General features: G+C 47.2%; 49 protein-coding genes (1 of these 49 cut by a window edge). 17 read left to right on the top strand and 32 right to left on the bottom strand.

Going from position 1 to position 57,671, the window contains the following annotated elements:
- Positions 1-885, bottom strand: partial view of a beta strand repeat-containing protein gene (locus MHI52_RS06180; protein WP_405158682.1) — the start only. Its footprint begins 1,272 nt before the window's first position; only the first 885 of its 2,157 coding nucleotides appear in the window; it begins with the start codon at positions 883-885; the stop codon falls past the left edge of the window.
- A 450-nt stretch (positions 886-1,335) separates the two neighbouring features.
- Between MHI52_RS06180 and MHI52_RS06175 the strand changes: the two genes are divergently transcribed.
- Entirely contained in the window at positions 1,336-3,051 is a 1,716-nt protein-coding gene (locus MHI52_RS06175) for a sigma-54 interaction domain-containing protein (protein WP_405158681.1), read from the top strand.
- Positions 3,052-3,089: 38 nt separating this feature from the next.
- Here the strand turns inward: MHI52_RS06175 and MHI52_RS06170 are convergent, their stop codons facing one another.
- Positions 3,090-5,159, bottom strand: a complete 2,070-nt coding sequence (locus MHI52_RS06170; RefSeq protein ID WP_405158680.1) for a hypothetical protein — start codon at positions 5,157-5,159, stop codon at positions 3,090-3,092.
- Between the two features lie 318 nt (positions 5,160-5,477).
- On the opposite strand from MHI52_RS06170, the gene MHI52_RS06165 reads away from it, so the two are divergent.
- Positions 5,478-5,768, top strand: coding sequence for a hypothetical protein (locus MHI52_RS06165; RefSeq protein ID WP_405158679.1), 291 nt, complete (start codon positions 5,478-5,480; stop codon positions 5,766-5,768).
- Positions 5,769-5,827: 59 nt separating this feature from the next.
- Here the strand turns inward: MHI52_RS06165 and MHI52_RS06160 are convergent, their stop codons facing one another.
- Positions 5,828-7,498 (bottom strand): PucR family transcriptional regulator, encoded by a 1,671-nt coding sequence (locus tag MHI52_RS06160; protein ID WP_405158678.1) that lies wholly within the window; start codon positions 7,496-7,498, stop codon positions 5,828-5,830.
- A 189-nt stretch (positions 7,499-7,687) separates the two neighbouring features.
- On the opposite strand from MHI52_RS06160, the gene ald reads away from it, so the two are divergent.
- Positions 7,688-8,821: an alanine dehydrogenase gene (gene ald, locus MHI52_RS06155; RefSeq protein WP_405158677.1), complete on the top strand. Its 1,134-nt coding sequence runs from the start codon at positions 7,688-7,690 to the stop codon at positions 8,819-8,821.
- Between the two features lie 167 nt (positions 8,822-8,988).
- Here the strand turns inward: ald and MHI52_RS06150 are convergent, their stop codons facing one another.
- Positions 8,989-9,906 carry a PD-(D/E)XK nuclease family protein gene (locus tag MHI52_RS06150; RefSeq protein ID WP_076329468.1) on the bottom strand — a complete coding sequence of 306 codons (918 nt, stop codon included), beginning with the start codon at positions 9,904-9,906 and terminating at the stop codon, positions 8,989-8,991.
- A 513-nt stretch (positions 9,907-10,419) separates the two neighbouring features.
- On the opposite strand from MHI52_RS06150, the gene MHI52_RS06145 reads away from it, so the two are divergent.
- The gene (locus tag MHI52_RS06145; RefSeq protein ID WP_127547147.1) at positions 10,420-11,103 is read left to right on the top strand and encodes a serine/threonine protein kinase; all 684 of its coding nucleotides are present in this window, start codon (positions 10,420-10,422) and stop codon (positions 11,101-11,103) included.
- A 263-nt stretch (positions 11,104-11,366) separates the two neighbouring features.
- Here MHI52_RS06145 and MHI52_RS06140 read toward each other — a convergent pair whose 3' ends face one another.
- Positions 11,367-12,263 carry an AraC family transcriptional regulator gene (locus MHI52_RS06140; protein WP_036606463.1) on the bottom strand — a complete coding sequence of 299 codons (897 nt, stop codon included), beginning with the start codon at positions 12,261-12,263 and terminating at the stop codon, positions 11,367-11,369.
- Positions 12,264-12,392: 129 nt separating this feature from the next.
- On the opposite strand from MHI52_RS06140, the gene MHI52_RS06135 reads away from it, so the two are divergent.
- Together MHI52_RS06135 and MHI52_RS06130 are read left to right on the top strand one after the other, a co-directional pair.
- Entirely contained in the window at positions 12,393-13,280 is an 888-nt protein-coding gene (locus tag MHI52_RS06135) for a sugar phosphate isomerase/epimerase family protein (RefSeq protein ID WP_405158676.1), read from the top strand.
- Positions 13,281-13,329: 49 nt separating this feature from the next.
- Positions 13,330-14,385 carry a Gfo/Idh/MocA family protein gene (locus MHI52_RS06130; protein ID WP_405158675.1) on the top strand — a complete coding sequence of 352 codons (1,056 nt, stop codon included), beginning with the start codon at positions 13,330-13,332 and terminating at the stop codon, positions 14,383-14,385.
- A gap of 346 nt (positions 14,386-14,731) precedes the next feature.
- Here the strand turns inward: MHI52_RS06130 and MHI52_RS06125 are convergent, their stop codons facing one another.
- Positions 14,732-16,051 carry a glycoside hydrolase family 125 protein gene (locus tag MHI52_RS06125; protein ID WP_127547155.1) on the bottom strand — a complete coding sequence of 440 codons (1,320 nt, stop codon included), beginning with the start codon at positions 16,049-16,051 and terminating at the stop codon, positions 14,732-14,734.
- A gap of 157 nt (positions 16,052-16,208) precedes the next feature.
- Between MHI52_RS06125 and MHI52_RS06120 the strand changes: the two genes are divergently transcribed.
- Complete coding sequence (locus tag MHI52_RS06120) at positions 16,209-17,270, top strand: LacI family DNA-binding transcriptional regulator (protein WP_340983269.1); 1,062 nt, start codon at positions 16,209-16,211, stop codon at positions 17,268-17,270.
- A gap of 233 nt (positions 17,271-17,503) precedes the next feature.
- Here the strand turns inward: MHI52_RS06120 and MHI52_RS06115 are convergent, their stop codons facing one another.
- The 3 genes from MHI52_RS06115 to MHI52_RS06105 all read right to left on the bottom strand — a co-directional run bounded on the left by MHI52_RS06115 (position 17,504) and on the right by MHI52_RS06105 (position 20,459).
- A complete protein-coding gene (locus tag MHI52_RS06115) occupies positions 17,504-19,117 on the bottom strand; it encodes a DUF4179 domain-containing protein (protein ID WP_340983270.1) in 1,614 nt (537 codons plus the stop codon).
- Positions 19,095-19,670, bottom strand: coding sequence for an RNA polymerase sigma factor (locus tag MHI52_RS06110; protein ID WP_036606450.1), 576 nt, complete (start codon positions 19,668-19,670; stop codon positions 19,095-19,097). The genes MHI52_RS06115 and MHI52_RS06110 overlap by 23 nt, the downstream gene beginning before the upstream one ends.
- A 273-nt stretch (positions 19,671-19,943) precedes the next feature.
- Complete coding sequence (locus MHI52_RS06105) at positions 19,944-20,459, bottom strand: mismatch-specific DNA-glycosylase (protein ID WP_405158674.1); 516 nt, start codon at positions 20,457-20,459, stop codon at positions 19,944-19,946.
- Positions 20,460-20,580: 121 nt separating this feature from the next.
- Between MHI52_RS06105 and MHI52_RS06100 the strand changes: the two genes are divergently transcribed.
- Entirely contained in the window at positions 20,581-21,501 is a 921-nt protein-coding gene (locus MHI52_RS06100) for an AEC family transporter (RefSeq protein WP_017690279.1), read from the top strand.
- A gap of 61 nt (positions 21,502-21,562) precedes the next feature.
- Here the strand turns inward: MHI52_RS06100 and MHI52_RS06095 are convergent, their stop codons facing one another.
- On the bottom strand, positions 21,563-21,814 hold the full coding sequence (locus tag MHI52_RS06095; RefSeq protein WP_091015650.1) for a hypothetical protein: 252 nt from the start codon (positions 21,812-21,814) through the stop codon (positions 21,563-21,565).
- A 276-nt stretch (positions 21,815-22,090) separates the two neighbouring features.
- Between MHI52_RS06095 and MHI52_RS06090 the strand changes: the two genes are divergently transcribed.
- Positions 22,091-22,483: a RidA family protein gene (locus tag MHI52_RS06090; protein ID WP_405158673.1), complete on the top strand. Its 393-nt coding sequence runs from the start codon at positions 22,091-22,093 to the stop codon at positions 22,481-22,483.
- 139 nt (positions 22,484-22,622) lie between these two features.
- Here the strand turns inward: MHI52_RS06090 and MHI52_RS06085 are convergent, their stop codons facing one another.
- Together MHI52_RS06085 and MHI52_RS06080 are read right to left on the bottom strand one after the other, a co-directional pair.
- Positions 22,623-25,232: a polynucleotide kinase-phosphatase gene (locus MHI52_RS06085; RefSeq protein WP_405159362.1), complete on the bottom strand. Its 2,610-nt coding sequence runs from the start codon at positions 25,230-25,232 to the stop codon at positions 22,623-22,625.
- A gap of 65 nt (positions 25,233-25,297) precedes the next feature.
- Positions 25,298-26,908 (bottom strand): 3' terminal RNA ribose 2'-O-methyltransferase Hen1, encoded by a 1,611-nt coding sequence (locus MHI52_RS06080; RefSeq protein WP_405158672.1) that lies wholly within the window; start codon positions 26,906-26,908, stop codon positions 25,298-25,300.
- Between the two features lie 327 nt (positions 26,909-27,235).
- On the opposite strand from MHI52_RS06080, the gene MHI52_RS06075 reads away from it, so the two are divergent.
- Together MHI52_RS06075 and MHI52_RS06070 are read left to right on the top strand one after the other, a co-directional pair.
- On the top strand, positions 27,236-27,553 hold the full coding sequence (locus MHI52_RS06075; protein WP_074094933.1) for a transposase: 318 nt from the start codon (positions 27,236-27,238) through the stop codon (positions 27,551-27,553).
- A gap of 11 nt (positions 27,554-27,564) precedes the next feature.
- On the top strand, positions 27,565-28,428 hold the full coding sequence (locus MHI52_RS06070; protein ID WP_339189383.1) for an IS3 family transposase: 864 nt from the start codon (positions 27,565-27,567) through the stop codon (positions 28,426-28,428).
- 186 nt (positions 28,429-28,614) lie between these two features.
- Here MHI52_RS06070 and MHI52_RS06065 read toward each other — a convergent pair whose 3' ends face one another.
- Positions 28,615-29,430 carry a nucleotidyltransferase domain-containing protein gene (locus MHI52_RS06065; protein ID WP_405158671.1) on the bottom strand — a complete coding sequence of 272 codons (816 nt, stop codon included), beginning with the start codon at positions 29,428-29,430 and terminating at the stop codon, positions 28,615-28,617.
- 26 nt (positions 29,431-29,456) lie between these two features.
- Entirely contained in the window at positions 29,457-30,950 is a 1,494-nt protein-coding gene (locus tag MHI52_RS06060) for a TROVE domain-containing protein (protein ID WP_405158670.1), read from the bottom strand.
- A 371-nt stretch (positions 30,951-31,321) separates the two neighbouring features.
- On the opposite strand from MHI52_RS06060, the gene MHI52_RS06055 reads away from it, so the two are divergent.
- The gene (locus MHI52_RS06055) at positions 31,322-32,677 is read left to right on the top strand and encodes a WYL domain-containing protein (protein ID WP_340983277.1); all 1,356 of its coding nucleotides are present in this window, start codon (positions 31,322-31,324) and stop codon (positions 32,675-32,677) included.
- A complete protein-coding gene (locus MHI52_RS06050) occupies positions 32,625-33,509 on the top strand; it encodes a WYL domain-containing protein (RefSeq protein ID WP_340983278.1) in 885 nt (294 codons plus the stop codon). The genes MHI52_RS06055 and MHI52_RS06050 overlap by 53 nt, the downstream gene beginning before the upstream one ends.
- Before the next feature lie 127 nt (positions 33,510-33,636).
- On the opposite strand, the gene MHI52_RS06045 is transcribed toward MHI52_RS06050, so the two are convergent.
- From MHI52_RS06045 to MHI52_RS06020, 6 genes are all read right to left on the bottom strand, one after another.
- Complete coding sequence (locus MHI52_RS06045) at positions 33,637-34,137, bottom strand: hypothetical protein (protein WP_076251264.1); 501 nt, start codon at positions 34,135-34,137, stop codon at positions 33,637-33,639.
- Between the two features lie 180 nt (positions 34,138-34,317).
- A complete protein-coding gene (locus MHI52_RS06040; RefSeq protein WP_036672426.1) occupies positions 34,318-35,058 on the bottom strand; it encodes a hypothetical protein in 741 nt (246 codons plus the stop codon).
- Positions 35,055-35,753: an ABC transporter ATP-binding protein gene (locus MHI52_RS06035; RefSeq protein ID WP_017690291.1), complete on the bottom strand. Its 699-nt coding sequence runs from the start codon at positions 35,751-35,753 to the stop codon at positions 35,055-35,057. The genes MHI52_RS06040 and MHI52_RS06035 overlap by 4 nt, the downstream gene beginning before the upstream one ends.
- Positions 35,746-36,132 (bottom strand): GntR family transcriptional regulator, encoded by a 387-nt coding sequence (locus MHI52_RS06030; RefSeq protein WP_036606428.1) that lies wholly within the window; start codon positions 36,130-36,132, stop codon positions 35,746-35,748. Before MHI52_RS06030 ends, MHI52_RS06035 begins: the two co-directional genes overlap by 8 nt.
- Positions 36,133-36,326: 194 nt before the next feature.
- A complete protein-coding gene (locus MHI52_RS06025; protein WP_405159361.1) occupies positions 36,327-37,190 on the bottom strand; it encodes an aldo/keto reductase in 864 nt (287 codons plus the stop codon).
- A 46-nt stretch (positions 37,191-37,236) separates the two neighbouring features.
- A complete protein-coding gene (locus MHI52_RS06020) occupies positions 37,237-37,794 on the bottom strand; it encodes an STM3941 family protein (RefSeq protein ID WP_405158669.1) in 558 nt (185 codons plus the stop codon).
- Between the two features lie 394 nt (positions 37,795-38,188).
- Here MHI52_RS06020 and MHI52_RS06015 point away from each other — a divergent pair, with 394 nt between their 5' ends.
- On the top strand, positions 38,189-40,198 hold the full coding sequence (locus MHI52_RS06015) for a prolyl oligopeptidase family serine peptidase (RefSeq protein ID WP_405158668.1): 2,010 nt from the start codon (positions 38,189-38,191) through the stop codon (positions 40,196-40,198).
- Between the two features lie 130 nt (positions 40,199-40,328).
- On the opposite strand, the gene MHI52_RS06010 is transcribed toward MHI52_RS06015, so the two are convergent.
- Entirely contained in the window at positions 40,329-41,018 is a 690-nt protein-coding gene (locus MHI52_RS06010; protein ID WP_053061461.1) for a stalk domain-containing protein, read from the bottom strand.
- Between the two features lie 410 nt (positions 41,019-41,428).
- Here MHI52_RS06010 and MHI52_RS06005 point away from each other — a divergent pair, with 410 nt between their 5' ends.
- Positions 41,429-42,622, top strand: coding sequence for a MalY/PatB family protein (locus MHI52_RS06005; RefSeq protein ID WP_340983281.1), 1,194 nt, complete (start codon positions 41,429-41,431; stop codon positions 42,620-42,622).
- 192 nt (positions 42,623-42,814) lie between these two features.
- On the opposite strand, the gene MHI52_RS06000 is transcribed toward MHI52_RS06005, so the two are convergent.
- The 5 genes from MHI52_RS06000 to MHI52_RS05980 are packed head-to-tail and all read right to left on the bottom strand — an operon-like array spanning position 42,815 to position 48,063.
- The gene (locus tag MHI52_RS06000; protein WP_282319203.1) at positions 42,815-43,420 is read right to left on the bottom strand and encodes an ABC transporter ATP-binding protein; all 606 of its coding nucleotides are present in this window, start codon (positions 43,418-43,420) and stop codon (positions 42,815-42,817) included.
- Entirely contained in the window at positions 43,410-44,366 is a 957-nt protein-coding gene (locus tag MHI52_RS05995) for an ABC transporter ATP-binding protein (RefSeq protein WP_340983283.1), read from the bottom strand. Before MHI52_RS05995 ends, MHI52_RS06000 begins: the two co-directional genes overlap by 11 nt.
- Positions 44,367-44,368: 2 nt before the next feature.
- Positions 44,369-45,370, bottom strand: coding sequence for an ABC transporter permease (locus MHI52_RS05990; protein WP_340983284.1), 1,002 nt, complete (start codon positions 45,368-45,370; stop codon positions 44,369-44,371).
- On the bottom strand, positions 45,367-46,362 hold the full coding sequence (locus MHI52_RS05985) for an ABC transporter permease (RefSeq protein ID WP_340983285.1): 996 nt from the start codon (positions 46,360-46,362) through the stop codon (positions 45,367-45,369). The genes MHI52_RS05990 and MHI52_RS05985 overlap by 4 nt, the downstream gene beginning before the upstream one ends.
- A 42-nt stretch (positions 46,363-46,404) precedes the next feature.
- The gene (locus MHI52_RS05980) at positions 46,405-48,063 is read right to left on the bottom strand and encodes an ABC transporter substrate-binding protein (RefSeq protein ID WP_127547203.1); all 1,659 of its coding nucleotides are present in this window, start codon (positions 48,061-48,063) and stop codon (positions 46,405-46,407) included.
- Positions 48,064-48,638: 575 nt separating this feature from the next.
- On the opposite strand from MHI52_RS05980, the gene MHI52_RS05975 reads away from it, so the two are divergent.
- The gene (locus MHI52_RS05975) at positions 48,639-48,902 is read left to right on the top strand and encodes a hypothetical protein (protein WP_340983286.1); all 264 of its coding nucleotides are present in this window, start codon (positions 48,639-48,641) and stop codon (positions 48,900-48,902) included.
- A gap of 121 nt (positions 48,903-49,023) precedes the next feature.
- A complete protein-coding gene (locus MHI52_RS05970; RefSeq protein ID WP_164783214.1) occupies positions 49,024-49,326 on the top strand; it encodes a hypothetical protein in 303 nt (100 codons plus the stop codon).
- A gap of 1,437 nt (positions 49,327-50,763) precedes the next feature.
- Here MHI52_RS05970 and nikR read toward each other — a convergent pair.
- From nikR to MHI52_RS05940, 6 genes are all read right to left on the bottom strand, one after another.
- Complete coding sequence (gene nikR, locus MHI52_RS05965) at positions 50,764-51,303, bottom strand: nickel-responsive transcriptional regulator NikR (RefSeq protein WP_076319425.1); 540 nt, start codon at positions 51,301-51,303, stop codon at positions 50,764-50,766.
- A gap of 52 nt (positions 51,304-51,355) precedes the next feature.
- Positions 51,356-52,369 carry an alpha/beta hydrolase gene (locus MHI52_RS05960; RefSeq protein ID WP_340983288.1) on the bottom strand — a complete coding sequence of 338 codons (1,014 nt, stop codon included), beginning with the start codon at positions 52,367-52,369 and terminating at the stop codon, positions 51,356-51,358.
- A 92-nt stretch (positions 52,370-52,461) separates the two neighbouring features.
- Entirely contained in the window at positions 52,462-53,565 is a 1,104-nt protein-coding gene (locus MHI52_RS05955) for a hypothetical protein (RefSeq protein ID WP_340983289.1), read from the bottom strand.
- 286 nt (positions 53,566-53,851) lie between these two features.
- A complete protein-coding gene (locus tag MHI52_RS05950; protein ID WP_340983291.1) occupies positions 53,852-55,906 on the bottom strand; it encodes a hypothetical protein in 2,055 nt (684 codons plus the stop codon).
- Positions 55,881-56,783, bottom strand: coding sequence for an ABC transporter ATP-binding protein (locus MHI52_RS05945; RefSeq protein ID WP_047841850.1), 903 nt, complete (start codon positions 56,781-56,783; stop codon positions 55,881-55,883). Before MHI52_RS05945 ends, MHI52_RS05950 begins: the two co-directional genes overlap by 26 nt.
- Complete coding sequence (locus tag MHI52_RS05940) at positions 56,776-57,165, bottom strand: GntR family transcriptional regulator (RefSeq protein WP_036606399.1); 390 nt, start codon at positions 57,163-57,165, stop codon at positions 56,776-56,778. The genes MHI52_RS05945 and MHI52_RS05940 overlap by 8 nt, the downstream gene beginning before the upstream one ends.
- Positions 57,166-57,671 lie beyond the last annotated feature (506 nt).

Raw genomic sequence — 57,671 nt, 5'->3', positions numbered from 1 at the left:
CGTTACTCCCGTAATGCCCGTGGCTCCTGTCACTCCAGTAGCCCCGGTGCTTCCCGTTACTCCCGTAACACCCGTGCCTCCCGTTACTCCAGTAGCTCCGGTGCCTCCCGTTACTCCCGTAATGCCCGTGGCTCCTGTTACTCCGGTAGCCCCGGTACTTCCCGTTGCTCCCGTAACGCCCGTGGCCCCTGTTACTCCGGTGGCCCCTGTCGCACCCGTAACTCCTGTGATGCCTGTGGCGCCTGTCACTCCGGTGGCCCCGGTGCTTCCCGTTGCTCCTGTAACACCCGTGGCTCCTGTTATTCCAGTAGCCCCGGTACTTCCCGTTACTCCCGTAATGCCCGTGGCTCCTGTTACTCCGGTAGCCCCGGTGCTTCCCGTTGTCCCCGTAACGCCCGTACTACCAGTGCCCCCAGTGCCTCCCGTTACTCCCGTAGCTCCTGTCACTCCAGTAGCTCCGGTACCTCCTGTTACTCCCGTAATACCCGTGGCTCCAGTGGCTCCAGTTACACCCGTTGTGCTCAGCGTTTCTCCCAATAACTCCTGGGATACCAATCGGTGAGCCGCGACTAATTCGCCTGCGGCATTTTTACCCCATACGGATATTTGTGCTTCTGGAGCAGCCGTGTCTGAGGTTGAAAATACAAACTCAAAAGCATCAAAATTCCCATTATAAACTTTGGTTATGACCTGATTAGGTGATACATTGAGCAGTTCTTCTACATATAATGTTCTGACTCCATTAAGGTAATAGCCCCGAAGAAGCACTGTGAACACATCTGTCGCATTCCGGTTATCGATTTTGACCGTAACGGATTGAGTTGGTCGGATCCCCGTTATTCCTGAAATATTATTCTCAATGGGCCCAGTTGATAGAATGGCCATTTCATCACCCTCCTTTGGTTCTTCTTCATGCGGATGGCCTTCATATAGCATTATTCAGAAGTTTCTTAATGGTGTGGACAATTCATGTTCTATATGAATAATCACTTCAACTGCCGTGTAACAGATTGAGAAATCACAGCTTAATAAGGTAACTCAAATGTCATTTTTAATAACTCAACCCTCACTTTAAATTACTGAAGGGCTCATACAAATTAGCATTAATTCCTTAAAATAATAGTAAAAGGAATATCAGAAATGAAAATTCAACATCGATCTCTTCTGTGCCGACAACATGTATGCTTCATGTCAAAAAATATATACACACCTCATTTGGAAAGTTATAATATGGGTAACCATCATTCTCCAGTCATTTCATATGTAGATCACTTGTAAGTAACCCGTGTAAAAGAAGTCGTTTCTAAAAGTTATGCCCTAACTGAGGTGATATCGATGAAACATTTACTTCCAGAATTAATGTCTTTATTGCGTACGGATATGGATGTTCTGGATACAGACCTCCCCACACTTACCATTCCGTCATCAACATCGTTGGTAGATGCCTTCTGCTTATTCGACACATCTTCTTATTTATTCATTCAGGATGATGGCCCTCTATTGGGATATATCGCCGTATCCGATGTTTTGCATGCCATGATGCATGCGCATCGCCTAATAGAAGCTTATTTTGAGACCACACTGGAGACAGCGGGTTCAGCTCTGACATTAATTAATGAAGATGCCAAGGTGGCCTACTGGACAACTGGCGCGGAGCATGTTTTTTCGATCAGCAAAAAAGACATCATCGGACAACCCGCAGCGGACTTTTTCCCTCCAGATCGGTTACAGTCTCTCAAGACGTTGTATACCGGCGAAACGGTCTATCGCAAACAGCATCAGCCACGGCCCGACCTCTTCGCCCTGATTAATGCTCGTCCTGTCCAACTGGATGGACATATTGTGGGTGCAGTTGCTGCCGAAGTGGATATAACAACCGAAATCCGATTACATCAGGAACTATTACATATGACATCCAAAGTTCAACATCTGGAAAAAGCCGTTGCTCGGCTACGTCCCGAATTAGATCCATTTGCCAGAATCAAGGGCAGCAGCTTGGTCATCAAGCAGTGCATGGATACCATTCGCAAGATCAGCACCACCTCAGCAACCGTACTTATCCTCGGAGAGAGTGGCACAGGCAAGGAGTTATTCGCCAAAGCCATTCATGATCTTCGTGAATTGCAGACGGCACCGTTCATAGCGATTAACTGCGGGGCAATTCCCGCTTCCTTGTTCGAAAGTGAATTATTCGGCTACGAAAAAGGCGCCTTCTCCGGAGCGGATCCCAAAGGCAAAAAGGGCAAGATTGAACTTGCCGAAGGGGGTACTCTTTTTCTGGATGAGATCGGTGAGATGCCATTGGAATTGCAAGTGAAACTGCTTCGGGTGTTGCAGGAGAAGAGTTACTTTCCTGTGGGGGGAACGCGAATGAAACAGGCCGACTGCCGGATTATCGCTGCGACCAATCAGAATCTACGGAGTATGATTGCACGCAATCAATTCCGAGAAGATCTCTACTATCGGCTGAATGTCATTAACCTTGTCATCCCTCCTCTGCGTGTGCGCAAGGAAGATCTCTATGAGTTAACCCAAACGTTCCTTCAAGAATTCTCATTGCTCTATAACCGTCATATAGAGTTGGTTCCACCTGAAGTATTCAAATTGCTGTTCCAATATGATTGGCCAGGCAATGTACGTGAATTACGAAATGTGATCGAACGCCTGACCATTCTGACGACAGATGGTGAGGTGAAGCAGGAATATCTGCCCGATACCCTCACTTCCCTCACCATACAAGAACAGTCCGAAATCCAACTGACATCCGGAATTCATTCACATGCCAACAACGAATATCAGCAACGTCAGGATTCGGCAGGAGCAGAACCAGAACCAGAACCTCGATCCGTTGCACATGTGAACGAATTAGATCACTCCGATGATTCCGAACTTATCTCCGGTGTTACCTACCAGCAAAAATTGGACACCTATGAGGCGCAACTTCTAATTCAATATCTGAAAGCAGCAGGTGGCAACAAACGAACACTCGCCAAGCAACTTGGCATCTCCAGGGCAACGCTCTATAACCGCAAGAAGAGGCTTGGTCTATGACCAGCCTCTTCTTATCGTCATTATCGGTATGATGAACCCTACAAAATTCGCGCCAAGCGAGTTAGCGCTGTTCTGAGATGGCGATAGAATGTCGCCCGACTCATGGAACACGTCTGGGCTGCGGCAGTTGGATTGCCAGCATGCGTCCAGTAGGCCGCGTATAACAGCATCTGATCTTGTGGAGATAGGCCATGTACTCTGCCTTCCAACAGATCCATGACATACAGCTGTAACTGGATTCCATCCTTTACTCCTCTAACCCTGCCAGCATATTCATGTAATTCTCCCGGGGAACGAAGATCCCCCAACATCTTGCGAACATCCTGTTCAGTCCAGATTACACCATCCACTTCCGTTGTTTCCGGCTGTATACGATCCTCTGTTGACTCCGGATCAAGCAGAGACATGACCCACTCTCCGAATTGCCCGCTACGCAAATCCAAATCAAGTATGTCCGCCTGGTCCTCGAATCTGTCACAGACACGGGTGCGGGTTCTTCGCATCTGGAATCCAATGCTCTGCAAAAATAGTTTCAGGTGAGGATTCGTTGCAACGAGTATCGCTCGTGCACCATCACCCAGTAGAGATAGTCGATCCAGTGCCATGTATCCCACCAGTTCTTCTCGTGTATAACCAGGCACATCATCTCTTGCCGCAGCCAGCAAGGCAAAGTGCGTATCACTCTGATCCGGGTCGTTTTCAAGTTCCTGTGGTGTGAAACATTCATACATCTCATTTGGAAAATATTTTAGTAACAACTCACTACTCTCCCTATGTACAAGAATGGTAATGAACATGGCGATTGTCTCCCCAAGCTTGTCACGCATTAATACGATTCCTTCGGGATAACGGTGCGCCAGTTCATCCAGGAAGGGACCATAGGATACCGCCTGCCATGGTTCCACGCTGTACTCGCACCATTGCTGTAACAGGCTGTGCAGAACGGGCAGATCCTCGCTTCTCATCGTTTCGAGAGGTGAGAACAAGGAATCACGGGACACATCCGCGTACTTGCGGTATTGAAGCATGGATTCCTGACACAGCAACAGCATCTTCCGGGCGATCTGGCGACGCTCATGTGGACCCGCCTGCTCATGCAGTGGTTTCAGCAGCTTCACGATCTTGATACGCATGGTCTGCAACCGCTGAGGCTCACGCTGGCGAAAATCTCGTAGTAGATGTACTCTGGCCATATCATGCAGGGCAAGACCATCCGGGCCGGAACGGATAAACGACATCTGTCTCAGCATGTGGTACTCTTCTTTTGTCACGGTCATATCCAGTACTGATGATAATAGTTCCTGATTGGCTGTCTCAAGCAGTGTTAGTACCTCCACTACAGGATGCAGACGGGGTGTCGTAAGTTCCAATAATAATCGAGCACTGATCATATGGGACAGTTCAGCCCATTCGGACTGTGGGAGATTCCTCCTCTGATCTGCAGCTTCTACAGCAAGCGCCAGCCCCAGCGGATGTCCATCGGTCATTCGCGTAATGGTACCTGCCATCCCCTGATTCAGAAAGCCTGCCACCGTGATGTATTCCGTAATCTCATCAACTGTGAAATGTTGAAGCCGCATCTGTATAAATCTCTGATGTAATCGGGGATGTGTCCGCCAGGTGGACGCCAGTTCCGGGCGTGATGCAAGAATGACAAGTATCCCTCTTAACGGAAGTTTGGATACAAAGACTTCCATGAACCAGCTTTCTAACAGAGCAAGCTCTTCATAATTATCCACGGCCAGGACCATTCTCTTCTCGATCGATGTGTCTCTCAGCAGACTCAATGGTCGCGGGTATCCTTCACTATCCATTGTTTCCAAGCCTAATGTAGAGGACAAATAATCCATAAAAACGGAAGGAGTCGCCCCACATGATCGACCATCCATCCAGATTGCCCTCGCTCCTCGATCCCGAGAGACAGATAACATCTCTGAAAGCAAGGAAGATTTACCAATTCCTCCCATGCCCGTAATTGAAAATATGGTTAATGGGGCTTCCGGATGATTGAACCACCACTCCAGTGTCGTCAGTTCCTTGGTTCGACCAATGAACCGTTTACCATCCTCAACATATTTGTCGTATTGAGCCTCACTACTGTTTCCCATATATGTCCTCCGTACTAGATACTGGTACTTTTAATATACTTTTTTCTCTCACAAAATTGAGACTATATTGAGACGCGCAATTGGGTGTGAAGTGATAGAATCTTGTTAAAAGCCAATTTATAGTAAATATTCAAAACAGCGGACATGGAAACGTTTTTACAAGGTATACATAGACCCCTCCGCGCTACTTCTTAACATAATGGATCATTCCGCCAATCAAGCACAGCCAACATGTACATGAGCATTTACCGATCTCGAATTCATGCTTCCCTTTCATACCCTACTACCAGCCCGATATTCCAGGAAAGGCGGATTTGTGTGAGAATAAACCTCGATATCTGTAATCTGAGCGGACAACTTGGAATCAATCCTAAACGACTTAATGAATGGCTACACCAAAGTGGCATTTCAATGGAGGACAATGAAGCAGAACAGGAAGGACGCCCTGACCGGTCGTCACCCCCGTATCGGCTGGCTGCTCCTTCTTCCTTATCACTGGCACCATCCTCCGGTCAAACGAAGCTATATCGGGGCCGACGCTCCACTCCTACCCTGCAACACCTTCCCGCCTCGTTACAACGGACTCGGCGGATCAGTAAAAACTGCTAGACTGTGCTCAAGGTAGTGTAAGATGGGTGCACAGTCTGTCTTACATCCCTTTCACCCCATCAAGAGGATTGCCACTGCCCATTCTCAATCATCGCGTGCGTGAGTAACGCCATCTCCAGACAGATTCTTCTCCCTTGATCCATGTAACCTGGACCCATCAGTTCTTCCAGCTTCTCCAGCCTGTTGTACAACGTTTGCCGATGAATAAATAACTGGGCAGCTGCATCCCGTTTGGAACCAAAGTTCTGCAGGTAAGCATCCAACGTCTCCACCAATCGCAGGTGATGCGTTTGGTCATGTTCAATCAACATACCCAGGTGATCTTGGACAAAGGGTTGCAGGAAGGATTGGGGTAACGCTTTTAACATTTGATATATACCCATACGTTCGTAAAAGTGAACATGTTCCATCAGATCTACCGATCTTGAAACTTCGATCACCTGATAGGCCTCCTGAAGGCTCTCCGGCAGGCTGGTCAAACGGTTGCGTAACTTGCCAAATCCCACATGAATCATAACCTGTTTCAAATTACGATTGGCAAACCGTTTCACGTCCTGGGTAATCCCCTCCAGCAATCGCAGCAGTTGATGACGTGCAGCAGCCGTTACCGCTTCCTTCGCACAGCACAGATATACCTGGTTGTTCTTCAGCATAATCAGGCTAGGCAGATTGTTCTTCTTGAGCAGGGAACGAAGCAGGACAAGAACATCCTGATGATTCGCTTCCATCCTCTCCCGGCCCGTACCCTTCAATCGATGCTCAATCTCGATGACCCCTCCCGCAAACCAGTACTGTCCCTTCACCAGCAAACGAAGTCCCATTCGGGTCTGGGCCTGCTCCTCCTGATGGATGTTGCCATTCATCAGATCCTGGATCAGCTCGTTCTGATTGCGGACCATCTTCTCTTCAAGAAACTGGGAGCGAAGCGTGAGCGCTGCCGCTGCCTTCGCTGAATAGTCGAGCAACAGCTTGAGATATTCGACTGGAGCTGCGGGATGCACAATCATGCCTACAGCCGAAAATACCTGGCCAAAACAGACGACCGGATGACACAGCAGAGCCTTCTCTTCGTCTATGTGGAACCATAATTCAGTATCCGAATCATTCAGATCCAGATGTTCTACCTCCTGTTCATACCAGGTATAGATTGCTTGCTCCATCTCCGGAGCAAGTTCGGGCACAAAGCTACCCGGCTCCATAGACGAGATGTACACCACCGGTTTTGCAGCGTATTCATGCAACAGGTTCAGCACAGCAGACATGTCCGTACTCTGTAATGTACGCTGCTGAAGCTGGCGGGAGTAGGCTTCCAGACTTTTCAACAGTTGGTGCTGATGATTAATGAGCAGAGAGTGAATATCCTGTGTAATCTCGACAAAACGGACCGGTTGCTCAAATACGATCAGCGGAAACTGGTGTCTGTCCGCCAGTTCAATCAGTTCTTCCGGGATTCCGTATATGCTGGTACCAAACTCCACACACAGCCCGGATGCCTCACTGCCAATGAGCTGAAGCAGATACTCTTCGCGCCCTTCTTCCGATTGAAGCCACAGTCCAGTGGATAAAATAAGATCATGGGGGCTTACGAATGGAGATACATTGGTAATCTCCAATACATGAACCCAGCCAACCTGACGGTTCACTCCATCCTTCCCTGCCGCTAGTCGTGCTCGGCCAAATACCGGACGTGCAAGGATATCTTTGATCGTAAACACACGGTCATTTCGCAATGGCGATCCCTCTTCGTGTTATTTTTTCTTACATTATAATCCATGGACAAATGTCCTGAACAGTCTTTTTCGACAATATGTTGAGTTCAATTTCTAAAGATTAGACATCAAGTAAGGTGCAAAACGATTATCCAAGTCATAAACTTGTAGTATAAGCTAACAACCAATAAATGGACGAGGTGCATGGTGATGAGAATCGGAATTCCCAAAGAAATCAAGAACAATGAGAATCGTGTAGCAATGACTCCGGCCGGGGCTGCTGATTTCATCAGAGCCGGTCACCAGGTACTGATTGAACAAGGCGCGGGGAACGGCAGTGGATTCACGGATCATGAATATCAAACTGCGGGCGCCGAGATTCGGATGGATGCCAAGTCCGTGTGGACCGAAGCCGATATGATCATCAAGGTGAAAGAACCGCTTGCCAGTGAATATGGATATTTTCGTCCGGGACTGATTCTGTTCACATACCTGCACCTCGCAGCGGAACCGGAGCTTGCCAAAGCCCTTATTAAAAGCCGGGTAACGGCTATTGCGTATGAGACGCTGGAGGTCAACAGCGCTCTCCCCCTGTTAACCCCTATGAGTGAAGTTGCAGGCCGTATGGCCTCCCAGATCGGAGCACAGTTACTGGAGAAAACGGAAGGTGGCAAGGGCATTCTGTTGTCCGGTGTACCCGGCGTCAGTCGGGGGAAAGTGGTCATTATTGGTGGCGGAACGGTGGGAACAAATGCAGCCAAAATTGCTATTGGTCTTGGCGCCGATGTGACCATCCTTGACCTGAATCTGAATCGTCTGCGGCAGTTGGATGATATCTTCGGCAATCAGATCCACACGCTAGTATCCAGCCCGTCCAACATTGCAACAGCTGTTGCAACGGCAGATCTGTTGATCTGTGCGGTGCTGATTCCGGGCGCCAAGGCGCCAACACTTGTCAGCGAGCAGGTGGTGAAGACGATGGCACCGGGTTCGGTCATAGTGGATGTCGCGATTGATCAGGGTGGGATCGTTGAGACCATTGATCATATCACAACCCACGATGAACCGACCTATGTGAAACATGGTGTCGTGCATTACGCGGTGGCGAACATGCCAGGCGCCGTGCCGCGTACGTCCACGGTGGCGCTGACCAACGCCACCATGCCTTATGCGCTGCAACTGGCGAACCACGGTGCAGCCGCCGCGATTCGCGGCAGTTCGTCCATTCGCAGTGCGGTCAACGCGCTGAATGGACATATCACGTATGAGGCGGTTGCCCGGGATCTCGGGCATGCCTATGTTCCTGCGGGTCAGGCGCTGGAGAATACCGCCGCTGTCCAGTAATCTTGATATGATCGTTCCACCCGGCGCCTTGTCGCCAGGCCTGTGGAACGCAATAGAAGCGCAAGTCGGGCAGATGATGTTCCCGGCTTGCGCTTCTTGTTTTTTTTCACATATGAAATAACTCATTAGTTGGTATAAGGCCTTTAGTTTCCTACGGTTTGGGCGCTTCAGACTGCTCGCTCACTGCACACTTCGCGGAAGTTGCAATCCCGGCAGGACCGGTGCGATGGCATCGCTGTGAAGTAGGTGACGTCCTTGGGACGGTTGTAATACTCATCCTCCACGCAGGATCGCATCTCCTCAATGTAACGACCTACGTTCTCCTCCACCTTCCGGATATCCTCTTCTGTGGCTGTAAACTCTCGGTGTTTTCCGGTTAACAAGTACTCTACTCGCAGCTCAATCTGCTCCAAGGGAATCCGGTAGTGTTCTCTCACATAGGATGCGTACAGCATTAGCTGATCGGAGAAGTCATCTTCCTTGCCCGTCTTCCAGTCCACAATGACAATATTGCCGTTACTGCGCCGATACAATAAATCCATCTTCACATACACACGTGTATCGTGCAGCATCATGGTATCCCATTTCTCAATCTCCAGAATGTCCGTACTTGCCCGGGACAAGTCCTCCCACGTAAGCGTCTGGTACAGGTTACCGACACAGGCCGAAGCCCGTTCCTTAATCGTGGCGATCCGATCATTCAACGTGTCATCCCCGTAATAGATCTCGGACAACATCGTGCGATTCTTGGGGTTCAGTCGCCACTGATCCGCGTCCATGGATTCCACATACGCCTGATTCAGCAGCTTGCGTATCGTCTGTTCCAGGAAGTGTTCACGCGGTTTATCTTTGCCTTCTTCCCTGCTGCGTACCGCCGACTCACACATCCGATGTGCGAGATCCCCAAAGACAAGATACAGATTGCTGAGCTGCTTCAGACGGTACAGACGAACCTGCATCTCATCAGCAGAGTCTGTCTTCCAGCCGTTATGGGCACCGTAATAATGATAATAATATTTGCGCAGGCACTCATCGAACATACTCGCCCGCGACTGCGAATAAGACCACTGCGGGTATTGTGCCATAAGTAATCTGCCTTTCTGTATGCCGGATCTGCATGAGATCCCTTGATGCTCACAGTATAAAGCCCGGGCAACCTTGCCGCAAGCGCGCTTCCGTTATTTTCTTCTGACGCAACCGTTTCCGATTCGATCCGTATCGTTTATATAGTAACATCACCAAAAGATGAAATTGCGGAGCAGAACGCATAATATACTCTATAGAGGGTAGCGAATCTGGGACCGGGAGGCTAGTTCGGATCTAGCCTGGGTCCAGTGCGGGCCCGGCGCTAACGAATCACACACACCTTATCACGTGGATCACGAGGTTTTACGGAACCTAACGAACCCCAGACAAGCTAATTAGTCTTATTCGGTTGTAGAACATGTTTACTGCAAGCAAATGAGCCAACAGCGTGTCTCTGATTCGTTACATTTTCAGATCTGCCGATTTACGCGAAATAAGACTTACTCGGTTCGTTAGAAAATGATTATATGAAAAAAAATTGTACAGGCATATCCTAAAAGGAGGCACCACCCATGAATCGACCGGATTGGTTCCAGGCGGAAGAAGCATTACAACAGATCCAAGTCATCGGAAGCGACCGGAATGAGCTCGTGAACATCATCGGCGATGTAGAAGGATTGAATTGCATTGGCACAGGTACGGATGCGGCTGTATTTACGTATGACGGCTTGCCGCAGTATGCCTTCAAGATGTACTCGGATCATGCCTTGGACAAACTCGAAAATGAAAAACAGGTATACGAGCAGCTCAAAGGTCTGCCATACTTCCCTACCTATTACGGCAGCGGCCGGAATGTGCTTGTGATCAGTTTTGAACCCGGGGATACACTGCTGGAATGTTTGGAAAAGGGAATCTCCGTCCCCGAGCAGGTGATGCTCGATGTGGACGCAGCGCGAGAAGCTGTTCGCAGTCGCGGGTTGAACCCTCGCGACATTCATCTGAAAAATGTAATACTTCAGAACGGACGCGGGAAAGTGATTGACGTATCCGAGTATATTCAGGACGGTAATGACAATCGCTGGGAGCATCTCGTCTGGGCTTATCACAACATCTATCCACGGATCAAAGGAACGCCCATATCTCCACGCATGCTGCAAACGATCAAATGGGGATACAATCAGTTCGATCATGCCAACGTCAAAATGGACGACCTCGCCAAGAAAGCCAATCGTCTGTTCTCCAGATTTATGAAATAAGCACGTTGTACACATAGATGATTGTCTTGATATGATTGAATCAAAACCACCCGGATAACAGCCTTGAGTTGGCCTTTATCCGGGTTATTCTTTGTATATGTGCGTATGCGTATAATTATGGTTACGGTAAGCACTTCTGTGTGCTTCCACTTCTGCTTCTGTTTCTACTTCTACTTCTACTCACAATTGCGACTGCGAGTTACTTAAGGTCACAACCTTCGTTATAGACATTTTATTCGAGACTACTGGTAAACTGGCCGTACTCAACCTTCTTTTCTCCCCCGCCCCTGTGAGGGGGTCATGCCCTTGTACTGTTTATATAACTTCGTAAAATAGTTGGCATTGTCGCAGCCGACTCTGGCGGCGATCTCTGTAATGGTCAGACTACTGCCTTGCAATAGTTGCTCTGCCTCACTCATCCTGCAACCGTTCACGTATTCCACAAAGGTACGTCCGGTCAGCTTTTTGAACATTTTGCAGAAGTGATACGCATTTAATCCCACATGACTTGCCGCTTCCGTAACAGACATCTTACCTGTGGGGTCCGCTTCAATCTGTGCAATCAACTGTTTGAAACGTTCGCGGTTTGGAAAATACGATCCGACCGTTTTATCCGGTAGCTGCTGCGGCATAAAGGTTCGCGCAAGCAGGGTGAACAAGGCATGCAACTTGGACTTCACCACGAGCTGATAAGCCGGGGGCTGTAACGCCATTTCCTCCACAGCTTCATTTAACAAAGAATAATAGCCTGTGCAGGCTGTGTTTTCCTCTGCCGGTTTGACCGGAAATCTCACTCTTCCTTCCAAGTACGGCGCGACATATTGCTCATGCACAGGATCATGAGTGAAATCATGGAACAGTGCACGGTTGACCACAACGGAATCATAATGCACATCCCCCTCATCCAGAGCATATCCGACATGTAATGTACCTCCAGGAATGATGATGACCTCACCTGCTCGAACCACATAAGGTTTGCTATCAATATGAAACAGCGCACTGCCCTTGCGCATAATAATCAGCTCAAAATGTTCATGCCAATGCAAATACAAAATGCATTCTTCAGCTTTCATATCTGAACACCGATTTTGGAACAGCTGAAATGGATGTGATTTATGGTCAATTCGGGTATTTTCGTGAAGCGCTTTCAGATCCAGCACGACTTCTTCCCCCTCTTCACAAGATCCGACTATTATTACACAAGATTGTTTAGAGCCATCCCGTTAATCCACGGCTATAATGAGTGTGTCACGAAGTACTATAAGCCAATATTGGAGTGAAATACAACCATGAATAAATCATTACGCATCGGTACCCTTGTAGGCGGGCAGGACGCCGTCCGCGTTATCCCGCAGATCATGCAACATGGCTTCGAATCATTTAACCTGACCTTCTGGCAAACAACTGGTGACCTGGACTTGGCAGAGACAGCCAAACGTGTCCGTGAAATCGTGGACGAACAAGGTATTGTCATCTCCGCGGTGAGTGTATTTGGTAACCCGCTAACTGGAGCCGGAGACAACGCCGATACACTGGCAAGCTGGGAGCGGGTTATCGATAATGCACAGCTCTTCGGTGCAGATATCGTCTCCGGGTTCACCGGACGTCTGACCGATCAACCCATTAACGAGTCCATCCCCCGTTTCAAGGAAGTATTTGGTGAACTGGCACGCCGGGCAGCAGACCGGGGTGTACGGATTGCTTTTGAAAACTGTGATATGGGAGGCACCTGGCAGACAGGCGACTGGAACATCGCACATAATCCAACGGCCTGGGAGATGATGTTTGATGCTGTTCCGGATGAAAATGTAGGCCTGGAGTGGGAGCCTTGCCATCAAATGTCCAGCCTGATCGATCCTATTCCACAGCTACGCAAATGGGCTCACAAAGTCTTCCACGTACATGGCAAAGATGCCACGATTGCCTGGGATATTGTCAAAAAATATGGCGTGCATGGCCCACGTGAATTTGTCTGGCACCGCACACCCGGCTTCGGAGATAACAACTGGGCTGACATTATCACCATTCTGCGTCAAAACGGTTATCAGGGCACGATTGATATTGAAGGCTGGCATGATCCCGTCTACAAAGACGAACTCGAAATGACCGGACAGGTGCATGCATTGCGATATTTGAAACAATGCCGCGGCGGCGATTTTGTGCCCAATCCGGTATAGGAAACCATGCGAGGCTGTATAACACAATCCATGCAAAGGAGATGAGAACATGACTCATCCTTATCGGGTAATTATTGCTGGCTGCGGTGCCATGGCAAACACGTGGGCGGACTATGCCTTGCAAAGGCCAGATACAGTAATCGTCGGACTGGTCGATCTGTATGAACAGACAGCCCTTGCTTTTGCTACAAGACATGGCCTCACCTGCCCCACGTTCACCGATATCCGTGAAGCCATTCAAACGACTGGTGCAAATATCGTATTCGATGTCACGATTCCGGCGAGTCATTACGGCATTGCCATGACAGCCTTGAAGGAAGGATGTCACGTGTTTGGCGAGAAACCACTGGCAGAGTCCTTCTCCGACTGCACAGATATTGTGCAAACCGCTCGCAGCACAGGACACATTCAAGCCGTCATGCAGAATCGCCGTTTTGATCCGCGTATCCGCGCCTACCAGCACCTCATTTCCGGCGGAGCTATAGGGCAGGTAGGTTACGCAGGAGCCGACTTTTTCCTCGGGCCACACTTCGGTGGATTCCGTGATCTGATGGATAGTCCGCTACTGCTCGATATGGCGATACATACGTTTGATCAGGCACGGTATATTCTCGGAGCCAACCCAGTATCGGTGTACTGCCATGAGTTCAACCCTCCAGGTTCCTGGTATCAGGGCAATGCGATGGCGTTATGTATATTTGAGATGTCTGACGGGTCCGTATTCAACTATCGCGGATCTTGGTGCGCAGAAGGTGTACCCACATCATGGGAAGCAAGCTGGCGCGTAATCGGTGAAAAAGGAACCGCCATCTGGGATGGTCATGATGACATCTATGCTGAAGTAGTTGCTGCGCAAAGCCTGGATGCTGACGGCAAACCATCCTTTTTCCAGCCAAGTGAGCGGATTGAAGCGGAACTGCCTGTCATGGACAAAACAGGTCATCACGGCTGTCTCGAAGATATGTTCGCCGCACTGGAATCCGGACGATTACCTGAGACCGATTGCAGTGATAACCAGTTCAGCATGGCCATGGTTCTCGCTTCTCTGGAAAGCGCCCGCACAGGCCAGAAAGTGTTCATCGCCGATCTACTAAAAAACACATAGCGAAGCGCCTGTGTTTTTCAATTAAAGAAAGCCCAAACTGCAAAGTTCAGCAGTTTGGGCTTTCTTGTTTTTACCTACTCTCCTATTCTAAAAATGATATCGTTCAAAAACAGTCGCGCTCGATAGTGAAAGTAGTGTAGGGGACGAAATCGATTCTGAAGAAGCAAAGCGTTCGCCTAAAAGCTTTCTGAAAGAAAGCTGCATCGGAAGCATACGCTTATCACCGGATTTCGACTTTACAAAAGTCGATCAGGAAATCCGGAGATAACAGCGATCAAAAGAACGATTCGTAACCGGAACGGCTGCTTCACGAGCAGTGAGCAATTTTTTTGGAACTTTCATCATTTTAAAGAATTCCTTTTTTCATTGCCTTATACACCAACTGCGAGAACAGGCTGTTGGACCAGGCAAACCATGGTCTGGTGAACGTGTTTGGATCATCGGCGTGGAAACCCTCATGCATATATCCAGTACCTGCATCCGTGTTCTCCAGTAGTTCAATCATCGCCAGTATTTCCTCGTCATTGTCTGCAGTCAGACCCTGCATGGATAGCGCCATGTGCCAGATATATCCCGGAGGGGTATGAGGGCTACCAATACCTTTGGCTACCCGCCCTTCATAATAAAACGGATTTTCCTTACTTAAAATGAATCGCCGTGTGTTCTGATACACCCTGTCTTCAATCGAAGCATACTCCATATACGGTATAGACATCAGTCCAGGTGTGCCCGCATCATCCATCAGACAAAAGTTGCCGTAACCGTCCGTCTCATAAGCATAGATCTGCCCATACTCTGGATGACGGTATGTACCGTACAGAGAAATACCGTGTCGTATCTCTTCTTCCAAACGAGCCATTTGACTCACCAGCTGCTCATCCCGGAACACCCACTTCGCGATCTCCCCCATCTGGCGCAAGGTTACCGCAGCAAACATGTTCACCGGAATATTATAATGAAAATCACAGGCATCATCACTCGGACGAAATCCGGACCAGATCATCCCCGTATAATTCACAGGCATACCCAATCCTTCATTACGCAGCGTATCATGGGCGGGACAATTGCGCCGCATGAACCGGTAAGATGAACGCTCTTCGTGATGCTGCTCCGTCTCCCATAGTTGTACGATATTCTCCATCACTTTCTTGAAATGCTCATCGAATATATCCGTAAGTTCCGTCTCCCGCCAATATGTATAAGCCAGCTTCATGGAGAAACAAAGAGAATCCAATTCAAACTTCCGTTCCCACACCCAAGGTGACATCTCCGTCTCATCATTGGCATCCCAATGCCATCCATTCGCTGTTTCATTGAACGCATTGGCATAGATATCCATATCAGCGTAGAACGTATGACGTTTGATCAGGCCTCCGATAATACGTTGCAACTTCTCATCATCCTTCGCAAGTGGAACATAATGCATGACCTGCTCTACGGAATCCCTTAACCACATGGCGGGAATATCCCCTGTAATCACAAAGGTTGTCCCATCCTCCAGTAGCTTCGTGGTCGTTTCCAGTGTATTCGGAAAACAATTGCGAAACTGAGTCAGCAATCTCGGTCGATGTTGCAAACGCTCGTCCGCCTCAGTCAGAATATCCTGCACAGCTTGCGGCAATTCCAGATGCGGCATAGGGATTTTCGGTAATCTGAACTGTTCCATGGATGTTGTCTCCTTTGAATTGAAGTTTAGCAAATTGGTTTAGATTAAGCCTAACACTCTCACACTATTGTTATTTTTGTTATGATAATTTATAATAACATTATTATTTGTAAGTGTACTGTGTCAGAAGATGATCGTCAAATGAAGGAGTAATGATATGTCACGCAAAGTATCCATTCAGACGCTGGCTGACCAGCTCGGATTATCCAAATATGCCGTCTCCCGCGCACTCAGTGGCAAGACGGGTGTCAGTGAAGCAACACGCGCACGGGTACTGGAACTCGCTCGGGCTTTAGGATATCGCCAAAGTACTCCGGGTGCTAACAATAGTCCTGCTACTGCAAACCATGCAGATCCGTCCGATCCACCGTTTGCTCTCATATGCATGAATCAGCTCAACCGCGGTGAACCTCACTACTGGCAACGTGTTCTGTCAGGCATGATCTCCGCCTGTAATGAGCGTGGTTGGCATCATGCCATTGTATCTCCCTCACTCGGAGTGACGGACGAGAACACCTCTCCCGAAAAAGCTATTGCTCCTCACTTGGACTGGGAACGTTGTGCCGGGATTATTGTCATGGGGGCTTTCCCTCATACGGTTCTGCAACGACTCTCTCAGACGGGTCGGCCTATTATTTTGGTAGATCATCAGGAACCCCTGCTGAATTGTGATACGATCAGCCATGATAATCTGGAAGCTGGCATCACCGTGGCTAGATATCTAATGTCTATGAATTGCCGAAGGATCGGCCTTATCACAGATGATGGGCGTGCTGCAAGCTTCGCGCAGCGGAAGATCGGGATTGAGTTGGCTTTGAACCATTTCCATGTGGACACCAGTCATACGACCAGCTTCAGAGAATGGAATATTCCGTATGAGAACGGGGAATGGGTTAACCAGCTGGCTACCACCATTCAAAACATGCCAGATGACAAACGTCCCGATGCCTGGATTGGTGTTAATGATGATATTGCCTTGCAATGGATGCACAAATTACAGGAGATCGGTATCTCTACACCTAAAGATTGTCTTGTCATCGGTATCGACAATGTACACTCTGCGGTTACGTCCTCCCCGCCCCTGACCACAGTTAATCTGTGTAAAGAGGAACTTGGACAGCGTGCCGTTGAAGCTTTACAACGCCGGATCGAACGCCCGGGAACGCCGAAAGAGACGGTTATGTTATCGACTACGTTGATTCCAAGGGAATCGGCATAATTCGGAAAGGGTAACCGCTCATTTCTGAAGATGGTTTCGTTAGGTACTTGCTGTCCCATAAGTCTGGTGCATACAAAAGAGGCCCCGCATATTATGCAGGGCCTTTTTCGTATATTAGGCTTATATCCTTATATTCCTGTACATTCACACTCAAATCTGTTGATCCATCTACCCATCCTTATATCATCCATTCGAAGCTTCATTTACTTCATGTCTAAGAATTGTACTAGTGGTTATTTCAGCCAAGGCAGGCTACTGTACGACGGAAGATCCACTTCCCAATTTACATCACGGAACTCTTTATCGACCACCTCACGTTTTAAGGTGAATTTTGTACCGTTATCTTTGTAAAAACCCTGAATGATCAATTGCAGTTTATCGGTAACATATTCACCATTATTATTGGGCTGATTTGGATAACCAACCACTTCAACAGGATATTCTGTCCCTTGTGAATCTACCGCTATCCAGCGATCGCCATGGAAAGCGTTTCGAAACGTCCCTGTTCCACTCAGAACAAGGGAATATCCTTTATTCACATCACTCTTGTGAAGGTTATATGATTGTGGAACAGGATTATAATTAAAATCATCAAATTGAAGCTTATCACCAAACTGCTCGAATTTTACAAAGGTATGAAATGCAGTGTCCTTACGCCTCTTCTCCAGATCAACTTCCACTGATTTCTCTTCCTTCACCGGAATAGTGTAGCCATCTAGGACAAAGCGAATGTTCTTGGCATCTAGCGATACTACAGACGGATCCCATGTATCTGACAATTTCAACGCTCCATCATTTCTCAATTCACGCTGATCATGGAGCCGAAACTTGGGTTCACGTGCACCTGGTCTATAACCGTTGAAAATTCGATATTCATTTGTTTCAGGAATCTCAAGATGGTAGATGATACTCATATAGCTCGCCCAATTCTCATCAACTTTGGCACGAAGCTGATCATCCAAACTCACATCCATATCAAGCCGAGTTCCGTTAGGAGTTCGAACAAGCTGTGTCATATCGAGCTTCAGCCCTTCTGGCGTGGTATATGTGTTATCCATAGAATTTTCAACAGCCAATGATTTAGCTTTGGTCATATCAACGCTGAATCCAAAACTCCAATCCACTGTAACGTCTCTTTCCTCATATGACTCTGTCACAAAATTATAGAACAACCCTACTTTTAAATGTCCTAATTCTCCACGCACGAGCACCTGATCAGGGATATCTTTGTGAAACTGAAATACAAATTTGTCAAGAGAGCCACTGCTTATTCTGGTATCCCTTGCAAGGGTCGCAACCTCTCTTCCTGTTTCATCAGTGACATGGATTCTTCCCATTTCAGGATATAAAATTGACATTCCGGTTCCATCAGGTGCTGTTTGTTGCAGCCTCATTACAATCTGAGAACGATCCACCAGCACATCTTCAATCTTGAGCTTGTATCCTTGATCTTCAATAAGTAAATTCGGATTCACCACTAGTCCATGAGGTTTAAGACGTTTGTAATCATCAGCCAAACTGGAATAGCGTAGCGCTTCCGGCACGGAAATATTAGGCAGTGGAACAATATCTACAGCGCTCACTACCGGCTGCTCGGGTGTACTTGTGCGATCCCAAGCCAGCCATGTACATCCTCCGAAAAGGAGCACAGCCGCAGCCACAATCCCCGTACGGTATATCCATCTTGTTTTAGGCACCTTTCTCGAGAATGGATGCTCAGCTTCTCCACTTTCCATGGACACGCCATCCAGCTTCTGCATGATTTTAAGCGTAAAATCTGCGTCCGGCTCCTCACGGTACAGGTGCTCCTCCCATAACCGATCTTCATCCCTTGAAATAGGCTTCATACGTAGCTAAACCTCCTTTGCGTTCCATTTGCTTCCTCAGCGTTTTTTTTCCGCGATAAAGGGCGTTGCGCACTTTGGTTGAACTCATGCCTGTAATGTCTGCAATCTCTTCATAGCTCAACTCGTTTGTGTACTTCAGTAATAACACCAGGCGATACGATTCAGGTAACTGTTCGAGCTGTCGATATATTTCACGCTGCATCTCTTTATGCAGCACACGCTTTTCAGGTGTTTCATTACTGACAGGTTCGATCCCCTGATCGACCGGAGACATGACGGGTTTCTTTTCCCGTATAAAATCCCGCATCCGATTCACCGCAATGGTATACACCCACGACGAGAAACTGCTTCCCTCCCGCCGCGAAGGGAGATAACGATAGATGCGAATAAACGTATCCTGAGCGAGATCCTGTGCATCCGGATGACTCGCGCCCATTCCGCGCATGATGCCGTAGACTTTATTTTTATATCGATCCACTAGCACGGAGAACAACTGCTTATCCCCTGCAACAATACGCTGAATAAGCTCCTCCTCCGGTATCTGTTGATTCATGTAATCCCCCTTCTCTACAGCTTCCATGCATGGTTCTGTACTATATAGACGGAAGCCGTTCCCGAAACCTCTCACTTTATCCAAAAAAAAGAATTCGCCCTTATCGGCAAAGCCGACTGGGTGAACTCTGCATACCTACATTCTGTGATTGCCGCTGCACATTCTCTGCAGGTTTCGTGAGTAATTTTCTGGAACCCCGAATCCACATTCCGTGGCAGTATATTCTTGCTATCTTGCTATCTTGCTATCTTTCTCTCCTGCCTTACTTGCCTCTTAATCTTCCCTGTTCTTCTCCGCAACAAAATCAGCAAGCTGGGAATAGATCGCCACAATCTCATCCATCGACATGCGCACGAGTCCACTGGACGATGGGGCGACGAACTCCTGAATTTCCTTGACGACCGGGTCGTCTTGGAATCCCCATTGCACTTTGGCGCGCTTGCTGTACTGGGTGTATACACCTTTTCCGACAAAACAAGCGATGTCCGGTCGGTATTTATCCAACTTTTGCCGTAAAATCTGTCGTCCTTCTGCGTACTCTTCCTTCGTAATATCCTCCATACCTCTGGTGGGACGGGCCACAATATTCGTGAATCCATATCCCAGCTTCAGCAACTCTCCATCCTCCTGTGCATCGTATAAACGCGGGGTTAATCCCGACCGTTCAAGGATGCGCCAGAACCGGTTTCCTTTGTAAGCATAATGATGACCCGTCTCTCCAGACGTAATGCTCGGATTGAAACCAATAAACAATATCGATAAACCAACATCCAGATGATCTGGAATCATGATGGGAAGCCCCCTTATCTTTTTTAGCTAATTACATCTTTCGTGTGTGTATAAAATGATATAATAAGCAAAGCATTTTCGAAATCGGATTGAAATTTTCATGAAAAAGGAAGCTGAACTAATGATTGCAGACATCATGCTTGAAGTCGTCCTGCCCGTCTTTCTCTTGATCGCCGTCGGTTCCTGGATGCAAAAGGTGTTCAAGCTGGACTTGTACACCCTCGCCAAAATCAATTTCTATTGTATTACCCCCGCAGCCGTCTTTATGAGCATGTACCACTCGGATATGTCGGGCGAACTGCTTGGGACAGTGACACTCTTTTACGCGATATATGTATTGATTCTCTATATTGTAGGTTCTGTATTTGCGCGCTCGCTTCGGATGAATAAAGGCATGAAGGCTGCCTTCAACAACAGTATTATGCTGGATAACGCAGGCAACTATGGACTGCCCATCAATGCACTGGTATTCCGCGGCGATCCACTCGCCTCTTCCATTCAGGCGCTGGTCATGTCTTTGCAGGCATTACTGACATTCACCTACGGCGTGTTGTCCATTCAGGGCGCGAAGCTCAAAGGAAATTACCGTGCGGTGATTATTGGATTTCTTAAAATGCCCGTTCCGTATGCGCTCTTGCTGGGGATTCTGTTACACATGTGGAAGGTTCCCTTGCCTACGTTCCTGTCCATGCCACTGACCTATGCGCAGCAAAGTATGGTTGCCGTGGCGCTGCTGACGCTCGGAGCACAGATTGTAAAATATCCAATTCAACTGTACCGTCTTGATGTGTATATTAGCACATTTTTGCGTCTTCTGATTGGCCCGGCTATCGGGATTTCAATTGTGCTACTGCTTGGGTTGGAAGGTATCGCTGCACAGGCACTTATTATCGCTTCCGGTATGCCGACGGGTGTCAACGCATCCATTCTCGCAGAAGAATACGATAACGAACCCGATTTTGCAGCCCAGACGGTGCTAATCTCAACGTTGCTTAATATCATCACGATAACAGCACTGATTTCTTATGCCAAAACGTTCTGAAATGAAAAATAAGTCCATGACCCATGAGCAGGGTTGTGGACTTATTTTTGCGGTGCTGAAACTATGTTTCAAACGTCGTTCGTTCCGGGAACTTGCCGCCTTCCCTGAATAAACATCGTACCAGTCGCTGCGCAGCTCGGTTAAAGAAAAAACTCGGACTTACCCCATCCACCTGGACAGGTTCCAGTTCCCTCACACTTTCCTTGATCTTATTCATCTCAATGAGCCCCATCTTTCGCTCATTCGGTCCGAATCGATAAATAACCTTCTCATCGTCCTCCGTCTGTTTCACCAGCAGAATCACGGATGCCATACAGGTTACCCCCTATCGTTACGTTATGAGATTCCATTAATCACTTGCTTACTATAATTATTACCCAGATTCTAGTGGAAGGATATAGGACTTAAGTTAGTTATACCTAAATTAAATATCCTGATATAAAGATTCTCTGGAATGAGTCGTTAGGCTCACAAACACCGTGTTCACACTATCCTAATGGATAGTCACTGTCATGAAAGTGCGTACTGCCCAAGTCGTTTTTCTCCGTTCATACTAACGTTATCTGGAATTTCCAAAGGAGAGAAATATATGTCTACAGCTCAAATATATAGCCACGGTGTCCCGTGGGAAGAAGCATTTAGCGTTGCTCAGGGATACAGTGTTAACGGTACGATCTACATTGCAGGACAATTTTCACATGATATGCAGGGAACGTTTATTGGTGTCGATGATATTGAAGCACAGGTTCGCCAGACATTGAATAACTTGGATCGCGTGCTCGCAGGATTTAACGTGACCAAGTCGAACATTGCTGAACTGGAGATTTTTTTGGCTCACCCGCAGGAGCATCTTGAGCCATGTGTTGCTGTGTATAAAGAGTATATTGGTACTCATCGTCCGGCTGTTACGATGGTTGGGACATCGGGTCTGGCCTTCCCTCATCAACTGATTGAGATTCGAGCCGTTGCTCATACCAACTGATTCGGAAAATCCCTAACGCTCCGCACTAAGAAAAACGACCTGATAAATTACTCACTATAACGAAGTTCATACACACACAAAAAAGCAGGTCGGATAAACTCCGAACCTGCTTCATCATTTATTTTTTTTATTTAACAATTTACAAACGCGGGTCTACTCGCTCTGACTCCAGCGAAAGCGTCGCCAGCACGCATTCATGAATTCGTTCCACTGGCTCTCTGCGTATAAAGCGCTCGATCCCCTCCATGCCCAAAGCACTCTCCATTAAGGCGTGACGTTCTTTTTTGGACGTTTTGCGTTTACGAAGCCGGGACAGATTCTCGGGTGCCAGGTAATCCATACCATAGATGATGTGCAAATATGCACGTCCTCGTACTTTAATCGCAGGCTGGATGATTTTGTTGTTATTCCAGGCGCGAAACGTTTCTGGTTTAATCACAATCCCCTCATGTCCTTCCGCCGTAATCTCATCCCACCAACGAATGACATCCGCTTCATCTGCCTCACTTGCGATCACGCGATATTCCGTCTCCATCATCAAGGTCGACATCCGGGCGAACTCACGGTTTTGTTCCATATGCCATTCATGTGTTTGCTCCCAAAATGCTCCCGTGCTATGTGCAAGTGTATGGAACGGCGCAATCCGAATGTCCCCGATATCATCCACATCCCAGCAGTATTTCTGGAATACATCGCGGAACGTTTGGGAATTAGTGAGTTTACCTACTGTTTCCTGCAACCACTCCTCTACGTTACGACCTGCTGCTTGAGCTTCGCGCAGTTTGTCCAGCACCGTAGAGCGATCCATCATGGAGGCTTCAGCCACATGTGCATATTGTGAAGCAATTAGCTCACGCGCCTTTAGATTCCAAGGTACAATCTCCGCATCGAGCAATACAAACTCCGTCTGATGACGCTCAAAATAACCGTCTACTGTCAAGTCCGCATGTAATCTGGAAAGCACATCTTGCTCTGTCGAAGGGTCAAAAAAGGATCGGCCCGTCCGGGTTACAATGTTCCCCAACATCGGCCTACCCACTCGCTGCACCGCAGCTTGCTCATCCCGGAAAAGAAGCAAAATGGCCCGGCTGCCCATGTGTTTCTTCTCGGCAACCATACGGGTAACGCCCTGTGAGCGATAATAATGGAATGCATCCTGTGGATGCTCCAGATATCCCTCTACAGAACAGACACCCGGCGGCGGACTCATCGTAGGCGGGATGTAAATCAGTTCTTCCAGCGGTACAGTATAATGGGAAAACGTATCAATTGCCGTCTTCGCCACCTCACCGTGCACAAACACATCAAGTTTGGATGCTGTCTGAACCGTGAAACCCTCCTTGAACTTACGTATGTTGGGCGGAGCAAAACGCCGCTGTTCCCAGCGCTTTAATGGACTATCCGGATCCTTCGCATAATCCTGCTTCGCCGGAACACTGACTGCCTCACGTTCTGGCATTCGCCAAGCAGTGAGCATGCCACCAAAAACGACACCTTGATCAATGTTGACCGTATCATTCACAATCGTAGGATATGGACGGGGATCATGTCCCCAGATGATGCATTCACCCGAATTGTGATCCACGTACCAATCCTTGCGCACAGGCCGACCCTGCTCATCCGTACCCTCCACATCGCCATATCGGCAGTAATCCTGAATGCGTTTGGACTGTTTTCCGATAAAATGATCTCGAATTCCCGCGTGTGCTACAACCACCTGTCTTACCCCGTTCCGGGAAAAGACCAGATGAGATGGTGCATCAAGCAGAAATGCCCTAAGCTCTGCACGTACTCGCTTTGCTGTCTCTTGGCCTTGCTCCCGCTCAAACTGTAGCAGTTCCATCTCCACCCGTTCGTCACCATGACTCAACGTAACGTCACGACCATCCAGATAACGCGCGATCTTCCAGCCGTGATTACTGTCAATCATGTAGGCAAGCTCGGCGGCACAATGTCGTTGCCAGAACAACAGGCATTTTAACGATTCTGGCCCACGGCTCGTTACGTCACCAACGGAGACTAATCTGCGTCCTTCGGGGTGACGGTACAGACCAGTTCCATCCTCGTCCACATACCCTAGACGGACGATTAATTCCATCATTTCATCGTAACAACCATGAATATCTCCGATGATATCAATACCTGTACCCATATCAATCACCAGCGGATTGGATGTGCGGACAAATGTAATCTCATCTGGCTGCTTCAGCACATAACTGGCATCAAAGCCATCCTCACGGATTGAGCGCAATGTGCGCTTGAACTGTTGCACCTGTTGTTTCACCCGTTGACGCCCACGCGGATAATCCCGTCGGGCATCACGTTCCAGCAGTTCTTTTTCAGGGATGTCCAGCACCACAGCAATTACAGGCACATGAGCTTTCCTTGCCACCTGAATCAGGCGCTCGCGATCCTCGGGATAGAGATGTGTCGCATCGACCCAGGTCAGCTTGTTCAGACGACAGCGGGTTGCGAGCATCGCTTCCATCGCTTCAAATGCTTTGGCCGATACTTGCTGATACTCCGCATAGATCACATTCGCTTCACTGCGGGGACGTTGTTTCCAATCCACATACTCATCATCTCCAACCATCATGCGGAATTGATCGGATGAGACGGCTTCCGTGCGGCGAATGACACTTTCTGCAACGAGACGATCCAGAAGCGTACTTTTGCCACTGTTGGATGGGCCGACGAGAACGACAATGCCTGCATGGGGTAGACGAACCTCACGTTGTCTTTCCTCCATCCCATTTTTCCGATCCTGCTGTCCTCTGCCCACACCAACTGTTTCGCTAGAACCCGTTTTTCCACTCATGATAGACTCTCCTTTCTCCGTTCAAAAATGACCAGTTGGGTAGGTTGTCCATAGCCTTCCATTTGCTCACCGATACCCTTAATTTCATAGCCATAGTTCCCCTGCTGCGTCCATTCCTCACACCGGGAAGCCAGCTCCGCACGAGTCCATTCAAAGCGATGATCATGGTGACGGAAACTTTCCTGCTCCATTGCATACACTTCGTTATATTCTTTGTTTGGTGTAGTGACCAGCAGCACTTCTGGCTGATAATCGTTCATGATTGTATCCATAATTCCGTTCAGACGATATTCCTCGATATGCTCAACCACTTCGCACAGAATCATAACGTCCTGGTTTTGCATCTGCTCGTCAAAATAAAACAGTGAACCGATGATTGGCTCCGGCATAGCCACCACTCCTGAACGACCCTCCAGCTTAGCAAAGCGCTCCATGGCCCGGAGCCGCGACTGACCGGAAGGTTCAACGGCCAGAATTGCCTCCACACCGGGAATGTACGCCAAACGGGCAGACAGCTTGCCTTCACCCGCTCCCATATCAACAATCTTCCGTTTGACTGGCAACGCTGCAATCACATCTGTAATCGCACGATAACGCAACTCGTTTAGCCGCACAGGAGGTTCAGATTGTTCAGATTGCCCGCCATCTCCTCCAGCTGTACCTGTATCTACATCAGCAATCTTTGCATCACCATCTTCTATCTCTGTATCTGCATCTGTACCTTCACCTGGACCTCTAGAATCTGCATTCAGTTGCTTCTCATCGCTATCGGACTCGGACCCCAGGTACTCTTGTTCTCCTTCTTCCTGATGCCCTGCTTTATTCTCCTGAATAATCGCTTCCGAGGTGTCGCCTATTCCTCTCTCCTGTCCAAAGGACACAGTCAAAGCACCCTCTTGACGCTCATACTGCCGAATCAGTTCGGTAAAACGTAGCGTACGCTTCACTATGAGTTCTTTCAGTGGATGAGCATCCAGCCACCCTTCACCATAACGTTTGATTTTATCGATCTCATCTTCACTGATGAAATAATGTTTGTAATTATCCAGCACTGGAATCAGTAGAAAAAGCTGACGCAGTGCATGTTGTACCGTATTACGTCCACGCAGGATGATATGGCGAACCGTGCTTTTATTTTTCAGATCAAATGAATACGATAGTTCTCCACGCTCCACCGAAACGGCGTATCCTAATGGCGAGAATAATTCTTCCACAACTCGATCCGGCAGATCGGAAGCCACTGGGCCAAAGGTCAGTTCCAACTCGAAAGCATGCCCTACCCATTGCACATAGTCTTCCTTGGGCTTACCATTCAAGGCCGTCCCTAGCGCCCCACGTATGTAGGAGCAGAACAAGCTGCTGGTCACGAACTCACGATCATTGATATATTGCGTTATGTCATATCCATCAGGTGTACCTCTGACCAGATCCACAGGATCAGGCTCGGCATGAATTAGTACTTCTGTTTCGTTCTCTGTAGTTGTGGTGTACACCATTCTTACATGCACGCCTTTGTCTACGCGGTCATATATATTCAGCGGATTCTTCGCTAACAAATGGGATACAACCCCCGCGTCAGCGCCGCTTGCTTTCAAGATCAGATGCATCAGTTCTCCTCCTTATATATAAAAAATGTCGTCACGCACTAGTGCGTTTCTTGCAAACCTGCTGAAAGCCCAAGCATTCTTAAACGTCCCGGAGCCAGAGCAGCACAAGTGCATGATGGAGCGCTAACGAATCGCCGGCGTCTTATTTCATGATGAGAAGCACCCCCGGAAACCTAACGATCCCAAGTCACGCTATATGGGGTTAAACCGCCTTTTTCCAGCCTTTCATCCAACTTTTTCGGACAATAACGTGTCCCATGGAGCTAGAATAAAAAGTGGACACCCGTTAACGGACGGAAGGATAATAAGACTAACGGAGGTGTCCACATGGGAGAACAGCGGCAACGATATAACGAAGAATTCAAAAAACAAACGGTCAAATTCATTCAAGAGCAGACGAAGACACTTGGAGATTTGGCAGAAGAACTCAACATTCCAAAAAGTACGTTGCACCAATGGATGAGTAAGTACCGCGAACTAAAACATGAGCCTGTTGCCAGCGTAGATCGAGTGAAGGAACTGGAAGCAGAGCTTCAAGAGATGCGCCGGTTGCTTCAAGAGAAAGATCACACGCTTGCGGATACACAAGAAGAACTGGCGATTGTAAAAAAAGCAGTGCACATCTTCAGCAAACCAAAGAGCTAAGATTTCAGTTTGTGGAAGATCATCGCTCCGAGTTTTCTTTGGAGAAGATGTGCAGAACCTTTCAAGTATCACGGAGCGGATATTACAAATGGCGAATGGACCGAACCAGCATGCGGCAGAACCGTAAAGACGAGGTCATGAAGCGTATTCGCTATCATTTTTACGACCACCAGATGCGGTGTGGAAGCCCTAAAATTACGTATCTGCTCCATTTAGAAGGGCTGCGAATCTCTTCACGTACCGTCAGTATATACATGCGTCAAATGAATCTACGTTCTGTGGTCATGCCCAAATATCGCGTTCAGACGACGGATTCCAAACACGACCATCCCCTTGCGCCAAATACGCTGAATCAGCAATTTAAAACGTCCAAACCGAATAAGGTATGGGTTACCGACATCACCTACATTCCTTGCCGAGGAGGTCGTCTATATCTCGCCAGCGTTCTGGATTTGTGCACACGTGAAATTGTAGGCTGGCGTCTATATAACCATATGGAAACCAGTTTGGTGATGGGTGCACTGGAGGAAGCTTATAAGGCCAAACGCCCCGCTCGGGGATTACTCCATCACTCAGATCGCGGCTCTCAATACACGTCAAAAGAATACGTGGAGCAACTAAAATCATACGGAATGGAATCAAGCATGAGCCGCCGAGGAAACTGTTATGATAACGCCTGTATTGAGTCATGGCACAGTATTTTAAAGAAGGAACTCATTTACTGCAACCCTCGTTTTAAGACGCCGGAAGAGGCTTATACTGCCATCTACCAGTACATTGAGTTCTATTACAACCGCAAGCGAATGCATGGCGCACTAGGGTATCTTTCCCCTGCTCGTTTTGCGATGAATTTTACGGACAAATCCGCAGCGTAGTGTCTACTTTTTTGACATAGGTCCACCATGTTCCTTACATTTTAAAAAGGCACCCTGGAGGCCACATAAGACGTCCTGTGTTCCTTGGAACATACTCTCCCTAGCAATTCGTCACAATCAGCCAGCCAACCCGAACTTTAAAACGTTCGGGACGCGGACATCATCACGGGATCGCTCGCACCCTGGTTAGAAGAAACTCCCTAGTTGTTCGCCCCACACCTCTTGCAATGCAAAACGGAAAATCCGGTCCAATTCTTCAAATTGAATAATCTGCTCATTCTCCATCTGGCCAGCCAGTCGTTCAAAATGCTCGATCTTCTCCGCCAAAAAAGCTTGTATTGCTGGCAACTGCGGCTCCAGATCCAGTTCCTCGCCCGCCTTTTTCCGGCGTAGTAACTCATGAATCTCCGTATATAGCGGTGTAGTCGCAGGTACAAGTTCTTGAACCAGCTTTTCAAATGCCATCGGTGGCATCGCATCATAACGTTCGATCCAGCCACAAGCCAGTAAGGGGCGAAGAACATAGAAATACTTTTTAATCCTCACTCGCTCACCTTGCAAATAGTCGCGGAAGTTCCCCTTTGCCATATTGAGATAATGATACATACAGGACTTGGGCGAGAAGGTCAACGGTGACAGCGCACGGATATGCTGTGCCACGTTATACTGTTCATCATACTGAATGGGGGATTGCAGCCACTCCAAGAGTGGTGGATTTGATTTGCGAAACAGCTTCAACGCTTTACGCAGATCCCAACCATTGATATCGAGCTGGTCACTGATTGGGCGTTCAATAACATCCCTTTTATCCTCAATCGACAAGTACCACTCCAGCGGTCTCACATACAGGAAACGCACATCATAATCACTATCCTGTGAAGGAAATCCCCAGGCTCGACTGCCCGATTCACAGGCATAGATAATCCTTACCTGCTCCTCCTGTTCAATTTGCTTCAGCTGTTGTCTAATCGTATCTCTCATTTCTTCATGAACGTAGCTCATGGTCAGCCGCCTCCAAATCCCCTCAATTAAATCTCTATCCCTCTCACCCGGTTCGCGAGTGTATCATATCCTGCCACAGTCTCGGCAATATACGTCAATACCGTTTCACTCCAACCGTAGATGTAAAAGGTTTTTCCATCCCGTGGCGGTACCATTGCCTGCTGATAAGGTGCTATATCCACAATAAATGCCTTCAGCTCCGGATTCATCATCCGCCGATATCGCTCAAGCTCAGCATATAACGGGCTGCCTTCATTCTGCTGTTCATCGGTGATCATAATGATCTGATCCACTTTTTCTCCGATATCCCGTAGTTCCCGCACTGGTCGACCGGTGTCTGTTCCACCTTGTGCGCGAATACGGTGAGCTTGGGAAAGGATGCTCTCATCCATCTTGGGACGAGCGTCCTCAACCATATGGTCGAATAACCAGAACAGTGCGTTACCTCTTGTTTGCTTATAAAGCGCCAGTGCCAGCACCGAACCAATCCGTAAATAATCCCCTTGCATGGAACCGGAACGATCTAGGAAAATAGCCGTTCTTCCCGGCAGCGTTGGTAGGTTGCCAATGGATATCTCTACCGCTTGTCGCAAAGCATCCCGCAGCTCTTCCCTCGCAATCATTTCATATGCACTGGCGAATCGGAATGGTAAGATGCGCGACTTACGCAGGGCTTCTGCATCCGTTAGACGACCTGTTACGTAATCGATATTTTTCGATTTATCAAAAACACCTGCCCGATCCATTGCATTCAGATGGCGCAGCAACGCAAAAGTCGGCATTTGTGACATTAACGCCTCCCACACTGTACGTGTCGGTTGCATGATCGAGGTGACCACCGAATAAGGGAGTTTACCTTTCTCGATCAGATGCATCCGACTTGCCGGGTTTGGGGTAGCTTTCAGCTTTTCAAGCGCCTGCAACTGCGGAAGTTCCGTAAGATCCACCTCATGCCCGCGCAAATAACGGAATAAGGCTTGTTGCTTCGTATCTATCGGCTTGGGATGTGCTGTAGCGATCATATCGCCCAGACTGTATCCACGCCCACGCCCGTTGTATTTGATGGCCCAATATTCAGTAATGCCGTTCAAAAACCGACTCACCTGACGCTTCACCGCTCGGCCGCCCTGTCCCCGACCAGTTCCTCTGAGAATGGTCAGAAAATCGGCCAAGTCAGCCGGTGTCTGTACCACCTTGGAGAATACCTTCGCAAACTGATCCGGGTCCACTTTGGACAGCAGTGCCAGCCCGTATAGAGGCTGTAACCGCATCAAACCTTCATTACGAGCATAGACCAGCGCCCGCGCCATAAACCCTGCATCGACCTCAGCCATCTCCTGATGACTGACCATCGCATCGTCCATCAGTTGCTGGGTATCTGTATAAAACGTATTGTTCAATGTATTGGTCATCAACATCTGTATATATTGTTCCTCCACCAATCGCTCATAGGCTCCATAACCCCCATGATTACGTGTCGTTGGCTGAGGTTGATTAAATAATTGTTTCGCTCTGCTCATCACTCATGACCTCCCGGTGTGAGTCTATTTGCTGTTCTTTCATAATAAAATGTTCCGAGGAAAAAGGTGGGAAGGTATAATACCCGCTCTACCGCTGAGCTACACCGCCATGAACGGCGGCGATTGGATTCGAACCAACGACCTGGTCGATTAACAGTCGAAGTAACCCTCCCTGGCGCCTCGGAACCTTAATTCACAGCGCTTGTTGCTGTCCCGCTTCACAACCTCATTATGCCTCACACATCTACATGCGAACATGGTAAAAGTATGACGACGACTCAATTTCTGAAATGGAGTGAATTTTCATAAGTTTAAAATGAAACCTGCTACTCATCCTGCTACAATGAAGGGATAACAAGGAGTGAATGTGCATGGCAAGAGAGAGTTTTGACAAAGAAATTCAGTTCTTACGCATGTTATCCCTAACAAGCGGTGCATATAACCGTAAACAGTATGCCGAGCGGCTTGGCATATCCGTACATACCTTTGATAAAACCAATCGCAGATTAAAAGAAATCATGCAGACCGTCGCTGACCAGCGGTCAGGTGCCGAAGCAAGCCGGGAAATGGCAGATCTCGTCCGCTTCCAATACGGGGAGTCGGCAGAGCCAATGCTGCTCTTTCTCTTCCGCGCCAAGTCGATGAAAGAGACTGAAGTTCAGCGTCTTTCTGTTCTTTTGCATACCTTACAACATAAAGCCTTAACCGCAATGGAACTGCTGGACGCCTGCTGTGCTGATCTGCCGGAGGATCTGGCGTTACCTGACGAGAAAACCATTCGCTCCGACCTGAAGTATTTGGAAGAGGTTGGGGTTATTCGAAAAGAGCCCGGTGGCAGACCGTATCGATATGCTTTACAACAGGACGTCCTTACCGAATTAACAGTGGTGGAACAGCTGGAGTTGTATGATTTTGTGGATATGATGGCGAACACCCAAGTTCCTTCCGTACAGGGGTACTTATTGCGGGACAGTTTAAAAAAAGCCATTACGGCAAGTTTCCCGCAAGAAGAAGCTACCGAACCCTATATCTACAAGTATCACTATTATTCTCGTATCCTGGATGAAGCGCATCTCTACACACTGCTTGGTGCGATTCGTCAGCGCAAGCGTGTGCAGTTCATATACTATTCACCGAAAAAACCATCCAGCTACAGTTCACAGAATACGAATCCACGTTTTGAACGGGAAGCAGATGGTCGATCCAACCGGATCGTGCCCCTTGAAGTGATCTATGACCATCAGTATGGTCGTTGGTATGTCATTGGATATCAGGGCCGCCGTGGCTTTGTGAAATTCCGCATGGAAGGTATAACCCAACTGGAGGAAGAGGAGTCAGTCGAAGAGGAATACATGCTCGAGTTGAAGCAGCAGTGGACCGACATTAGTCGCTACAGTTGGCTCGTGGATACGGGGAATACTGTGACGGTTCAAGCACGCTTTTTCCACCCGGAGCGTGGTCAGCGCAACTTCATTCTGGATCGGGTTCGTCTGCAAGGTCAATGGGGCAAAATTATACCCGAAACGGATCATACCTTTCTCTATGAAATTCAGGTCAACGGTACCACCGAGATCAAACCGTGGTTACGGAGTTTTGGCTCCAGCTGTGAAATAATCGCACCTCAGAGACTACGCCAGGAGATGATCAAGGAATGGAAGGAGATTGCGGAATATTATGAACCTGTTCGAGAAGATGTTCAATTACCAGATGATGACACGACTGAATGAAACCGGACTGTTCACCTGGACCTCACAGGAACGGGCCTGGCTTCGCATGATGCTGAATCACCCTGCTGCGAGAGAAGCGCTAAGCGCTGTAACGTTGGATAAAATGTACAACATGCTGAATGGTGAGCAGGACCTGCACCTTCAAGATTACCTGACTGAAAAAGCCAAAAGCGAAGAAAACAGTGTCTCTCACCCACTACTTCGACAGTTACGGCTAATCATTCTGCATCATCAGGGATTTCGAATGACAGGCCGCGTCCGCAATGGACGCACAAGCCAGGATGAATTCGGCTTCCCGTATAAACTGGAGTATTCCATGGTAAAAAAAGAATGGTACGTGCTCTGGTACGCGCCTCGCTTCGACAAACTCATGTCCACCAAACTGCACAGCATCGTTACCGTGGAAGCCCAGCAGGTTGAACCGGATACCGCTTCGAGTTACACTGCTCGAATTGCCGCAATTACGGAGAAGCGCAAAACGACCATCACCATCGAGGTTCTGCCTGAGTTCAATCAGGAGTTATCCCGCATCCTCTATGCCTTCTCCTGCTTCGAGAAACAGGTCGAGTACCTAGAAGCCGAGCAGACGTATCGAATCGAGCTGACCGTTCCGCGGAATGAGATGGATTATGTCTTATCCAAGATGCGTTTTCTAGGCAAACGGGTTCGAATCGCTGACCACACGATGCTGCGGGAGCGGATGTCCGAGACAGCTGCCAAGGCATTGGCCCGTTATGCAGAGACAGATTCTGTTATGCATCCCAAACACTCCAATGAAGTTCAGCACCCCCAACGCGAGGAAGGCTCTCTTGCGAAAGCCGATGGCCAATGATTTTGTAAGAGTGGGTTAACCATAACTATTGCTCAAAAGCCAAATCCATATCCATATCCATATCCATATACGAAAAAAAAGGTCTGGATGATCTCATCCAAACCTTTTTGCTATACATGCGCCTAAACTAGGTTCCACCACTGCTAGCTGCCGAGTTCCTTCTTTTGTTAATCGCGTGCACGCCCATGACCACTGCAATTAATTCATACGTGTCCAGTTGTTCCGACTGGTTATCTAATACAAATGCCCCTGAACTAAACCAGCCGCTGGTGCGACGGAAACTGGCCACGATGCGGCCACCACTGCCACTTATATCATATTCCTGCGAAAATGCTGGGGCAGACACATCATACGTACCGCGTGATCCCGCATCATATTCATACTTTTTGTTAAAGAAACTGAACCTGGCCCGAAGCACACCCAGATGTCTCCCATCTGCTGCAGTGATATCCCAACGATTCGTTAACATGCGAAATTTGCCGCTGCAGACCAATCCCGTGTTATCCGATACATCGAGCGAAGAACCAAAGACACTTTTCAAATCCAGATGCCCGGCCTGTTCCTGATTCGGATTCATAATCTCGGTGTAACCCGCGTTAAAAAAGTTATCCCTGAAGTATAGTTCCATAACGCTTCCTCCTTTCGCTTACATATCCTTTTGTTCTCTTTAAACTAATCTCGCATAAAGCACACAATATATTTATATATACGTATAATTAATGGTAATGGATTCAAAAAGTGGATTACTACTGGATGTAAAAAAACGAGCAACCCTGGTTGCTCGCATCACGTTCAAGTTATCCTGTTATCAGACTTCGACTTTTTTGTTGTTCAGGTAAATGGTAGCCCATACCAAGATGACCGCCACAATGACTTCAAATACAATGCTTCCCCACATGCCGTCCGACCATAATACACCATTGGCTGTGATTGCAATACCTGTACTTTCTTCCGTATACCGGAACATCTCATTTGGACTGAAACGTCCTGTCGTAATGATATTTTCCAACCAGCCAAGCAGATTAACGAGGACAAAGAATGCAACGATTCCAATCCATGGCCCCGTTCTCCAACGGAAGCTGCCTGCAATCGAGATCGAAAGGAAGATAATGACGGTCATGAATACCATAACCCATGCGCTAAACAGCAACAAACTAATATAATCCGAAACATGCAGACCCGAAAGATCAATATTGGTAGCCATGTTCATTCGTAGCTTCATTGAGATATAGATGTAGGCATGAGTCGCGAATATAATGACTAACCCCAACCCGCAAAGTAGTCCAAAGATCAAAGGAGACAACACATGTGATAGGCCCGTTACGGGTAACAGACGGCGATTATAAGAGCGGATATTGGACGTGTATGTTTTGATCATTTTCACATAAATAGCCACACCTACTCCAACATAACCCATAATGCCAAGCACAATCCCTGTGACCTCAGACACGAAAAGGGAAAGCCCCACTTGAGCGATAATCAAAATAACTAGCCCAGCCAGCAGTGTATTCCAGTTCCTTCTAAAGTCATACTTCAATAATGTCATCATTCCGCATAGACCTCCTTGAACATCTCATCCACACTTTTCCCATATTTCAGACGGAGCGTTTCCACTTCTTCCCGCATCACCAACTCACCCTCGCGAATAAAGACAACTTCATCAAAAATCCGTTCGATATCATTCACAAGATGCGTGGAGATGATCAGACTGCTGTCTTCATCATAGAATTTGACGATCGCATCCAGAATCTTGCCACGCGCAACCGGATCTACTCCGCCAATCGGTTCATCCAGCAAATACAGACGAGCCTTACGAGAAAGTGCCAGTGTTAGTTGTAGTCGTTCATTCATACCTTTTGACAGATGCCGTACCCGGTCACTCTCGACAAGATTCATGAAGTCCAGCATCTCCCGCGCCTTCTCTTCATCAAAATCAGCATAGAAATCGCGATAGTACGCAATCGCATCCCGCACTCTCATCCACTTCTCGGTTAATGGGCGATCCGGCATAAATGAAACCAGCGCCTTCGTCTCCAGCCCAACAGGCTTACCTGTAACTTGAATCGTTCCGCTGCTCGGATGCAACAAACCTGCAACCAGCTTCATGAGCGTACTTTTTCCACTACCATTGCTACCCAGCAGACCTACGATTCGTCCTGGAGCAATATCCAATGTAATATTACTGAGCGCTTTCTTATTGCCATATGTCTTATTGATCTGGTTCAGTTCAAGGATGTTACTCATGCGTTGTTCCTCCCTTTCCTTCCGCAACGGCATCGGCTACGATGGATAAGATATCCTGCTCTTCGATCCCCAGTTCCTGCATTCCGGTCAGAAAGCGTTCCAGCAATTCACCAGCCATCTCTTTTTTGATCGTCATAATCTTCCGCTCCTCACTGGTCACATATCTGCCCAAGCCCCGTTTGGTTTCGACCACTTCTTCCCGCTCAAGCTCCTGAAATGTCCGTTGTACTGTATTTGGATTGATCTGTAGTTCGGCCGCCAGTTCACGAACCGAAGGAATTTTGTCACCTGCCTGAAGTGTACCGGTTACAATCTGTCTCTTGATGTACTGCATGATCTGCAGATAGATTGGTAAATTGTTATCAAATTCTATAGTCACAAAGCTCTCGCCCCTCTCTGTACTGGTGTGTTAGTTACATAGTACACTAGTGAAATAGTGTTGTAAAGCCCATTTGTTAAAATATATATTCGCTCAATTGATGGGCAAGCTTCTGCTATCGATATCCATACAAAAAAAGAGCAGATCGTGAAGATCTGCTCTGCATAACTTTATTAATCGTATTGTTATCTATTTTACACGATATCTAGAGGTACACTGCCTTTAGGTGCAGGGAATGCCCCATCCAAACGGGCGAGTTCCTCTTGTGTCAAAACGATTTTCACTGCTGTTGCATTGTCTGCCACATGATTCAGCTGTACCGCCTTCGGAATCGCCAGTACATCTCCATCCCTGATCACCCAGGCTAATGCGATCTGCGAAGTCGTAACTCCTCGATCCTGCGCAATCTTCTGAATGACTGGATGCTCCAACAATTCACTTCGAAGTCTGCCACCCTGTGCCAGTGGACAATACGCCATTACAGGAACGCTCCGTTCCCGCATCCAGGGAAGCAGATCATGTTCAATACCACGCGAAGCTGCATGGTAGAGCACCTGATTCACCATGCACTGAGACCCCTCCGGCAGACTCCATAACTCCTGCATATCCCTTGTATCCAGGTTTGATACACCCCAGCGAATGATTTTACCGGATTGCTTCAATTGTTCCAAAGCCTCAACCGTCTCTTCGAGCGGTACTCCTCCACGCCAGTGAAGCAAATACAGATCCAGACGATCTGTACCAAGACGCGTGAGACTACGCTCACAAGCGGCAATCATCTGCTTGTGATCCGCATGATGGGGATACACTTTGGATACGAGAAAAACTTCATCACGATAGCCCGCGATGGCCTTTCCCGTAACAACTTCTGCCCCGCCTTCTGCATACATCTCCGCCGTATCAATCACGGTCATTCCCAGTTCAATACCGGAACGCAGTGCGCGTACTTCTTCTTGCTGGCTGGATTGTTTCTCTCCCATGTTCCATGTGCCTTGTCCTATCGCAGGCAGTGCAGTTCCATCCGGAAGTAGAATCGTGCGTGTTTGATTACCATGCATCATCTATATTCCTCCATTCTGAAGACTTATGGACATTCTGACCTCTCTAACGACGATGATATGAATCATAAATCATGTTATCACTCACATGTCTCCAGTGGCTCATCATCATGATATACAATTGATCCAGCGAAACTGTGAGGCTACTCTGGGCAACGCTGATGGTTGCATCGACCATATTACTGTTGACCGTCATCAATTTGCGTTTCATCCCGTTCTGGCGATCCAGAAAGGCTTTCTCGTCCCGCAACTTGACCCCGATCATTTTCTGTCCCATCAATTCATACATAAAAATATTCTCAACGTCTCTCCAGGCCACTGCTCCTCCTGCGGTATAAGAAGATGCATCCACAAACCCATCCTCATCGATTACAAAAGAAGGTTCCTTCTTAATCATCTTTAACAGACTGTAACAGAAACATAGCCCGAAAAACAAAATGGATAGAAGTCCAATCACATCCGAAAGGATGGAATCATTCGTAACTGAAGAACGATCAAAAATTAAAAAAAATCCGGCTGCCACAAAAAGTGCTGCCCCTGCCGTGAGCCACGCCATTCGTTTCCGGTTTGGATATTCCACATGCTGCTCATAGGATGTGCTCAACGTGACGTTCCTCCTCCATTGCGACTGAATCATACAAGTTCTATATAAACGAATGGTTATGAACCAAATACCTGAATGTAGAACAGGAATTGCATTGTACATTAAACCAAATTAACCAGTGTTAAACATTGAATTAAGACCATTTTTCGTCATTTCTGCGCTTATTCAACATTAGGATTCGTCATCCTTCGAGCAAATCCTTTAACACACCTATATGAATTGAACTAAAGAATGTTTGCATGGGTCACTCCGATGACAGAACAACCTTCCGATCGCTGTTATAAAAGTCTCCCCTCCCATCCTTAGTCATATTGTCCTGTCCCTAGCTTTCCGTTAATATAAATGGAAAGGTTAGGAAATTAACCGATTCTAATTCATGGTGGGAGGACAAACAATGATGAGTCAGCGCGGCATAACATCGGAAGATCTTTATCAGATTACATGGGTTAATGATCCAACTCCGTCCCCTCAAGGCGGACAACTGGTATATGTAAGCCGGAAAACGAATGAAGCACGTGACGGTTATTGTTCTCACCTGAGACTGCTGCATCTGGGGAGTCAGAAGGACAGGCCCTTTACTTCTGGTGAGAAGGATCATTCCCCTGCCTGGTCGCCCGATGGGTCTCAGCTTGCCTTTCTAAGAGAGGTTGATGGGAAATCCCAAGTGTGGATTATCGCATCAGATGGCGGAGAAGCACAGCAAATCAGTCACCTGAAACATGGCGTCAGTTCTCTGCTCTGGTCACCGGATGGCCATACCATACTTGCGAAATCATCCGTGGATATGAGCGGAAATGAAGAATCAGAACATACAGATCCTATAGACGATAAACCCAAACTGCTGCAAGAACATGTCGTAGACCGGATTCGCATGAAATCAGATGCCAGCGGATTATGGAACGGTAGACGTTCCCACCTCTTCGCTCTCGCACCGATCGATGCGGAAGCAATTCCTGTAACTACAGGTCATTATGACGTCGGAGACTACGCCTGGTCCCCGGACGGAACATCCATCGCTTGGATTGCGCAGATGCCTGAAGAAGGCGAGGACCATAATGATTACACCCTGACTAATCATGTGTACCTTGCCAAAGCAGACGGATCGGATGTGCAACAGTTGACCCCGGAAGGGTATACGTTCAGCCGACTGGTCTTTGCACCGGATGGACAATCTCTTGCACTGCTCGCCAGTGACCGTTCCTATGGAAATGCCACGCTTGTGAAGTTGTACACCCTTCCAATATCAGGTGGTGAACTCGTATGTCTGAGCACAGATTGGGACGTACAGTTGAATCACAGCATTGTTGGCGACATGCGATCACATCTGACAACCACGGGGCCTGTATTCAGCAGGGATGGTTCTTCAATCTTCTGTCTGGCGACCATCCATGGCAGTGTACGCATCGCCAAATTCGCTCGAGACGGCAGCAGTGCTGACTATATATGGCCTGACGAACGGGAGATTTATCAATTTGCCGAGTTGGAAAACGGGCAGATCGTTGCCGCTGTAGCCGATACACTAAATCCTGGTGATCTCTATATATATGAACAACCGGAAAATCCCGGGGTAGAACCGATTCAGCTCACCCGCAGCAATCCACAGCTTGAGGATGAGATCCATCTAAGTACACCTGAGACCTTCTGGTTCAATTCCTCAGATGGCCTACGGCTGCAAGGATGGATCATGAAACCTCATGGCATGGTCGACGGGGTCAAAATTCCGACCATTCTGGAGATTCATGGCGGCCCACACATGATGTATGGTTTTACATTTATGCACGAGTTCCAGATTCTCGCCGCACAAGGCTACGCTGTTGTGTATATCAATCCACGCGGTGGCCTCGGATACGGGCAGCAGTTTGTAGACGCATGTCGCGGAGATTACGGCGGTGGAGATTATCGCGATCTCATGGAGAGCGTGGACTATGCCCTGTCTCAATATGAGTTTATCGATGAATCCAGACTGGGCGTAACCGGAGGTAGTTATGGTGGCTTCATGACCAATTGGATTGTTGGACACACGGATCGCTTCAAGGCCGCTGTTACCCAACGTTCCATCTCCAACTGGCTATCCTTCTATGGCGTAAGTGACATTGGATATTTTTTCACGGAAGACCAGATTGGCGGTAACGCGTGGGATGACACGGAAAAACTGTGGAAACATTCTCCGCTCGCTTATGTCGGCAACGTGAGTACTCCGCTGCTCATTTTACATGGCGAACAGGATCTGCGGTGTCCAATTGAACAGGCCGAGCAATTGTTCATTGCGCTGAAAAGACGCAAGCAGACCACAAGGCTCGTTCGTTTCCCAGGGGCAAACCACGAGTTGTCCCGTGGAGGTCACCCTCACTTGAGGGTACGCCGTTTGGAGCATATTGCCGGATGGTTTAACGAGTACCTGTAGCGGACTAATATCTAGACTATTAATTCAGAGTATAGAACCAGATATGGATTCAACCCTAAAAGCCGTCCAATGAAATCTGTTATGATTTCAACGGGCGGCTTTTGCTGTTCACCTCTTATAGAAGGAAAGATTACTCTTCGCCCCACACTACGGTGATTTCATTCAGATCCTTATTGGTTGCAGACACCGAACCTGTGATGGTTACGGCATATTTGCCATCTTCACGACCCACAATGCTGAAGCCATCTGCCTGGATATCCTGAGTGTTCTGGCTCAAGTTTTTGGTCTGGTAGTAGTCTTTGTAGGATGTTCCAACGGTTAGCAACGTTTCTTTGGTTGTGTACGTGAGCACTACTTTTTTGTCACCATCCATTATGTTCTCAATGAGACTTGTTGCCTTCGCATCCTTCGGTAATGGGAAATCAGCCGGAAGATACTTGGACTTTACTCCTGCCGCCTGTGTGTTTGTACCTGTTGAGGGCGATGTCGATCCGCTGTTGCCTGTGGATGTTGACCCACCAGAAGAGCTTGAAGAACCGATGCTTACTTTATTGTTTTGGGAATCATACTTCACTTCGGTCTTTAACGCATCGGCAATCGAACGAACGGGGAGATATGTACTGCCTTGATATGTAATTGGCGCAAGCTTTTTGCCCTGGTCACCTGTCGGTGTAAATTTCTGTCCGTTCACTTCGATGGCGAGCCCATGGTTCAGATAAGCTTTGATTGTCTCCAGTTGTGTACCTGCATATACACCTGCCGATCCGGTTAACACCATGCCAAACACACCCGCAGCAATCAACCACTTTTTGCTTTTCATCCCTAAACGCCTCCTGAGTTCAAATGTCAGCCTTATGCATAATACGATTCAAGCGATCGCTCGATGTACGCGAAAGACTCATGTAGTTATGCTCATCATGTATGGGTACGAGCTTATTCGGATAACAGCCCGTTGTTCCACCAAATGTTAGCAATATAATAGCATCTGACAAGAGGTTGTAAATAATATATGAACAAAACAGGACCAAGGGCGTACAAAAATAGTCTTTGTCGTATTCCCGCTGTACTCTCGCTCGTTAAGTTGTTCTTATATGAATAAAGTCCTGAATTCCGGACCATACATATGAAGCTAATCATACACGCACAATAGTTGCGAAATTAACCAATGTATTAGATAATTATTTGTCGATTTGTGGTCGAAGGAACGGAACTCAAGGGGGATTAAATACGATGAACAACAATAACAGCACATTTGACCAGTCTATTAACCGGATCTCTACCGGATCAGAAAAATGGGATGCGCTTGAGGATATCTTCGGAGCCGCTGATGCGCTTCCGATGTGGGTGGCCGATATGGATTTTGCTGCTCCACCATCCGTCATTCAGGCCCTGAAAACACGGATGGAGCACGGGATTTTTGGTTATACAGTACGGACTGAGGCGTATCATGCAGCTGTTGCAGGCTGGATGGAACGGCGTCACAACTGGAAAATTAACGATGACTGGATCGTATTCACTCCAGGTATTGTGCCCGCACTCAGCATTGCTGTACAACGATTCACCGATCCTGGAGATGCTGTAGTCATCCAAACCCCGGTGTATGCTCCCTTCTATGAAGTAGTACGTGGTCAGGGCCGTGAACTGATCACCAATCCTTTGGTAGAGAATAACGGTCATTACACGCTGGATCTGGAACAACTGGAATCCAGCTTACAGACCGGTCGGGTCAAAATGCTGATTCTGTGCAGTCCTCATAACCCGGTTGGACGGGTATGGACTCGTGAAGAGCTTGAAGGGCTTACGTCATTGTGTCTGCAATACAACGTACTGATGGTTTCAGATGAAATCCATGCCGATCTTGTTCATCAGCGCGGAACTCATACACCACTGACCCTGATCTCGGACGCCGTCTCTGATCTAAGCATCATCTGTACGGCTCCAAGCAAAACGTTCAACATTCCTGGCCTCTGCACATCCAATATCATCATCCCCAATGCCAAGTTGCGGGAATCGTTCGCGCAGGGTGTAAAAACGATGGGACTTGCCAATATCAGCACATTGGGGGCTGTTGCAACCGAAGCTGCTTACAATGATGCCGAGGAATGGCTGGATGAGTGTCTTGCCTATATCCGTGGAAATATGGAGTATGTACAGCAATATGTTGCGGAACACATGCCTCAGATTAAGATGCATCTGCCCGAAGCGACCTATCTGTTATGGATGGATTTCCGGGAGCTGAATATCCCACATGCACAACTATGCAATATGCTTCTTCATGAAGCAGGGCTTGCTTTCAATGACGGGAGCTTCTTTGGAACAGAGGGCTCAGGGTTCATGCGCATTAATGTAGCCTGTCCACGTTCCACGGTTGAAGAGGCGATGCGCAGGTTATCTGTGTTGTTAAGCAATGTGTCGGGCAAATAAGCTGTCAGTTACATCTATGTACGTTGCGAACAAAACGTGTACTGTTTGTTAAATGGTGAATATTTGTCAAAATAGAAAAAGGGGTGCCCCGTAGTCAAGTCCATGACTCATATTCATGGTCAATGACTTCACAAGGGGCACCCCTTTTGTATTCGATCATTTTATTTATTCAAAACATAATTAAAATTACAGTCACATCGATATCGGCATCGGTGTAATTCTGTCGCACAACCTGTTCAACAAATCCCGATCATGGCTTATGATCAATAGCCCCAGATCACGCTGGCGAGCCACTTCCATCACGGTATGCCATATCTGTGCCTGAGTGATTGCATCCAGCATCGTTGTCATCTCATCTGCGATCACATAACGTGTCGCTGTGCCAAGCGCCCGCGCCACACAGAAACGTTGCAGTTCTCCACCTGATAATTCAGTCGGCCTACGGTCCAACCAGGTCTGCTGAATACCCAAAGCTTCGAGCAACTGTTCATCCTGCACAGACGCCTCCTGAAGTACACGACGCATCCGCCAGCGTGGATTCACAGCCTTCTCCGGGTGCTGGAATACCAGCTGAACCGGACATACTCCTGTACGTGGGAGTGGGTTCCCATCCAGAAGCACTTGTCCTGCCACAGGTTCGGCATATCCTGCAAGGATGCGTCCAAGGCTTGTTTTTCCACAGCCACTTGGTCCCCACAAGCCAACGACTTCGCCTTGTTTCACCTGCATATTCATCTGCTGGAACACCCACGATTTCGGATCATAACGGTAACTCACGTCCCGTGCTTCAAGTGACATGGAAACACCTCACTTCTCCGCCCCGTACCTTACGAAGTTCTGGACGTTCGCGGGTACATGCAACGGTTGCTACGCTACATCGGGGAGCAAATGAACATCCTGTCGTGATCTCTTGACCTGCCAACGGCTGGGAGCCTGGGAGTGGCTGAAATCCGTTCTGCGGCAACGCATTCCAGAGCGCTTTTGTATATGGATGACGCAGACGTTCTCCATTCCCTTTAAAATCATCCACCTGCGCCGCCTCTACATTGGTCCCCGCATAAAATACAGCGATACGATCGGCTGCCATCAGGGCTGTCGTGACATCATGGGTGATCCACAGGATACCTACGCCTTGATTTGCAAGCTCGCGAAATTGCTTCATCGTCTCGGCCAGCACTTCGGGATGAATGCCTGGTGTCGGCTCATCTGCAATGATCAGCTTGGGCTGACCTGAGGTCGCTGTCGCCATCAACACCCGCCTTGCCATACCTCCAGACAACTCAAACGGGTATTTCCCGGCTGTTCCTTGAGGAAGATGATAACGATCCGTCAGCTCCTGCTCCGTCTTTTTCATATGGGATCGAGCTATGAAGCGGCTCTTCCGTCCCAAATCCAGGGTTACCGGCTGAACTTGTCTTCCCACCTTCATCAGCGGGTCCAAATAACTGACGGATTGTGGAATCAACACCAGTTCGTCTCCACGCAGATGAAGCTGCCGCTCTGGGGTTAAAGGCTCGCTATTATAGCTAATACGTCCCTCTAACCTGGCATTGGCAGGCAGAATGCCCATGATGGCCTGCGCCAGCACACTTTTACCCGATCCACTTGCGCCTACAACAGCCACGATCTCGCCCTCGTTTATGGAAAGATTCAGATTCTGAATGACATAAGTCTGTTCGCGTCCAAACCAACCACGAGCGCGCCGAAATGACACCGACACTCCCTCAATATCAAGCAGAGCCATATTTACCTCACCTCCCTTGAACTACCTGTACCCGTCAATGTCTTCAGACTGTTGCCCAATACATCAAAAGCACGAACAACCAGCAACAATGCCAGTCCCGGGAAAAAGGCGAGCCACCACATGCCAGCAGATAAATATCTCATCGACTCTGACAAAATAATTCCGATTGCCGGTTGTTGTGGGGACAACCCCAGCCCCAGAAACGTAATGGCTGCCTCATGCAGAATCGCATGGGGAAAGATTAGCAATATGCCCACGAACAGCTGCGGGACCAGATGTGGCAGCATATGTTGCATCGCAATCTGTAACCTCGATTGGCCCAACTTGTGTGAAACCTGAATGTATTCTGCGGATTTCAGTTGAATCATCTCCGCTCTTACAATCCGGGCCAGATTCGGCCAATGCGTCAGCGCAATCGCTGCCGCCACTCCTGCCAAACCTCCACCGAATACAAAGGCCAGCATAACTAGCGATACCAGATGAGGTACACTCAGGAACAGGTCGATAATCCATGAGATTACCCGGTCAGCAGCCTTGCTTGAAGCGGCAGCCAAACCCAATAGCAGTGCGATCAATCCGCCACCACATGCAGCGAGCAATCCCACTTGAATGCTGGTTGCCAATCCTTTTAACGTACGCATGAACATATCTCTTCCGAGCCAATCTGTGCCAAATGGATGTGCCCAGGTTGGAGCCAAATTCCGATCCATTAGTGAAGTCAGCGTAGAACCAGCCGGAAGCAGTCTGCCCGTCAACCATACAACGGCAATCCAGATCACCGCGAGGCTTCCCCAGATCACCGCTCTTTGGCGAGGGTTGCGGAAATTTTGGTCTCTGGCAGCCGTATGATCTTTTCTCGATGGGCGTGAGGTTCCTGTTCCATTCCCAGCTTGTAGAGACCCGGTATTAATGTTGTACCGTACCTCTTGATTCGCAGTTTTCACTTTCTGTATTTTGGCTGTTTCTGTCGTCTGCTCGGAGGAGCGTTCTACCGTCTGCTTCATGACATCAGCTCCTCCTTCATCCGTGGATCAATCAAGCGATACAGAATGTCGGCAACCATATTACCTGTGAAAACAAAAATCGCACTGCACATCACAAGTCCAAGCAGCAGTGGAACATCTCCACGCAACCCCGCCTGAACCGTCGCCTGACCAAGGCCGGGGTATGAAAAAACCTGTTCTGCAAGCACAGCCCCACCAAACAGTTCACTGAACGAAGCAAACTGCAGCGTGATGGCTGGCAAAACAACATGTCTGAACCCATGTCGACGGAACAGCTGAAATCCACGCTCACCTCGCGCTCTCGCAAACAGAATATAATCTGACTCGAGCACATCTGTGAGCTTCTGCCGGGTATGCAAAGCAATAGAGGCTACCCCGGTCAGGCTGAGAGTCAACGCTGGCAGAATCATATGAATAGCCCGATCTCCCCATGTGACCTGATCAGCCGACAGCCCTGCGGGTACCCCAAGACCAACTGGAAGCCATCCGAGCCACACCCCAAATACCATCAGCAGCAACAGCGCAATCCAGAATACCGGCGTGGAGGCCAGCGTATAACAATACCAACAGATCAGGCGATCCAGCTTCGAATCCCGTCTCATGGCGGCAACTACACCAAGAGTGAAACCAATGATGCCGGATAATATCCAAGCCACAGCCATAAGCGCAACAGAATTCATGAACCGTTCCTGGATAATATCCGCTACAGGCTGTCTGTAGATCATTGATGTCCCCAGATCTCCCTGAATCAGCGCTTGTCCCCAGGTTAGTAATCGTTCCACGGGAGATTCATTCAATCCCCAACGTTCTTCGATTAAACTGCGCTGTTCGGCGCTTACTCTAATCATGTCTCCACCAATGTAGGCTTCGATCGGGTCCACAGGAGAGAATTGCATTAATATAAAAGACAACACACTGACTCCAACCAATAAAGATACAAGTCGCAACACTTTAAAACCAACAAATCTGGCCCATCCATTCCTGCCCGTCATCCAATCTCTCCCCAATTCAGGCTAAAGCTACCGGTACGTTTCCTACTTTGTACTGTTATCCCAGGACCATTCCTCCAGATTGGTTGTCACCGGCCAGCCGTGACCATGAGGATGGATCTGCTGCTCACCAATGTTCAGTCCATTCGTAACCAGATACAGATGATCTATATTTACGAGCCATGCCCATGGCGCATCACCCTGATAACTGAAACCTGTTGTTCCATCCCATTCCGCTTTCTGCCAGAATGGCAATGCCTCTTCTTCACTGGTGGCCTGAAGGGCTTTGTCCATCCAAGAATCCACGACAGGATTACTGTACAGCCCCACATTGTAATACCCTTCTCCCTTATGAGTACTGCTATAGAGGTTATAGGTTTCCAAAGGATCATGACTGCCCCACCCAAACAATACAGCGTTGGAGTAAGCCATCTTTTTTGTCTCTTCACGGCTTTTGCCTTCAACATTGATTTTGATTCCCGCCTGAGCTACCATATCCGCAGCAGCCAGTGCCAGAGATTGTCTTGTTAAATCACCTGCAAAATAAAGCAGATTGAATTCGGCCTTAACGCCGTTTTTCTCGACGATACCATCACCATCCGCATCCACCCAGCCACCAGACGCCAGAATGCGCTTCGCTTCTTCGAGACTGGCATCTGTAAATACAGCTTCTGCATTGCTCCAAGGCAGATCATCACTGACGGAATACGCTGGACGACCGTACCCTTCCAGTACACCCTCAACCAAAGCCTCACGATCAATCACGACATTCACCGCTTGGCGAATGGCCAGATCGGATGTCACATCATTCCCTGCGGGAAGACCATCGCCCGACTTGGCACCAGCAGGTTGCATGGGGAACATGATGCCCCGGTTATCTACGGTTTTCACGGCCTCCAATGTCATGCCATTCACCTGTTGCTTGCTAAACGCTGCCGGGATAGCAGCGATATCCACCGTACCTGCCTGTGCAGCGGCATAGGCCGCATCTTCATCCAGATAGAGGAAGGTGAGTTTGTGGAATGCAGACTTGTTACCGTAATATTCTTCATTGGCCTCAACGATAGCCTGTTGTCCTTTGTCCCACTGAACCAGCTTGTACGGTCCTGATCCGACCGGATGTTCTGCATAATCGGCACCATAGGCGTGTTCAGGCACAATGCCAAGTGTCGTCAGCAGACTGATGAATGTAGACTGCGGCGACTTCAGTGTAAATACAACCGTGCTATTATCAGGTGCCTGCACATCAGCCATATTCGTCAAATCAATCACAGACCCACTCTTGGCAGCTGTTTCAAACGTAAATTTTACATCCTCAGCCGTCAGGGGTTCCCCATCAGAGAATTTCACATCGTTCCGGAGTGTAACCGTCCAGGTCAGCCCATCTTCACTAACTGAGTATGCCGTAGCCAGATCGTTAACCAGTTGTAACTTGGCATCCCGCTTCAGCAAGGTACTCTGGAAAAGTGGTGACCCATATTGCCCCCATCCGGTTGTTGGATCAAACCCACCTTCCGGCTCGGTGCCAACGGCCAGCACCAATTCGTCTTTGGTTAAGGCTGTACCTGACTGTCCATTCTCTGCTGACGAAGCTGTTGGCGCTGTGCCCTGTGCACAACCAGATAAACCAATGGAACATACAAGTAAAATGCCTAATCCTGTTCTACCTTTTCGTTTTCCCCATCTCCATAAAAATCTGCCCATTCTGGTCGTTCCCCCTCTAAATATGTGCTTCACTCCCTTTTTTCGTGTTACTTTTTAGAGAAATTGTAGCACAAAATATAAATCATATGTCAATAAAGTTAACTTCAAAATCCATATTTTTTCATATTTCAGATAAAAATCCGGATAAACTCTATAATCGAGCATCTGTATTGCTTATATAGAGTTAGGTATTATAACAAATAACAAAAAACAGACCGTTGGCATCTTGAATTGAGATGTCATAGCTCGGATGACGCACAAAAGTTTCGGAACCAAAGAAGAACTAAATAACATAAAAATTAAATTATTATAAAACTTTCTTCATTTTTTGTTGTTATATATTATAAGAGTTGGAAAAGGATGTAGTATGTAATGTATTACATACTACATCCTTTTCCTGCTCATAAAAAACCATGGTGAAAAAATGTCTAAGAGTAAGGTGAAATTATTTGGATTAAGATTGGCTGCATCTCTTATGTTTTCTAAGTGACTAGCTCATCTTTATATGAGCTCCTGTTTCTGTTGAACCAAAAGAAGGATTGTTTTTTGCTACCACTGAAGAAATTAGCAAAAACGTGGCACAGTCAAACATTGTACTAGAGAAACCTAGTTCTGATTTACATGCCCTTAATGATTACAGCTCTTTCCCATATGATGTAAAGGAATTTGCAATCAACCCTGAAATGAGATCATTCTTACAAAAAGCACTTCAAGGCGGGAAAAAGGTTTACTTATATGGTGGGCTGACTTCGGGGAAATATGAGGAGCTTTTAAACCAACCGTTAGAGTTTAAAGTAAGTAATGAAGCTGAGGGGGGAAGTAAGATCGCTCGTCATTAAATGATGTTCAACAAAACGAAGGTGAACTAAAAAGCGGCCTAAGAGAAACAACCGAACAAGAGATTGTGGGTTATACACTCGAGGATAAAACTATAAATTGTTGTTGCTTAACTATCAAAACATGAATGAAAACGGAAACGAAATACCTACGGATGCATCAATTATTTTAAATCAAATCGTCAATCACGAAGAAAGAGCGAATCAAATTACTCCTTCTGCTACTATTATAAAAAGTAATACAACTGATATTAGGACTGTTGTCGGCCTTTATGGACAATATAGTGGTGAAATGGTTACTCAATGGTTTCTGTACAAAGAGAATAATGAGTCAGATCCAAAATTTGATTATTTCGCAATCAAAGATATTATTCGAATAAACAAACTTGGGCTCTACCAATTCCAAGAAGTTAACAGTTACTCATGATGTCATTTACGCAAAAGATGATTTATATAGTGCTTCTCCTAAAACCTCAAGTAGTGGACCTTACACAGTTTCATTTGCGTATCCGTGGGGTTTAGAGTGGAGTTTTACTTACGATGGTAATCCCAACATTTCTGTCACAGAGAACACAAGTGCAGATACAGCAAAGTGGATAATCACACCTGGTTTCTTAAAGAATCTCCAAGGATCAGATAGACTTGAATTAGGTAGCAGCTGGAAAGCAAATCCTGCATCTACTTACACCGGAGTACAGGTCAGTCATGTTTCGGAATGGCACAGTGCCATTGATCGATTTAAGTAACACATTCAATGTGGGGGTATAATTGGTAATGAGTAAATTCCAAAAAATTGTGTCTGTTCTGCTGGTTCTGATAATTGTCTTACTGTGTCTTAACTATTTTGAGATACGGTACAGCAATAAATTACAAAATATTATCATTGAGCATTTGTACAATCATAAATCCTAAAACAAATTTAATTACAAAAGGCCACCTACATCTTAAATTGTTCCCTGTAAAGTAAACAGTAAAAAAACAAAAAATGAGTTCATTTAGATGCCTTAGTTCGGATGACGTGCTAAGGCATCTTGTTTATGCAGCTCGTCCGTATTCGTTCGGAGATACACAGCTCAAATGCTCTGTGTAACGGTAGTTTCTTAGTAGCACAATATACCTGTGAATCACGCTGTGAAGATCTTAGTAGTGCCCTAGATATAATAATTTTTAACTTATACGTTCCCCAAAATCGTTCAATCGGTTGGTTATCCAGACAGCGACTTACACGAAACTTCCTCTTCGTTTATCCGTACTTCAACTGAAGATGGTTCTACTCACGAGACATGTGCTGAAAGCCTCTGTCACTCTGGATCATAGGCAGCACACCTGAATGTTTGACATACGCCTTTTTCAAGGTATCCATCACGAGTTTATTATCTGCGTGGGATGAGTACCTATGAAACAAGACGCTTCACTTTCTAGCATGCACACTTTACATTTTTTTGGAAGAAGTTAAATTGTGCACTCCCTATTCGTTCTTGAGCTTTTTTTTTACGTCCCTTAATCACAGGAGACCGTTTTTTTCCCTTTATGAGCAGGTTTACATTCGATCCCCTGAGTATCGGTTTTCGGTACCTTTAACCCGTCCAATCCATGTACTCTGTATCCTGGACTGAATTCTTGCTTACCCCAAAGTGTTTAGCTTCTACATTCGGATTGAATTGGAGCTCAAGACAGCTTTGTACGATGTGTAATTTAATTTCTAAAGAAACCGGACTTAGTTAAGACATAAGAAAACTCCCCTCATCGTAGACGTAGAAGTTTGTTTTCTCTGCTGTCTACGATGAAGGGAGCATATCACATCTAACCAATGGTCTGTTTTAATTACATTCGCTATTTTTTAAAAACTTCACTCGTATTTGTCTTACTCCGTAGAGCGATGATGATGATGGCTGTGACCATGCTGACCCGCACTTTGATTGTGGTCCAGACTTTGATTCAGATTGCCATCCTGACCGCTACTCTGAGCATGAGCCAGTTTATTAAGTTCATCCACATAAGTCACAGACAGCTCCGCATACAATACCCCTTTTTGTACCTGGATCTGTTGATGCAAATGACGCAATCGTCCCAGGTTACCCCGTACGGCAATTACCTCCAGGCATTGGTCATGGTTCAGGTGCACGTGCATATTGGAAATGATGTCATGATGCGCCTCATGCTGGAGCTCCATCAAACGAATGGGAAGATCACTGATATGGTGATCGTAGACCATAACAATGGTGCCGGCCACATCCTGATCGGATTGTAATGCAGAAGGTTGCAGTAATGTTTTGCGAACAAGATCACGGAAAGCCTCAGATCGGTTTTTGTATCCCTGTTCCTCAATATACTGGTCAAACTGCTCAATTAGAGGTGTAGGAAACGCCACCCCGAACCGGGTCAAATCTTCTTTATCTGCCATACTTCTCCTCCTGCGCCCTCATTTGCTTCGAGTGTACCACAGACTTGTCTGCTCATCGACTATACTGTTGCATGAATCGTACTGCCGAATGTATCGCCTGTTGTCCAGCGTCACTCTCCAGATCAAATTGATAATCATGTCCCAGCTTCTCTGATGAGTTTGAGAAAAACAAGGTTTCCACCTCAACATCAAGGCGCTTCAATACTTGTGCCAGCTCAATCGATTGACTGGTCAACGGGTCATCATTGCCTGAGGTAATAAATGCAGGCGGGTACGCTGCTGTGGCCTGAAGCACGGTCGACATTTCATGCAGTCGTGGATAGTCTTCGAATGTTTTGACTCCCGTATATGACCAGAGAAATGTCCGTATGAGTGGAAAGCCTGTATTGGCTACCGTGCTTAGATTGTATGGACCACAGAATAGCAGAACCCCACGCAACTCTTCCGGCTGGGCGGCTGGTGTTATGTTCATCAGCTTGGCGAGAGATGGATTGGTCACCACTGCCGCAGTCTGACTTGCAATCTGGGCACCTGCCGAATTGCCTGCGAGAAATATGTTTTCCGGGTCACCGTGATACTCACTGACATGGTTCTTCACGTAAGTCAAAGCCTGATTCGTCTGGATCACGGGAATGGGATATTTCGTATCCGGTGCGAGCGCATAATTCATACTGACCACAACGTAACCCTGTTTGGCTAATTGTACGGCATAATCTGCGATATCCTTTTTGTCACCCAAGACCCATCCACCACCATGAACCCACAACACAACAGGCAAAGGTTCCGATGTTACGGAAGGATAATAGATATCCAGTGTACTGTCATTACGCCCTTCGTCTGCATAGGGTACATCCACAACACGAGTTATCCCACCCGAGAGCATAGTGTCCTTGCTATTTGTGTCTGTATTAGCAGTTTCAATTAATGATTTTAATAAAAATACCGTTATTTTGGGTGTCCATTGTGTACCAATCCCAATAAAACCTATGATCAAAATTAGTACAACGCTGGGAATCCAGTAACGTTTACGTTTAAAACCTTTTGCCCCCGTACGTTTCGTTTCCAACTTGGACTGCAATAGCTCCACCTCGTTCCATCATCATCGAAGCGTCTTTACATCTAAAGTTGTGTACGTTGCAGAGAGGACCGGGTTTCCTCTTATTTGGGTCTCTTGGCGATTTCCTGTCTGACTTTCACATACGTAGTGGATACGTTTTGCTCCAGTGTATGAATACTTTGTTTTGTTCCTGCCCACTTCTCTGCTACAGACGCCAAGGTGTTCAATGAGCTGAGTACACGTGACGTTTGGCTTTGTTTTGTACTCTGTTTGAACTGTTGTAGAGCTTTGGAATATCGTTCTTTTGCCAGACTCGCCTGTTTTTTAGCCGTTTGAATCTGTTTCTTCGCGGAGTCGGCCCCTGCTAGCATAGCTCGTAAACGTTTTATTTCAGCGCTCTTCCGTTTACGTGCTTCAGCAAGTTCCTTTTTCTTGATCCGGATGTCTTCTCTGGCAAGCTTCACAACGGGTCTCAACGTATCTGCCTGTGTGCGGATCGCTGCACTCCATTCCTTATTTTTGATGGCTTTGGCTGCATCCAACTGTCTATTGACTGAACTATAGAGAGCGAATAGTGGTTCATATCGGGCTTGGGTTTGCTTTACCTTTTCAGCTAGAGCTGCGACCTTCGCATCATCGATTTGTCTTATTTCTACACGTAATCGCTCCAATTGCGCGGTATTGGCGGCATGAAGTGTCTTTATTTTTTGTTCCCAAGCCTGCTCTTGTGTCTTCCAGTTTCCCACTTTATCGTACGCTTGCTTCAACGTTAACTTGGTTTGTGCGTCGGCTTTGTTCAAAACGGAATCCCATGCTTTTTGCGCTGTTACGCCAAGATCTATGCCAGCAGCCTCTACTGAAGAAGCAAAATACATCGTGCCTGCGCTGAACAGAATCACAAGCCCTATAAGCAGGCGTGATCCGAAAATAAGATGAGTCAACAATGGCAATTGACGACGCCGGACGTTACTTTGTTCCTTCATGTGACTATGGCTACCTGCTACTGGAGAAGGGAATAGTATGTCACTCGTCTCCATTAAAGCTATTTCTTCTGTAGATATATCTTCGATATGCTGTCGCACCTTCTTCTCTTCTACTAAACCGTGATGTTCTATGAAGTTATGAGAGCTTGATCGTTCCAATAGGGAACAACATACCATGGCCTCCTGTTCATTTATCGTTTCCTTCCATGCTTCTGTTTGCATGCGTCTCTACACCCTTTCTTCTAAAATATTTAGCAGAATAGCCCACGAAATCAGCGAACGACAAAAAAGCACCCGCAAGTCAGGCATTTGCCTGCTCTTACGGGTGCTTCCCTCATAAGCCGTTCCATATGAGATTCGATTGAACGAGTCGCTCGAACCTTTCCTTTTTCTAATATATTCCATTCACTGTGCCTGGTCAAGTAAATCTGGTTTCATTGGTTGAATAAAACTTTCGATCAACGGGAGAACCCTTCCCGCTTATAGTTAACAACTGATACAACTCAGCTTATTGATTGACCAAAATAGCTTTCATTTCCTCGGTCAGATCCTCTTCTTTCAACATCATATAGATGTTCGACCCCCTTACCGAGTTAAGCTTAATTTGGTAGACCGTATCCTGATCGGTGTAAAAACCGGTTCTTTGTCGCAGTAGCAGATCGCTGATTATTTTTTTGTTTTTGGTAGCGACCTGTCTGTTACCATCGATATTTACATCCACAAAATTAGGCTCAGGATACACCATTCTGTATTTACCTGGATTATCAATCTCCTGTTTAACAAATTGGGCAGAAGCCATATCCTCAGCCGATACCGTAAGTTGATCATAGAGATTGTTCTGTTTGAGCCATTCCATCAAGCGGCCATAGCTTGCCTTGAACTGATAACTCACACTGTGGCTCGGTCGATCCAGCTTTTCTTTGGAAGATGCTTCATCAAGATAATCCTGATAGACTTCTATCGAAGCGAACGATTCCCATGAGGATAGCTGGTCCTCATATGTCTGATTGAGTATTTCAGACTTCAAAAGTTCCTTGAATTCACGAATCAGCTTAGGATCGCTAATGAATACTTTACGCTCCGAGTTGAGACTGGATCGAATACCAATACTGCGAACATCTTCATCCAGTGCATAGGTGTCATAAGTCGTTGATTTATAATCTTCCCACTGTTTCACCTCTGCTAATTCCTGCCTGAATTCTTCTTCGGGAATCTGATACCTACGTGTCATCGTTTTCCCATTATTGAGTTGGTAGTCGATCAATACATATTCATCGTTGCTTCTGTTCTGACCGCTGTTCTGATTACGTACTCTTTCGAGCAAGGGCAGATCGGAGTGCACAATTTTCTGATGCAGTGCAAGCACAGCATCCACATAACCCGGAGTATCTGAATAAAATGGGCTACCATCCAGTTTTACACTTTTATCATTCACATAGATGTAATGGTCTCCCCCCAGTCGTACCATTTGTACATTTTCCTTTGAGGGCACATTATTAGCGTAACCGTTCCAATCGGCTACAGGGATATACAAAATTAATCCTGCCACGATACCATATACTGCAAACCGGGGGAGTAACCTGCTGCTCCAGATGAGCCATGTTTTACGTATAATCATCTCAGCACCAATATAACCAACCACACCACCTAGCAGATAACCAAAGATACCCCATACACCTGATCCTTCAGGAGCAATTCTGGTAAAGTAGGCACCTCCTAATAATACCAATGTGAACATGAATCCAAAACGGAAGATGGGTTTGACGATCCTGAACGTAATTGCTTGTGTCGCCGACTCTACATGTCTTCTCGCATACAGCACATAACACAACACGAAGAGTATACAAGTTATAGCCGCATAAATTCCCAATTCCCCCCATTCTGGAGGATAATAACCCATAGAGCTCATTCGGAAGAGCAGGGATGTTTTTTCCATGTTAAAGTTACTCGAATTATTGTACGTAAAGCCAAGCAAATAACGTTGTAAATGAAGCTCATAAACTCCCCAAAAGATCACCGGAATTAATATTAGACCAAAAACTGTAAGTCCTTGCAGAATAGATTGGCCTATACACATTCCCACGGCAACCGTCAGGGTAAACATAAACAATGAGAAGATGCTCATCGTCACGCCCCACATCCAGATATCATGACCACTGAAAATATAGGATGGTTGATCGAGCACCGCCCATACCCACCCGGTAATCCCGGTGGTTATCCAGATCGGAAGCAGAATCATGACATATCCGGTCAACAGATTCATCGTTAACAGATGTTTACGCTGTAAGGGCAGACTGTGGTATAAATCCGCAGGCGCACCAGTTTGAATATAGCGGAAGAGAAGCAGCGCTATGGCGACAGGAAAGGTCAGCGCAAATACCAGATGAATTTCATTAGCCTGAAACAGACTGGTGATTTCCAGAGGTACTTCTATATATTGTGTTCCAATATATAGCGGAAGTGAGAACAACAATGTGATGAGATATAAAATCCCTATCCATCCATGTTGTCTGAAATTTTGGATCAGGATGCCCCGGTTACAGAACAATCGGTTGAATATCATACCCTGCGTCCTCCATTTCGTAAATAAAGATTTCTTCGAGCGTCAAAGGCAGTACATCCAGCAGATACGGATCATGTACACGGAATTGATCCGTTACCTGTTGTCGGTTACCTTTGACAATGTACAGGGATACACTTCCCCGTTTCTCTTCATGCAAAATATCAATCTGCTCATCCATGGCTTTGGCATGGTCCGGGTGGCGGAAAGCGACCTGGATTTTATGCGTATCCGCCTTCAGATCATCGAGATCTTTCTCTACAATAATTCGGCCTTTGTGCATAATCGCCACATGGTCACACAGATCTTCAATCTCACGCAAGTTGTGCGATGAGATGACAATGGTTACTTGACGCTCAGCCGCTTCCTGGAACAGCAAGTTTTTGATCTGCTGACGCATGACCGGGTCAAGGCCATCAATCGGCTCATCCATCAGTAGCACTTCAGGCATACAGCTAAGTCCCAGCCATACGGCTGCCTGACGGCGCATGCCTTTGGACATGCGATGCAGCTTGCGTTTTACATCCAGTTTGAACACGGTAGCCAGTTGCTTGAACCGTTCCTCATTCCAGCGCGGATATACCGAACGATAAAATGCAGCCATCTGAGTTATTGAAGATTGCGGGAAAAAGTAGGGTGAATCTGCCATAAAAATTGTGCGGCCTTTGAGATCCATATTTTCATAAATCTCATTATCTTCGATACGAACAGTCCCGCTGTCCTGACGGTAAATACCAGCCATCATTTTGAGCAGAGATGTCTTTCCTGCCCCGTTGGAACCGAGCAAACCATAGATCGACCCCTTATGTATGTGCATCGTTACGCCATCCACTGCCTTTTCCTGTTCAAATGCTTTGACGACTTGATTCAGCTCAATCATGAGGCTCCTCCTTCTCTATACGGGCCATCGCTTCCTCAAACAAAAGCGTCATATCCGCTTTGGTCAAACCGGAATACGAAGCTTCTGCAATCAACTTCACCAGAGACTCTCTGATCTCATCTCTCATGGCTTCATTCGGATGTTCCACTGACGATGATACGAAGCTCCCTTTTCCCTGCAAAGAATAAATGTAACCTTCACGTTCAAGCTCACGATACGCTTTCTGAATCGTATTTGGATTCACGGTCAGCTGCGTGGATAACGCACGAACGGAAGGAAGCTGCTCGTCGGGCTTTAGAATACCGTATACGATCATTTCTTTGACTTTGTCCACTAGTTGCTCGTAGATCGCCTTACGGCTGCGTACATCTAATTCGAACATCCCGCACCTCCTTTCTGTAAATGTGTGAATAACCTATGGGTTTAAATGACTGTATCTGAGGTATGTGTAGTTATCTGGGTGTAAAAAGGCATTACCTAAGCTGTACAGCTGTACGTATTCAACTCTTAGGTGTATTAACTGTACTACTATTATTAATACAGTTAAAACGAATTGTCAACCGTTGACTTTGACTTCTTGTTTTATTGGGAGTACGTTAATAAAGATAGGTTATATGGTTTAAATGACATATATAATTTGGGGAAGCAGGTTCATTCTGGCTTACGACGGGGCTCGATCAGGGTGGCGTTCACATGGGGTGAGGCAAAACGGCTATCTGAAGCGATGTGGCTAGATGTGGCTACTTGAAGTGATACGGCTACCCGCAACCTTTGCTTGACCCCTTTTGAGAGAATTACATGCAAAGGTTGTTCAGATCTTTCCCCTTCCGTTATGATGGAGATGAAATATTGTTCAATAATCACTGTATCTTTGTTACTTTTTTGTGC

The sequence above is a fragment of the Paenibacillus sp. FSL H8-0283 genome (assembly GCF_045040675.1).
Lineage (GTDB): Bacteria > Bacillota > Bacilli > Paenibacillales > Paenibacillaceae > Paenibacillus > Paenibacillus amylolyticus.
This window is presented reverse-complemented; position numbering and strand designations above follow the sequence as displayed.

Excerpts from the sequence above, each read along its gene's own strand:
- MHI52_RS06175 (WP_405158681.1), top strand. The coding sequence starts at position 1,336 with ATGAAACATTTACTTCCAGAATTAATGTCTTTATTGCGTACGGATATG.
- MHI52_RS06170 (WP_405158680.1), bottom strand. The coding sequence starts at position 5,159 with ATGGGAAACAGTAGTGAGGCTCAATACGACAAATATGTTGAGGATGGT.
- ald (WP_405158677.1), top strand. The coding sequence starts at position 7,688 with ATGAGAATCGGAATTCCCAAAGAAATCAAGAACAATGAGAATCGTGTA.
- MHI52_RS06150 (WP_076329468.1), bottom strand. The coding sequence starts at position 9,906 with ATGGCACAATACCCGCAGTGGTCTTATTCGCAGTCGCGGGCGAGTATG.
- MHI52_RS06145 (WP_127547147.1), top strand. The coding sequence starts at position 10,420 with ATGAATCGACCGGATTGGTTCCAGGCGGAAGAAGCATTACAACAGATC.
- MHI52_RS06135 (WP_405158676.1), top strand. The coding sequence starts at position 12,393 with ATGAATAAATCATTACGCATCGGTACCCTTGTAGGCGGGCAGGACGCC.
- MHI52_RS06130 (WP_405158675.1), top strand. The coding sequence starts at position 13,330 with ATGACTCATCCTTATCGGGTAATTATTGCTGGCTGCGGTGCCATGGCA.
- MHI52_RS06125 (WP_127547155.1), bottom strand. The coding sequence starts at position 16,051 with ATGGAACAGTTCAGATTACCGAAAATCCCTATGCCGCATCTGGAATTG.
- MHI52_RS06120 (WP_340983269.1), top strand. The coding sequence starts at position 16,209 with ATGTCACGCAAAGTATCCATTCAGACGCTGGCTGACCAGCTCGGATTA.
- MHI52_RS06115 (WP_340983270.1), bottom strand. The coding sequence starts at position 19,117 with ATGAAGCCTATTTCAAGGGATGAAGATCGGTTATGGGAGGAGCACCTG.
- MHI52_RS06110 (WP_036606450.1), bottom strand. The coding sequence starts at position 19,670 with ATGAATCAACAGATACCGGAGGAGGAGCTTATTCAGCGTATTGTTGCA.
- MHI52_RS06105 (WP_405158674.1), bottom strand. The coding sequence starts at position 20,459 with ATGATTCCAGATCATCTGGATGTTGGTTTATCGATATTGTTTATTGGT.
- MHI52_RS06100 (WP_017690279.1), top strand. The coding sequence starts at position 20,581 with ATGATTGCAGACATCATGCTTGAAGTCGTCCTGCCCGTCTTTCTCTTG.
- MHI52_RS06095 (WP_091015650.1), bottom strand. The coding sequence starts at position 21,814 with ATGGCATCCGTGATTCTGCTGGTGAAACAGACGGAGGACGATGAGAAG.
- MHI52_RS06090 (WP_405158673.1), top strand. The coding sequence starts at position 22,091 with ATGTCTACAGCTCAAATATATAGCCACGGTGTCCCGTGGGAAGAAGCA.
- MHI52_RS06085 (WP_405159362.1), bottom strand. The coding sequence starts at position 25,232 with ATGGAGGAAAGACAACGTGAGGTTCGTCTACCCCATGCAGGCATTGTC.
- MHI52_RS06080 (WP_405158672.1), bottom strand. The coding sequence starts at position 26,908 with ATGCATCTGATCTTGAAAGCAAGCGGCGCTGACGCGGGGGTTGTATCC.
- MHI52_RS06075 (WP_074094933.1), top strand. The coding sequence starts at position 27,236 with ATGGGAGAACAGCGGCAACGATATAACGAAGAATTCAAAAAACAAACG.
- MHI52_RS06065 (WP_405158671.1), bottom strand. The coding sequence starts at position 29,430 with ATGAGCTACGTTCATGAAGAAATGAGAGATACGATTAGACAACAGCTG.
- MHI52_RS06060 (WP_405158670.1), bottom strand. The coding sequence starts at position 30,950 with ATGAGCAGAGCGAAACAATTATTTAATCAACCTCAGCCAACGACACGT.
- MHI52_RS06055 (WP_340983277.1), top strand. The coding sequence starts at position 31,322 with ATGGCAAGAGAGAGTTTTGACAAAGAAATTCAGTTCTTACGCATGTTA.
- MHI52_RS06050 (WP_340983278.1), top strand. The coding sequence starts at position 32,625 with ATGAACCTGTTCGAGAAGATGTTCAATTACCAGATGATGACACGACTG.
- MHI52_RS06045 (WP_076251264.1), bottom strand. The coding sequence starts at position 34,137 with ATGGAACTATACTTCAGGGATAACTTTTTTAACGCGGGTTACACCGAG.
- MHI52_RS06040 (WP_036672426.1), bottom strand. The coding sequence starts at position 35,058 with ATGATGACATTATTGAAGTATGACTTTAGAAGGAACTGGAATACACTG.
- MHI52_RS06035 (WP_017690291.1), bottom strand. The coding sequence starts at position 35,753 with ATGAGTAACATCCTTGAACTGAACCAGATCAATAAGACATATGGCAAT.
- MHI52_RS06025 (WP_405159361.1), bottom strand. The coding sequence starts at position 37,190 with ATGCATGGTAATCAAACACGCACGATTCTACTTCCGGATGGAACTGCA.
- MHI52_RS06015 (WP_405158668.1), top strand. The coding sequence starts at position 38,189 with ATGATGAGTCAGCGCGGCATAACATCGGAAGATCTTTATCAGATTACA.
- MHI52_RS06010 (WP_053061461.1), bottom strand. The coding sequence starts at position 41,018 with ATGAAAAGCAAAAAGTGGTTGATTGCTGCGGGTGTGTTTGGCATGGTG.
- MHI52_RS06005 (WP_340983281.1), top strand. The coding sequence starts at position 41,429 with ATGAACAACAATAACAGCACATTTGACCAGTCTATTAACCGGATCTCT.
- MHI52_RS06000 (WP_282319203.1), bottom strand. The coding sequence starts at position 43,420 with ATGTCACTTGAAGCACGGGACGTGAGTTACCGTTATGATCCGAAATCG.
- MHI52_RS05995 (WP_340983283.1), bottom strand. The coding sequence starts at position 44,366 with ATGGCTCTGCTTGATATTGAGGGAGTGTCGGTGTCATTTCGGCGCGCT.
- MHI52_RS05990 (WP_340983284.1), bottom strand. The coding sequence starts at position 45,370 with ATGAAGCAGACGGTAGAACGCTCCTCCGAGCAGACGACAGAAACAGCC.
- MHI52_RS05985 (WP_340983285.1), bottom strand. The coding sequence starts at position 46,362 with ATGACGGGCAGGAATGGATGGGCCAGATTTGTTGGTTTTAAAGTGTTG.
- MHI52_RS05980 (WP_127547203.1), bottom strand. The coding sequence starts at position 48,063 with ATGGGCAGATTTTTATGGAGATGGGGAAAACGAAAAGGTAGAACAGGA.
- MHI52_RS05970 (WP_164783214.1), top strand. The coding sequence starts at position 49,024 with ATGAATGAAAACGGAAACGAAATACCTACGGATGCATCAATTATTTTA.
- nikR (WP_076319425.1), bottom strand. The coding sequence starts at position 51,303 with ATGGCAGATAAAGAAGATTTGACCCGGTTCGGGGTGGCGTTTCCTACA.
- MHI52_RS05955 (WP_340983289.1), bottom strand. The coding sequence starts at position 53,565 with ATGCAAACAGAAGCATGGAAGGAAACGATAAATGAACAGGAGGCCATG.
- MHI52_RS05950 (WP_340983291.1), bottom strand. The coding sequence starts at position 55,906 with ATGATATTCAACCGATTGTTCTGTAACCGGGGCATCCTGATCCAAAAT.
- MHI52_RS05945 (WP_047841850.1), bottom strand. The coding sequence starts at position 56,783 with ATGATTGAGCTGAATCAAGTCGTCAAAGCATTTGAACAGGAAAAGGCA.
- MHI52_RS05940 (WP_036606399.1), bottom strand. The coding sequence starts at position 57,165 with ATGTTCGAATTAGATGTACGCAGCCGTAAGGCGATCTACGAGCAACTA.